General features: G+C 62.5%; 49 protein-coding genes and 1 riboswitch. Of the genes, 21 read left to right on the top strand and 28 right to left on the bottom strand.

Features of this window, described 5'->3' with window-relative positions:
* A partial coding sequence (locus ACIQ2A_RS13765; RefSeq protein ID WP_398479982.1) for a PAS domain S-box protein occupies window positions 1-1,258 on the bottom strand: 1,258 nt, incomplete at its 3' end.
* A gap of 292 nt (window positions 1,259-1,550) precedes the next feature.
* On the opposite strand from ACIQ2A_RS13765, the gene ACIQ2A_RS13760 reads away from it, so the two are divergent.
* The 3 genes from ACIQ2A_RS13760 (at window position 1,551) to sseA (ending at window position 4,125) form a co-directional block, all read left to right on the top strand.
* A complete protein-coding gene (locus ACIQ2A_RS13760; protein WP_398479980.1) occupies window positions 1,551-2,732 on the top strand; it encodes a VWA domain-containing protein in 1,182 nt (393 codons plus the stop codon).
* Entirely contained in the window at window positions 2,729-3,148 is a 420-nt protein-coding gene (locus tag ACIQ2A_RS13755) for a rhodanese-like domain-containing protein (protein WP_398479978.1), read from the top strand. The genes ACIQ2A_RS13760 and ACIQ2A_RS13755 overlap by 4 nt, the downstream gene beginning before the upstream one ends.
* Window positions 3,149-3,267: 119 nt before the next feature.
* Complete coding sequence (gene sseA, locus ACIQ2A_RS13750; RefSeq protein WP_398479976.1) at window positions 3,268-4,125, top strand: 3-mercaptopyruvate sulfurtransferase; 858 nt, start codon at window positions 3,268-3,270, stop codon at window positions 4,123-4,125.
* A gap of 13 nt (window positions 4,126-4,138) precedes the next feature.
* Here the strand turns inward: sseA and ACIQ2A_RS13745 are convergent, their stop codons facing one another.
* On the bottom strand, window positions 4,139-4,918 hold the full coding sequence (locus ACIQ2A_RS13745; RefSeq protein ID WP_398479974.1) for a hypothetical protein: 780 nt from the start codon (window positions 4,916-4,918) through the stop codon (window positions 4,139-4,141).
* Between the two features lie 337 nt (window positions 4,919-5,255).
* Between ACIQ2A_RS13745 and ACIQ2A_RS13740 the strand changes: the two genes are divergently transcribed.
* Window positions 5,256-6,548: a L,D-transpeptidase family protein gene (locus ACIQ2A_RS13740; RefSeq protein ID WP_398479972.1), complete on the top strand. Its 1,293-nt coding sequence runs from the start codon at window positions 5,256-5,258 to the stop codon at window positions 6,546-6,548.
* Window positions 6,549-6,737: 189 nt separating this feature from the next.
* Here the strand turns inward: ACIQ2A_RS13740 and ACIQ2A_RS13735 are convergent, their stop codons facing one another.
* A complete protein-coding gene (locus tag ACIQ2A_RS13735; RefSeq protein ID WP_398479970.1) occupies window positions 6,738-7,697 on the bottom strand; it encodes a D-2-hydroxyacid dehydrogenase family protein in 960 nt (319 codons plus the stop codon).
* 114 nt (window positions 7,698-7,811) lie between these two features.
* Window positions 7,812-8,009, bottom strand: a complete 198-nt coding sequence (locus tag ACIQ2A_RS13730) for a hypothetical protein (RefSeq protein ID WP_398479968.1) — start codon at window positions 8,007-8,009, stop codon at window positions 7,812-7,814.
* 231 nt (window positions 8,010-8,240) lie between these two features.
* On the opposite strand from ACIQ2A_RS13730, the gene ettA reads away from it, so the two are divergent.
* The 4 genes from ettA (at window position 8,241) to ACIQ2A_RS13710 (ending at window position 12,666) form a co-directional block, all read left to right on the top strand.
* Window positions 8,241-9,890 carry an energy-dependent translational throttle protein EttA gene (gene ettA / locus ACIQ2A_RS13725; RefSeq protein WP_398479966.1) on the top strand — a complete coding sequence of 550 codons (1,650 nt, stop codon included), beginning with the start codon at window positions 8,241-8,243 and terminating at the stop codon, window positions 9,888-9,890.
* A gap of 14 nt (window positions 9,891-9,904) precedes the next feature.
* On the top strand, window positions 9,905-10,675 hold the full coding sequence (gene tam, locus ACIQ2A_RS13720; protein WP_398479964.1) for a trans-aconitate 2-methyltransferase: 771 nt from the start codon (window positions 9,905-9,907) through the stop codon (window positions 10,673-10,675).
* A gap of 111 nt (window positions 10,676-10,786) precedes the next feature.
* Window positions 10,787-11,419: a TIGR00645 family protein gene (locus ACIQ2A_RS13715; protein WP_398479962.1), complete on the top strand. Its 633-nt coding sequence runs from the start codon at window positions 10,787-10,789 to the stop codon at window positions 11,417-11,419.
* A 32-nt stretch (window positions 11,420-11,451) separates the two neighbouring features.
* The gene (locus ACIQ2A_RS13710) at window positions 11,452-12,666 is read left to right on the top strand and encodes a lytic murein transglycosylase (protein ID WP_398479986.1); all 1,215 of its coding nucleotides are present in this window, start codon (window positions 11,452-11,454) and stop codon (window positions 12,664-12,666) included.
* 72 nt (window positions 12,667-12,738) lie between these two features.
* Here the strand turns inward: ACIQ2A_RS13710 and ACIQ2A_RS13705 are convergent, their stop codons facing one another.
* Together ACIQ2A_RS13705 and ACIQ2A_RS13700 are read right to left on the bottom strand one after the other, a co-directional pair.
* A complete protein-coding gene (locus tag ACIQ2A_RS13705; protein WP_398479960.1) occupies window positions 12,739-13,038 on the bottom strand; it encodes a hypothetical protein in 300 nt (99 codons plus the stop codon).
* Window positions 13,039-13,244: 206 nt separating this feature from the next.
* Window positions 13,245-13,553, bottom strand: coding sequence for a hypothetical protein (locus tag ACIQ2A_RS13700; protein ID WP_398479958.1), 309 nt, complete (start codon window positions 13,551-13,553; stop codon window positions 13,245-13,247).
* Window positions 13,554-13,909: 356 nt separating this feature from the next.
* Here ACIQ2A_RS13700 and ACIQ2A_RS13695 point away from each other — a divergent pair, with 356 nt between their 5' ends.
* The gene (locus ACIQ2A_RS13695) at window positions 13,910-14,200 is read left to right on the top strand and encodes a bacterioferritin-associated ferredoxin (protein WP_398479956.1); all 291 of its coding nucleotides are present in this window, start codon (window positions 13,910-13,912) and stop codon (window positions 14,198-14,200) included.
* 148 nt (window positions 14,201-14,348) lie between these two features.
* Window positions 14,349-14,834, top strand: a complete 486-nt coding sequence (gene bfr, locus ACIQ2A_RS13690) for a bacterioferritin (RefSeq protein ID WP_398470010.1) — start codon at window positions 14,349-14,351, stop codon at window positions 14,832-14,834.
* A 20-nt stretch (window positions 14,835-14,854) separates the two neighbouring features.
* Here the strand turns inward: bfr and ACIQ2A_RS13685 are convergent, their stop codons facing one another.
* The 5 genes from ACIQ2A_RS13685 to ACIQ2A_RS13665 form a co-directional block, all read right to left on the bottom strand.
* Window positions 14,855-15,373, bottom strand: a complete 519-nt coding sequence (locus tag ACIQ2A_RS13685; protein ID WP_398479954.1) for a hypothetical protein — start codon at window positions 15,371-15,373, stop codon at window positions 14,855-14,857.
* 161 nt (window positions 15,374-15,534) lie between these two features.
* Window positions 15,535-16,155 carry an MSMEG_1061 family FMN-dependent PPOX-type flavoprotein gene (locus ACIQ2A_RS13680; RefSeq protein ID WP_398479952.1) on the bottom strand — a complete coding sequence of 207 codons (621 nt, stop codon included), beginning with the start codon at window positions 16,153-16,155 and terminating at the stop codon, window positions 15,535-15,537.
* Window positions 16,156-16,212: 57 nt separating this feature from the next.
* Window positions 16,213-16,605, bottom strand: coding sequence for a hypothetical protein (locus ACIQ2A_RS13675; RefSeq protein WP_398479950.1), 393 nt, complete (start codon window positions 16,603-16,605; stop codon window positions 16,213-16,215).
* A 50-nt stretch (window positions 16,606-16,655) separates the two neighbouring features.
* A complete protein-coding gene (locus tag ACIQ2A_RS13670) occupies window positions 16,656-16,901 on the bottom strand; it encodes a DUF2188 domain-containing protein (protein WP_398479948.1) in 246 nt (81 codons plus the stop codon).
* 34 nt (window positions 16,902-16,935) lie between these two features.
* Entirely contained in the window at window positions 16,936-17,250 is a 315-nt protein-coding gene (locus ACIQ2A_RS13665; protein ID WP_398479946.1) for a hypothetical protein, read from the bottom strand.
* Between the two features lie 278 nt (window positions 17,251-17,528).
* Between ACIQ2A_RS13665 and ACIQ2A_RS13660 the strand changes: the two genes are divergently transcribed.
* The gene (locus ACIQ2A_RS13660) at window positions 17,529-18,596 is read left to right on the top strand and encodes an alpha/beta fold hydrolase (RefSeq protein WP_398479944.1); all 1,068 of its coding nucleotides are present in this window, start codon (window positions 17,529-17,531) and stop codon (window positions 18,594-18,596) included.
* 177 nt (window positions 18,597-18,773) lie between these two features.
* On the opposite strand, the gene ACIQ2A_RS13655 is transcribed toward ACIQ2A_RS13660, so the two are convergent.
* From ACIQ2A_RS13655 to ACIQ2A_RS13645, 3 genes are all read right to left on the bottom strand, one after another.
* Entirely contained in the window at window positions 18,774-19,352 is a 579-nt protein-coding gene (locus ACIQ2A_RS13655) for a collagen-like protein (protein WP_398479942.1), read from the bottom strand.
* 89 nt (window positions 19,353-19,441) lie between these two features.
* A complete protein-coding gene (locus ACIQ2A_RS13650; protein ID WP_398479940.1) occupies window positions 19,442-19,729 on the bottom strand; it encodes a type II toxin-antitoxin system RelE/ParE family toxin in 288 nt (95 codons plus the stop codon).
* Window positions 19,730-19,732: 3 nt separating this feature from the next.
* The gene (locus ACIQ2A_RS13645; protein ID WP_398479938.1) at window positions 19,733-20,050 is read right to left on the bottom strand and encodes a hypothetical protein; all 318 of its coding nucleotides are present in this window, start codon (window positions 20,048-20,050) and stop codon (window positions 19,733-19,735) included.
* Between the two features lie 110 nt (window positions 20,051-20,160).
* Here ACIQ2A_RS13645 and ACIQ2A_RS13640 point away from each other — a divergent pair, with 110 nt between their 5' ends.
* The gene (locus ACIQ2A_RS13640) at window positions 20,161-20,355 is read left to right on the top strand and encodes a hypothetical protein (protein WP_398479936.1); all 195 of its coding nucleotides are present in this window, start codon (window positions 20,161-20,163) and stop codon (window positions 20,353-20,355) included.
* Here the strand turns inward: ACIQ2A_RS13640 and ACIQ2A_RS13635 are convergent.
* The 8 genes from ACIQ2A_RS13635 to ACIQ2A_RS13600 form a co-directional block, all read right to left on the bottom strand.
* Complete coding sequence (locus ACIQ2A_RS13635; RefSeq protein WP_398479984.1) at window positions 20,352-20,564, bottom strand: helix-turn-helix domain-containing protein; 213 nt, start codon at window positions 20,562-20,564, stop codon at window positions 20,352-20,354. The genes ACIQ2A_RS13640 and ACIQ2A_RS13635 overlap by 4 nt on opposite strands.
* A gap of 218 nt (window positions 20,565-20,782) precedes the next feature.
* On the bottom strand, window positions 20,783-21,718 hold the full coding sequence (locus ACIQ2A_RS13630) for a YiiG family protein (RefSeq protein WP_398479934.1): 936 nt from the start codon (window positions 21,716-21,718) through the stop codon (window positions 20,783-20,785).
* Window positions 21,719-21,943: 225 nt separating this feature from the next.
* Window positions 21,944-23,872, bottom strand: a complete 1,929-nt coding sequence (thiC, locus tag ACIQ2A_RS13625) for a phosphomethylpyrimidine synthase ThiC (RefSeq protein ID WP_398479932.1) — start codon at window positions 23,870-23,872, stop codon at window positions 21,944-21,946.
* A 145-nt stretch (window positions 23,873-24,017) separates the two neighbouring features.
* A complete protein-coding gene (locus tag ACIQ2A_RS13620; protein WP_398479930.1) occupies window positions 24,018-24,611 on the bottom strand; it encodes a thiamine phosphate synthase in 594 nt (197 codons plus the stop codon).
* The gene (locus ACIQ2A_RS13615; RefSeq protein WP_398479928.1) at window positions 24,598-25,392 is read right to left on the bottom strand and encodes a thiazole synthase; all 795 of its coding nucleotides are present in this window, start codon (window positions 25,390-25,392) and stop codon (window positions 24,598-24,600) included. The genes ACIQ2A_RS13620 and ACIQ2A_RS13615 overlap by 14 nt, the downstream gene beginning before the upstream one ends.
* Window positions 25,393-25,537: 145 nt before the next feature.
* Window positions 25,538-25,735, bottom strand: a complete 198-nt coding sequence (gene thiS, locus ACIQ2A_RS13610) for a sulfur carrier protein ThiS (protein ID WP_398479926.1) — start codon at window positions 25,733-25,735, stop codon at window positions 25,538-25,540.
* The gene (locus ACIQ2A_RS13605; RefSeq protein ID WP_398479924.1) at window positions 25,726-26,763 is read right to left on the bottom strand and encodes an FAD-dependent oxidoreductase; all 1,038 of its coding nucleotides are present in this window, start codon (window positions 26,761-26,763) and stop codon (window positions 25,726-25,728) included. The genes thiS and ACIQ2A_RS13605 overlap by 10 nt, the downstream gene beginning before the upstream one ends.
* A riboswitch (TPP riboswitch) is annotated at window positions 26,751-26,890 on the bottom strand. It overlaps the preceding gene by 13 nt.
* A gap of 72 nt (window positions 26,891-26,962) precedes the next feature.
* Window positions 26,963-27,478, bottom strand: coding sequence for a transglycosylase SLT domain-containing protein (locus ACIQ2A_RS13600; RefSeq protein WP_398479922.1), 516 nt, complete (start codon window positions 27,476-27,478; stop codon window positions 26,963-26,965).
* A 214-nt stretch (window positions 27,479-27,692) separates the two neighbouring features.
* On the opposite strand from ACIQ2A_RS13600, the gene ACIQ2A_RS13595 reads away from it, so the two are divergent.
* The gene (locus ACIQ2A_RS13595; protein WP_398479920.1) at window positions 27,693-29,153 is read left to right on the top strand and encodes a hypothetical protein; all 1,461 of its coding nucleotides are present in this window, start codon (window positions 27,693-27,695) and stop codon (window positions 29,151-29,153) included.
* Between the two features lie 112 nt (window positions 29,154-29,265).
* On the opposite strand, the gene ACIQ2A_RS13590 is transcribed toward ACIQ2A_RS13595, so the two are convergent.
* Window positions 29,266-30,582: an ATP-binding protein gene (locus tag ACIQ2A_RS13590; protein ID WP_398479918.1), complete on the bottom strand. Its 1,317-nt coding sequence runs from the start codon at window positions 30,580-30,582 to the stop codon at window positions 29,266-29,268.
* 2 nt (window positions 30,583-30,584) lie between these two features.
* Window positions 30,585-31,337 carry a response regulator gene (locus ACIQ2A_RS13585; RefSeq protein ID WP_398479916.1) on the bottom strand — a complete coding sequence of 251 codons (753 nt, stop codon included), beginning with the start codon at window positions 31,335-31,337 and terminating at the stop codon, window positions 30,585-30,587.
* 173 nt (window positions 31,338-31,510) lie between these two features.
* Between ACIQ2A_RS13585 and ACIQ2A_RS13580 the strand changes: the two genes are divergently transcribed.
* From ACIQ2A_RS13580 to ACIQ2A_RS13570, 3 genes are all read left to right on the top strand, one after another.
* Window positions 31,511-32,068: a hypothetical protein gene (locus ACIQ2A_RS13580; protein ID WP_398479914.1), complete on the top strand. Its 558-nt coding sequence runs from the start codon at window positions 31,511-31,513 to the stop codon at window positions 32,066-32,068.
* Between the two features lie 101 nt (window positions 32,069-32,169).
* Entirely contained in the window at window positions 32,170-32,547 is a 378-nt protein-coding gene (locus ACIQ2A_RS13575; RefSeq protein ID WP_398479912.1) for a PRC-barrel domain-containing protein, read from the top strand.
* A gap of 95 nt (window positions 32,548-32,642) precedes the next feature.
* Window positions 32,643-33,197 (top strand): PRC-barrel domain-containing protein, encoded by a 555-nt coding sequence (locus ACIQ2A_RS13570; RefSeq protein WP_398479910.1) that lies wholly within the window; start codon window positions 32,643-32,645, stop codon window positions 33,195-33,197.
* Window positions 33,198-33,303: 106 nt separating this feature from the next.
* Here ACIQ2A_RS13570 and ACIQ2A_RS13565 read toward each other — a convergent pair whose 3' ends face one another.
* The gene (locus ACIQ2A_RS13565; RefSeq protein ID WP_398479908.1) at window positions 33,304-34,854 is read right to left on the bottom strand and encodes a DUF4403 family protein; all 1,551 of its coding nucleotides are present in this window, start codon (window positions 34,852-34,854) and stop codon (window positions 33,304-33,306) included.
* 75 nt (window positions 34,855-34,929) lie between these two features.
* Window positions 34,930-35,625, bottom strand: coding sequence for a L,D-transpeptidase (locus ACIQ2A_RS13560; RefSeq protein WP_398479906.1), 696 nt, complete (start codon window positions 35,623-35,625; stop codon window positions 34,930-34,932).
* A 688-nt stretch (window positions 35,626-36,313) separates the two neighbouring features.
* Here ACIQ2A_RS13560 and ACIQ2A_RS13555 point away from each other — a divergent pair.
* From ACIQ2A_RS13555 to ACIQ2A_RS13545, 3 genes are all read left to right on the top strand, one after another.
* On the top strand, window positions 36,314-36,805 hold the full coding sequence (locus tag ACIQ2A_RS13555; RefSeq protein WP_398479904.1) for a hypothetical protein: 492 nt from the start codon (window positions 36,314-36,316) through the stop codon (window positions 36,803-36,805).
* 95 nt (window positions 36,806-36,900) lie between these two features.
* Complete coding sequence (locus ACIQ2A_RS13550) at window positions 36,901-38,304, top strand: aldehyde dehydrogenase family protein (protein ID WP_398479902.1); 1,404 nt, start codon at window positions 36,901-36,903, stop codon at window positions 38,302-38,304.
* Window positions 38,305-38,501: 197 nt separating this feature from the next.
* Window positions 38,502-39,755: an extensin family protein gene (locus tag ACIQ2A_RS13545; RefSeq protein ID WP_398479900.1), complete on the top strand. Its 1,254-nt coding sequence runs from the start codon at window positions 38,502-38,504 to the stop codon at window positions 39,753-39,755.
* Here ACIQ2A_RS13545 and ACIQ2A_RS13540 read toward each other — a convergent pair whose 3' ends face one another.
* Window positions 39,756-40,388, bottom strand: a complete 633-nt coding sequence (locus tag ACIQ2A_RS13540; RefSeq protein WP_398479898.1) for a TetR/AcrR family transcriptional regulator — start codon at window positions 40,386-40,388, stop codon at window positions 39,756-39,758.
* Window positions 40,389-40,563: 175 nt separating this feature from the next.
* On the opposite strand from ACIQ2A_RS13540, the gene ACIQ2A_RS13535 reads away from it, so the two are divergent.
* Together ACIQ2A_RS13535 and ACIQ2A_RS13530 are read left to right on the top strand one after the other, a co-directional pair.
* Entirely contained in the window at window positions 40,564-41,781 is a 1,218-nt protein-coding gene (locus ACIQ2A_RS13535; protein ID WP_398479896.1) for an HlyD family secretion protein, read from the top strand.
* 12 nt (window positions 41,782-41,793) lie between these two features.
* Window positions 41,794-43,383 carry a DHA2 family efflux MFS transporter permease subunit gene (locus ACIQ2A_RS13530; protein ID WP_398479894.1) on the top strand — a complete coding sequence of 530 codons (1,590 nt, stop codon included), beginning with the start codon at window positions 41,794-41,796 and terminating at the stop codon, window positions 43,381-43,383.
* Window positions 43,384-43,412: 29 nt separating this feature from the next.
* On the opposite strand, the gene ACIQ2A_RS13525 is transcribed toward ACIQ2A_RS13530, so the two are convergent.
* Window positions 43,413-44,087, bottom strand: a 675-nt coding sequence (locus ACIQ2A_RS13525) for a pentapeptide repeat-containing protein (protein WP_398479892.1), incomplete at its 5' end; no start/stop codon positions are given.

Here is a 44,087-nt window from a genome sequence, read left to right as displayed (position 1 = left end):
GCTTGAAATTGATCTCCACCCAGGCGATCGACTTGTCGTCGCGATAGGTGCGGAACACGACATTCTCGGTGGTCACGCGGTCAGTGAGCCGCGCGCTCGCAGCACGTACGGCGGCGAGATCGTCGGGATGCACCAGTTCGAGACAGGAGCGCCCGATGAGATCCTTCGGGTCGAGCCCGAGCACGAACTCGACCGAATGCGAGACATAGAGAAAATGGCCGGTGCGATCGAGCAGGATGACGACGTCAGCGATATTGTCGGCCAGCAGCCGGTAGCGCGATTCTCGCTCGCGGAGCGCATTCTCCATGTTGATGCGAAACTGGAACTGGGTGGACAGCAATGCCGCGAGCAGGATGACGCTGCAAAGAAGAACCGCGGCCACCGCGACATCGGACTTCAGATTGTCGCGCCAGTTTGCCAGCACCTTCTTCTCGGGAATGGCGACGGTGACAATGACCGGATAGACGTCGCTCCTCTCGTAACCAAAATACTTCGTCAGCCCATCGAAGGGCGATGCCACGCGATAGAAGCCGCGGGGGCTTTCCTTCAGCCGGTTCTGGATCAGCTGGGTGCCTGACAGATCCTTACCGACATCCATCGATGGCCAATGCGCCAGCACGATGCCGTCGGTCCTGATCAGGCTGATTCCCGATTGTTCGCCGAGATCGAAGCTCTTGAAAAAATCACTGAAATAGTCCGTGTCGATTGCGGCTACGATCACGCCATTGAATGCGCCGGACGGATCGTTGATGCGCTTTGACAACAGGATCGTCATCCGCCCGGTGATGCGCGATTTCAAAGGCTCGCTGATGCGAAGGCCGGCGTCGCTATTGTCGCGGTGATAGGTGAAATAGGCGCGATCGTAATTGTTGTGCCGTGGTGTTTCGGGGAGCGACGAGTAGCGCCATTCGCCCGTCGTATCGAGCACGCCGAATTCGCGGATCTGCGGCAGCGATTTTGCCGTGTTGGCGAGGAAGAGATTGAACCGATCGGGACGCGGATTCTGGTATTTCAGCAGATCGACCATGCCGCTCAGGGCGACATCTGCGGCCTGGAATGTATGCGTGGCATGTTCCTGCAGTGAGTGAGCGAGATTGCGGATATCGACCTCGCTCTGCAGCAACGCGCTACGCCGGGCATCGACGGTCTTCCACAGCACAAGGCCGAGCACGCAGGCGCTCATCGCCAGCACGAACAACGTGACAATGGCGCCAGGTGCCGAGAGCCGGCTTGGAGAATATGAGGTCGATGCGGCCATGCGTTGACTACCATTCGGGCCGTCACCATGGCCCGATGAGCTTACACGATAGCTAAGAACGCCCATTATCGGCGTGACACTCTCTCATGTGGTTACTACCGCGAGAAGAGTTGAAACAAATACCTGCAATCTCGGCGTTTGCCGTTTCACTATCCCGGTTGACGGAATTCGGCCCGTGCTTTGAGTTTGTTCGGCTATTTGGCGATTGGCGCGGGCCAGGCGTGCGGGCGGCACGCAACTATCTACCACATGCGCCCTTGACGGACGCAGGGGCTCGGGCAATCTGTCAATCATGTTCCTGCAATTTTTCACGTCACTGCGCGATGCGCAGGTTCCGGTCACGCTGCGTGAATATCTCACGCTGATGGAAGCGCTCGACGCCAATCTGGCGGATCAGTCGGTGGAGAATTTCTATTATCTCTCCCGCGCCGCTTTGGTGAAAGACGAGCGCAATCTCGACAAGTTCGATCGGGTGTTCGGCTCGACCTTCAAGGGGCTCGAGAATCTGCTCGATGCCATGGAGAAGGCGGAGATCCCGGAGGAGTGGCTGCGCAAGCTGGCCGAAAAATATCTCACCGACGAAGAGAAGAAGCAGATCGAGGCCATGGGCTGGGACAAGCTCATGGAGACGCTGAAGAAGCGCCTCGAAGAGCAGAAGGAACGCCATCAGGGCGGCAACAAATGGATCGGCACCGCCGGCACCTCGCCCTTCGGCGCCAACGGTTATAACCCCGAAGGCATCCGCATCGGCCAGGACAAGAGCCGCAACCAGCGCGCCGTCAAGGTCTGGGACAAGCGCGAGTTCAAGGACCTCGACGGCAATGTCGAGCTCGGCATTCGCAACATCAAGGTGGCGCTGCGTCGTCTCCGCAAGTTTGCGCGCACTGGCTCAGCCGACGAACTCGATCTCGACACCACCATCCGCGAAACCGCCAATCACGGCTATCTTGATGTCCACATGCGGCCGGAGCGGCGCAATGCGGTGAAGGTGCTGGTGTTCTTCGACATCGGCGGATCGATGGATTCGCATATCGAGCAGGTCGAGGAATTGTTCTCGGCCGCGAAGAGCGAATTCAAGCACATGGAGTATTTCTACTTCCACAACTGCCTCTATGAGGGCGTGTGGAAGCAGAACAAGCGCCGCTTCACCGATCGCACGCCGACCTGGGACGTGCTGCATAAATATGCGCATGACTACAAGGTCGTGTTCGTCGGCGACGCCTCGATGTCACCTTATGAGATCATGGTGCCCGGTGGCTCCGTCGAGCATGTGAATGAAGAATCCGGTTCGGTGTGGCTGGAGCGCGTGACGCAGACCTATCCGAACACGGTGTGGCTCAACCCGGTGGCGCAGCGGCACTGGGATTATTCGGAATCGACGACGATCATCCGTCGCCTGCTGTCCGAGCGCATGTATCCGCTGACCATCGAGGGCCTCGAAGGCGCGATGAAGGAACTGGTGAGGAAGGCATGACCCAGACGATCACCCGCGGCTACAAGGCGCTGCTCGACGAGGCCAATGCGCAGATCGAGACCATGAGCGTCGAGGACGTCATCAAGGCCGCGCAGTCGCCGGATGTGGTCATCGTCGATATCCGCGATCCCCGCGAGATCGAGCGCGAGGGCAAGATCCCGGGCTCGTTCTCCTGCACCCGCGGCATGCTCGAATTCTGGATCGATCCGGAAAGCCCCTATGGCAAGCCGATCTTCCAGGAAGACAAGAAGTTCATCTTCCACTGTGCGTCGGGCTGGCGTTCGGCGCTGGCGGCCAAGACCGCGGCCGATATGGGCCTGAAGCCGGTGGCGCATCTCGGCGGCGGCTTCACCGCCTGGCGCAATGCCGGCGGTGCGGTGGAGAAGGTCGAGCCGAAGGCGCCGAAGGGCGCGTAGTCACCAGTCGCATCACGAACATTCGTCGTGCCCGGGCTTGTCGCGGGCATCCACGTCTTTACCTTGGGCAAGGCGTGGATGGCCTGAACAAGTCCGGCCATGACGGGAGAGAACATTGCATGACAATCATCACCGATCCGCTCGTTTCCACCGAATGGCTCGCCGCGCATCTCGGTGACCCCAAGGTCAAGGTCGTCGACGCATCCTTCAAGATGCCCGGTGTGCTGCCGCTGCCGGTCGACGATTATCTCGCCGCGCATATTCCCGGTGCGGTGTTCTTCGATGTCGATGCAGTGTCCGATCACTCTATCGACCTGCCGCATATGTATCCGAGCGCAGACCAGTTCGCGCGCGATATCGGCGCGCTCGGCATTTCATCAGATGACACTGTGGTTCTTTACGATGCCGGTGGCTGGGTCGCCGCCCCGCGTGCGTGGTGGATGTTCCTGTCCTTCGGGCACCTGAATGTCCGCATTCTCGATGGCGGGCTGAAGAAATGGCGTGCCGAGGGGCGCCTGGTCGACGACGGCAAGGTCACGCCGCAGCCGGGCAAGTTCACCGCGACATTCGATCCGTCCTATGTGCGCAGCAAGGCGCAACTCGTCGCCAATCTCGACAGCCGCGTCGAGCAGACCATCGATGCCCGCGCCGCCAATCGCTTTGAAGGCAGCGTCCCCGAGCCTCGCGTCGGCTTGCGCTCCGGCCACATCCCCGGCAGCCGCAACCTGCCTTACAATCTGCTCTTCGATGCTGCGACCGGCACCATGAAGCCGATCGATGAGCTGCGGGCAGCATTCGATGCGGCCGGGCTCGATATCGCCAGGCCCGTGGTGACCACTTGCGGCTCCGGCGTGTCCGCCGCGGTGCTCACGCTGGCGCTGTATCGCCTCGGCGTGCGCGGCTCCGGGCTCTATGATGGCTCATGGTCGGAATGGGGTCTGCAGAACGGCCCGCCGGTCGCGACCGGGCCCGCGTAAGTTTTCTCAGCGATCAGCGCAGCTGCGTCAGCCCGAACGGATCCTGTTGCTGCTGCGCGACCGGCGCTGCTGCCGGCGCGGCGCGTGCAGCCACTCGCCGTTTGGCGGCCGGCTTTTTCACCACCTTCTTCGCAGGCTTGGCCTTGGGCGTCTCCGCCGTCGGGCGTGCGTTCGGAAGCGGCACCGGTTCGGTATCGATCGGCGGGCCACCGAGCACGGCCACCTTGCTCGACGACAGTTTGGTGTCCTCTTCGGTGAGCGTGGCCGTCGGCAGCTCCATGATCGTCGCGGTCGGCAGCGAGATGCTGCCGGTGGTCTCGGCAGCGGGCGGAGACGTGGATTCTGCCAAGGCGGGCGCTGGCTCCGACAGGTCGACAGGAGCCGATGCAATGACCGTGGCGGGCTCGCCAGGCGTCACCGGAGGTGTTTCGACGACTGCAGCCTTGTCAGGCACAGCCGCAGGCATCGCGGCTGTCGTGGTGATCGCCGTGGGCGCCTGGGGTAGCTCAGCTTCGGTCTGTACAACCAGCGGTGCAGGCTCGCCGGTCTCAACGGCTGGGGCGGTGACTGGCTCAGTGACCTCGGTTGCACGCGGCTCGAGCCGCAGCATCGCCAGCGAGGGCACGGTGTCCGGCTGTTGACTAAAAACCGTCGCCGGCGGCGGGCGTCGGTTGGGCAGGCTGGCGAATTCCTCGTGGGCGCTGCGCAGCAGCGCAGCGGCACCCATACCGAAGATGACCAGGGAGACCGCGAGGACGACAGCGGCGCACACGAAACGAATGCCGGGGAGCATGACTTCTGTTCCGCCTTCGCCATGCGCGAAGGCTTTCGAACCAGGGGAACGCGGTGAGCACGCAGAGAAAACAGCCCGAATGACAATGCGAATCAGGGCTGATCGAACATACCGCAGCGTCTTGCGAACCGTTTGTTAAAAGATGCAGGGCAGAAACGAAGCGTGCTTACTGCGGCGTTAAGGCTCATCAGCTGCGGCATGTTGGCCACGCCTGCGGGCAATCGTGCGAATGTGACGGAAATGCGGGGCTTTTTCCCGGATTTGTCTTGAATGCGCCGTGATCCTGCGCGATCTGACCTTTCAACCCGACTTACTGCTCGAAGCTTCGACAAGGGCAATGATGATCAAGCGTTTTCTGACGACGTTCGCGACCGTAGCTCTCAGCAGCGCCGCCGGGCTTTCGCTCGCCGCCGCGCAGGGCTATCCGGCGGCATCGAATAGTGGCTATTCGATCCCGGCTGAACCCGGCTACCAGCCCGGCGGCTATCCCGCCAATGCGCGCGGCAACGCCATGGATGCGATGCCCGATTTCGATGCGCTGGACGAGGATGACGCGCAGTCGCGTAACGGCCGCCCGCAGGGTGGGCTGTCGAGCCCGGGTTATGCCAATCAGGGTCCGGTGACGTCGCCGGATGATCCGCGCTATGGCCGCCCGGCAAATAATACCCAGACCTATTCCTATCGTCCGGAGCCACAGGCTCCTGTGACGTCGCCCGACGATCCGCGCTATGGCCGTCCGGCCAATACGCCGGCCTACAACAACGCGCCGGCCTATTCGGATCGCGCCTTGCCGCAAGGGCCGGTGATGTCGCCTGACGATCCGCGCTACGGCCGTCCCGCAGGCCCGCCTCCGGTCATCTATTCTGATCGTGGCGCTCCCGATGGTGGCATTCGTCCGCCCGAGGCTGTGGGCGGCCAGAACTACGGCGCGCCGCAAGGCGCCCCGGTGACCGGCTCCGTGCAGCCGGGTGGCCAGAACATGGGTGCCAATGGCCGCTCGGTGATGGTCGCCTCACTGCCGCCGGAAGAGCAGCCCGATGCTGGTCCAGTGCAACTGCCGCCGAATCTGCGCCGTCAGGAAGTCAGCTTCGTCACCAAGGAGCCGGCCGGCACCATCGTGGTCGATACGCCGAACTATCACTTGTATTACGTGCTCGGTAACAACCGCGCCGTGCGTTACGGCGTCCGCGTGGGCCGCGACGGCTTCACCTGGAACGGCGTGCAGAAGATTTCCCGCAAGGCTGAGTGGCCGGATTGGCATCCGCCGGCCGAAATGATCGAGCGCCAGCCTTATCTGCCGCGCTTCATGGCAGGCGGCGAGGGCAACCCGATGGGCGCCCGTGCGATGTATCTCGGCTCGACCGTGTACCGCATCCACGGCACCAACCAGCCGTCGACCATCGGCAAGTCGGTGTCGTCAGGCTGCATCGGCATGCTCAATGACGACGTGTCGGATCTGTTCGAGCGCACCAAGGTCGGCACCCGTGTCGTCGTGATGCCCGGCAAGCCGCCGGCGACCACCGCATCGGCTGCACCGGTGCCGGGCCAGAGCGCCGCCTATGCAGCGCCGCTGCCGGGTTCGCAGCCGACGACGATCCAGCCGCTACCAGCGCCGGTGAATGTGCGCTGATTTCGGCAGACTGACTTCAAACAAAACGGGCGCGGTGCGAAAGCACCGCGCCCGTTTTGGTTTAAGCTTCGTAGGATGGGTTGAGCGAAGGCGCGCAGCGCCGAAGCGATAACCCATCGGCCGAGCCAGCCGCATCGACGGAATGATGGGTTTTCGCGAAGACGCTCAACCCATCCTACGCGACAGAGTTTAATTCAATGGACGCAGCGGCTCGCCCTTCAGAAATCCGCCAATCCCTTCGATCGTCTCGGCATAAATGCGCTTGTAGTTCTCAGCCGTGACATAGCCGAGATGCGGCGTGATCACGACATTGTCGAGCGTGCGCAACGGGCTGTCGATCGGCAGCGGCTCATGCGAATAGGTATCGATGCCAGCGCCGGCGATCTTCTTCGCCTGTAGCGTGTCAAGCAAGGCGGCTTCGTCCACGATCGGTCCGCGTGCGGTATTGATCAGATACGCCGTCGGCTTCATCCGCCCGAGATCGTCGCGTGACACCAGCCCGCGCGAGCGATCGCTCAGCACCACATGAATGGTGATGACGTCGGATTGCGCGAATAGCTCTTCCTTCGTTGCGTAGGTGACGCCAGCCTCGGCGCAGGCTTCCGGCGTCAGATTGGTGCTCCAGCCCAGCACTTTCATGCCGAGTGCCTGCGCAATCTTCGCAACCTTGGTGCCGAGCTTGCCGAGCCCGACGATCCCGAGCGTCTTGCCGTCGACATCCTCGCCGAGCGTGACCTGCCACGGCTCGCCGGACTTCATGCGCGCATGTTCGAAACCGATCTTGCGCGTCAGTTCCAGCATCAATCCGATTGTGAGCCCTGCGGTCGGATTGCCGACCATTGCCGTGCCACACACGGTGACACCGCGCTCCTTGGCGGCCACCATATCGATCGCCGCATTGCGCATGCCCGAAGTGATCAGGAGTTTCAGCTTCGGCAGCGCCTCAAACATGGTTCGCGGGAACGGCGTGCGTTCGCGCATGGCGCAGACAATCTCGAAATCTTTCAGCGCGGCAGCGGCTTCATCGCCGGATGCGAAGGGCTTGTCGAACACTGTCACGTCGATCTGGTCGCCGAGCGCGGACCAGTCGGCCATCTTAAGAGCGACATTCTGATAGTCGTCGAGGATTGCACAGCGCAGCTGCGTCATGAGGTCGGTCCATCCGGTCAGGGGACGGCCGCCGAGCGCCGTCAGGGGATGGAGACATCGCGCGACGCGCGCGTGCGTGCAAGCGCCGTGGCCGGCAATTCCGGCGCGATCAGCTTAATGTGAGGTGGGTGACGTTTCCTTGGCACGGCAGGCCGGGCCGGGACCGCGCATATAGTGCTGTTCCGGATGGTACGGGTTAAATGCCGCGACGAAGAAGGTTTGCCAGAACTCGCGAATCTCGCGCAGCAGTCCGGGCTGCGCCGACGACTTGTCGGCGCGAGCGGATGATGGTCCTGATGCAATGGTCGCCATGACGGGCTCCGCCTGTCTGCCCGCGGCTCCAGCCGCGAGGGGCGTGATGAATCGCCCTGTCCCCACAGTGGTCGCCAGTTATTAAAAACCGGTTCGAATTGTCATGATCCGGCAGCCTCCAGAGGCTAGCGTTACCAATTGCTTAAGACCCCCCGTTGCCCTTTGGGGGCATGGCCGCTACATCGGTGGCAACCCGATTTTCATGCTCAAGCTCCGGATTCAAGGATCACGATGGCTCGCCAGTTCGTCTATTTCATGCAGGGTCTGACCAAGGCCTATCCGACCCGCAAGGTGCTGGATAACGTCCATTTGTCGTTCTACCCGGACGCCAAGATCGGCGTGCTCGGCGTCAACGGCGCCGGTAAATCGACCTTGCTGAAGATCATGGCGGGCCTCGACAAGGAATACACCGGCGAAGCCTGGGTCGCCCAGGGCGCTCGCGTTGGTTACCTTGAGCAGGAACCGCAGCTCGATGCGTCGCTGACGGTGCGCGAGAACGTCATGCTCGGCGTCGCCAAGCAGAAGGCGATCCTCGATCGCTACAACGAACTGGCGATGAATTACTCGGAAGAGACCGCCGACGAGATGACCAAGCTGCAGGACGAGATCGAGGCCCAGGGCCTGTGGGATCTCGACAGCAAGGTCGATCAGGCGATGGACGCGCTGCGCTGTCCGCCGGACGATGCCGACGTTTCCAAGCTGTCGGGCGGTGAACGCCGCCGCGTGGCACTCTGCAAGCTGCTGCTCGACGCACCTGAACTGCTACTGCTCGACGAACCGACCAACCATCTCGACGCCGAATCCGTGTCGTGGCTGGAAGGCCATCTGCGCAATTATCCCGGCGCCATCCTGATCGTGACCCACGATCGCTACTTCCTCGACAACGTCACCTCGTGGATCCTCGAGCTCGATCGTGGCCGCGGCATTCCTTACGAAGGCAACTACTCGTCCTGGCTGGTGCAGAAGCAGAAGCGCCTGGCCCAGGAAGGCCGCGAGGACGCGGCCCACCAGAAGACGCTGGAACGCGAGCAGGAGTGGATCGCCTCGTCGCCCAAGGCCCGTCAGGCGAAATCGAAGGCGCGCTACCAGCGCTACGAGGACCTGCTCAAGCAGGCCAGCGAGAAGCAGACGCAGGCTGCGCAGATCATCATTCCGGTGGCCGAGCGCCTCGGCGACAACGTGGTCGATTTCGAGCATCTCAACAAAGGCTTCGGCGATCGCCTGCTGATCGACGATCTCACCTTCAAGCTGCCGCCCGGCGGCATTGTCGGCGTCATCGGCCCGAACGGTGCCGGCAAGTCGACGCTGTTCAAGATGATCACCAAGCAGGAGACGCCGGACGGCGGCACCATCACCGTCGGTGACACCGTGCATCTCGGCTATGTCGATCAGTCGCGCGATGCGCTGGACGACAAGGCGACCGTCTGGGAAGAGATTTCCGGCAAGAACGAGCTGATCCTGCTCGGCAAGAAGGAAGTCAATTCGCGCGGCTACTGTTCGTCCTTCAACTTCAAGGGCGGCGACCAGCAGAAGAAGGTCGGCTCGTTGTCAGGCGGTGAACGCAACCGCGTCCATCTCGCCAAGATGCTGAAGTCCGGCGCCAATGTCCTGCTGCTCGACGAACCGACCAACGATCTCGACGTCGATACGCTGCGTGCTCTCGAAGAGGCGCTGGAAGATTTCGCCGGTTGCGCCGTGATCATCAGCCATGATCGCTGGTTCCTCGATCGTATCGCCACGCACATCCTTGCTTTCGAAGGCGACAGCCATGTCGAATGGTTCGAGGGCAACTTCCAGGACTACGAGAAGGACAAGATGCGCCGGCTCGGCCAGGACAGCATCATCCCGCATCGCGTGAAGTACAAGAAACTGACGCGCTAAAGGGAGACGACGAGATGGCCGACTGGAGCGCGCAGCAATATCTGAAATTCGAGGACGAGCGGACCCGCCCGGCGCGGGATCTGCTCGCGCAGGTGCCGCTGGCCGATGCGCGAAAGGTCGTCGATATCGGCTGCGGCCCCGGCAATTCCACCGAGCTTTTGGTCAATCGCTGGCCGGAAGCTGCGGTGGTTGGCGTGGATACGTCGGCCGATATGCTCCGCCAGGCGCGCGAGCGGCTGCCGGCGCAGACTTTCATCGAAGCCAATGTGGCCCATTGGGTGCCGCCGGCCGGCAGCGAGGTGCTGTTCGCCAATGCGATTTTCCAGTGGGTGCCGGATCACATCAAGCAGCTCAAGCGCCTTGCCACCGGTCTGCCCGCAGGTGGCGTGCTTGCCGTGCAGATGCCCGACAATCTCGATGAGCCGACCCATGTGCTGATGCGCGACGTCGCTTACATGGAGCCGTGGCGCAAGCAGCTCTCGAAGGCCGTCGAGCTTCGCGACACGCTGCCAAAGCCGGGCGCCTATTACGATGCGCTGCAGCCGATCTGTTCGCGGGTCGAGATCTGGCACACGATCTATAACCACGCGCTGGCCGACGCCGCTGCGATCGTGGAATGGGTGAAGGGCACGGGCCTGCGCCCCTTCCTTGATCCGCTCGACGGCCCCGAACGCAAGGCCTATCTCGCCGAATACACGGCGCGTATTGCGGCCACCTACCTGCCTCACGCTGATGGGAAGGTGTTGCTGCGCTTTCCGCGAATCTTCATCGTCGCCGTGAAGTAGTGTCGATGCGGCCAGTTGCCGCGCGGCTGGACATCATCACGTCCGGAACCACCCGATATAAGCCCGCATTGCAAACCGCCCTCAAGATTCTCTCATAACGAGACCTCCCGCATGTCCATGACGCCTGAAACGCCGTTGCCACCCAAGGGATTGCGGAGAGGGATGCGACCAGTTCCGGCGCTGATCTTCGGATCACGCTGGTTGCAATTGCCGCTCTATATCGGACTGATCGTCGCGCAATGCGTCTATGTCGTGCTGTTCCTGAAGGAGCTCTGGCACCTCATTACGCATTCCTTCGACTTCAGCGAACAGCAGATCATGCTCGTGGTGCTGGGTCTGATCGACGTGGTGATGATCTCCAACCTGCTGGTGATGGTGATCGTCGGTGGCTACGAGACCTTCGTGTCGCGGCTCAATCTGAACGGCCATCCGGACGAGCCGGAATGGCTCAGCCACGTCAATGCCAGCGTGCTGAAGATCAAGCTGGCGATGGCCATCATCGGCATCTCCTCGATTCATCTGCTGCGCACCTTCATCGAGGCCGGCAATCTCGGCTCGACCACGGCCCGGACGACGAACTACACCGAGGCGGGCGTGATGTGGCAGACGATCATCCATATCGTGTTCATCCTCTCTGCCGTGGGCATCGCCTATGTCGACAAATTGTCGAACAGCGCTGAAGCGCACGCCAATGGCCACGGCCGGCATGGACACAAGGCCGATCACGGAACGAGCGCGCATTGACGGGGCGGGGCAGGCGAACGGCATGGCGATCGCTGCTTTGCAGCGTATTGATTGCGTTCGTTCTGCCCATCTCGGAGGCCGCCTCTGCAGCCGACCCGGCCTTTACCAGCTTTGTCTCGTCGCTCTGGCCCGAAGCTCAAAAGGCAGGGGTGTCGCGCAAGACTTTTGACGACGCGACACGCGGCCTCGAGCCCGACTACAAACTCCCCGATCTGCTTCTGCCCGGCCGTCCCGCCACAGGCGCGCCGTCACAGGCGGAGTTCGTGCAGGTGCCGGCGGACTATCTGAAGGAAGCCAGCATCGCTCGGCTCGCGGCCGAGGGGCGGCGTCTCTATGATCAGCATCGCAAGACGCTGCAGGCGATCGAGCAGCAGACCGGGGTGCCCGGCACCATCATCCTGGCGATCTGGGGCCGCGAGACCGACTATGGCCGCCATCGGCTGCCCTATGACGGCATCCGCACACTCGCGACGCAGGCCTATGTCGGGCGCCGCAAGGAGCAGTATCGCGGCGAGTTCATTGCTGCGCTCAAACTGATCCAGAGTGGCGTTGTCTCCCGCCAGGATCTACGCGTGTCATGGGGTGGTGCCACCGGCCTCACGCAGTTCCTGCCGGCCGAACTCGAAAAGCACGGCGTCGATTTCGACGGCGACGGCAAGGTCGACATCTGGAAATCGGTGCCGGATGCGTTGGCCTCGGCGGCACGGCAACTGGTGAACAAGGGGTGGCAGCGCGGATTGCGCTGGGCCTATGAGGTGCGCGCGCCGGCGAATGCCGATTGCACCATGGGCGTGCCCGAAGTGACGCGGCCGATCGGCGAGTGGATGCGCGCGGGCTTTGCGCCAGTGCGCGGCGAGCGCGTGAGCGCCGCCGAACAGGCGCAACCGGCCTCGTTGCTGCAGCCCGAGGGCACCTATGGTCCGGCCTTCCTCACCACGAAGAACTACTTCGTGATCAAGGAATACAATTTCTCCGATCTCTATGTGCTGTTCGTCGGTCACGTCGCAGATCGCATTGCCAATGGTCAGCCATTCGCAACGCCTTGGGCCGCGACCAGACAACTCCGCAGTACCGATGTGGAAGCGATGCAGCGCCATCTGACTTCGCTCGGACTTTACAGCGACAAGGTGGACGGCAAAGCCGGCATGAAAACGCGTGCGGCGGTTGGCGCGTTTCAGAAGTCTGCAAGGCTCAAGCTCGACTGCTGGCCGAGCGACGAGGTCTTGCGCGCGATGAACGCACGATAAAGCTATCTCCCAAAAGAAAAGCCCGGCCGCGAAGGCCGGGCTTTTGATATCGGACCGTGAGGTCGCCTGCGATTAATCGCAAACCTCGACCGGGCGGTAGCGCCAGACGCCACGATAGTCGTCCCAGACGCGCTGGCGGACGACGCGGCAGGCCGGCTCGACATAAACCGGGGCCGGGGCATAGCCGTAGCCACCGTAAACCGGAGCCGGACGGCTGGCAGCGATGGCGCCGCCGAGCAGCGCGCCGCCGATCAGGCCACCGGCAACGCCAGCAGCGATACGGCCGCCGTCAGCCTTGGCAGCGGGTGCCACGGCGATCAGCGAAGCCGCAACCGTCGCGGCGGCAACCAGAGCGGAAACTGTCTTCTTCATATCAAGTCTCTCCCACAAGGGCGCCGCAAGCGACGCGTTTAAAGGTTCTCACGCGGATTCGAACTGACGGCTACTTCAAGCGCCCAACCGTCAACCCGGCGTAAACACTCGCCAAGCAGTGACGCGAAAAAGCGGTTTTTTCGCGCCACTTCAAGTCATGCACATCGGAATCAATCTGGTCCGGTGTGCAGTCGAATCTCTCAGACTTAGCCGCAAACACGAACGCGGCGGAAGCGCCAGCCATAGCCATCCCAGAAGCGCTGACGCTGCCAGTAGCAATCGCCATAATAACCGGGGCCGGCGACATAGGCCGGGCCGCCATAATAGCCGTAACCGGGGCCATAGTAACCCGAGCCCGCGGCGATCGCGCCGCCGAGCAGGGCACCGCCGATCAGGCCGGCGGCAACGCCCGCTCCGCCACCGCCATGGCGCCAGTGCTGCGCGCTCGCAGTCGTCGGCGCGGCTGTCACGGCCAGGGTGGCTACGGCGGCAAGGGCCATCAGGGTCTTCTTCATGGCATCACCTCATCACGTTATGTCCGCATCAAATAGCGGGGCAGGCGACCAAAAGTTTCACATCCGACTTGAATGATCAATGAACGGAACCGCGCTGATTTGGTCGCAAATTCGTTGCCGGCAACAATTGGACGCGCTGTCAGGCAAGCCGGTTCAATGCGATCTTGTCCGGACCGGTCGCATTTTACCCGTGCAGGGCAAATGGGGCGGGGTTCTGCGTCGTTTAGATTCATTCCAGAATAATGCAGCCAGATCAGTAGTTTGGAATAGTTTGAAGTTGCGCGTTTTAGCTTTGCATCCGGCAGGCCGCTTCCCTATCCAACAGGGGTACCGACCTGCGAGCGTGCTTTCACCTGATGATCGTCTGTTCCTGCAACGTCTTCACCGACCATGACATCCGCAAGGCTGTCTCCGGGGCCCAGCCGCCACGGACGCCGGGGCAGGTCTATGGTTGCCTGGGCTGCAGCGCCCAATGCGGACGCTGCGTGCGCACCATCAAGAAGATCATGGACGAAGCGCTCGGCGCCTGCGCCAAATCCTGCTGCTCCGGATGCCCGCACACAGCCGCTCATGCAGCTGTTGCCGATCTCGATGTGCCGGCTCCGGTGGAGATGCACGCTTCGGCCGCCGTTGGGGTTGCTGCCTAAGTCTTTCTGTTTTATCTGAAATTTGAAATCTCCACCGTTTCTGTTCGAGCCGGTGAGAGAAGGGTTGTTCTCCGTCTCAATCTGATTTAGAAGAGTTCTAAATTGGATTTCGGGCCGTTTTGGTTGGGCCCGGCAATAGGAGAGCATCATGAAGGGCGACCCGAAGGTCATCGAATTTCTCAACAAGGGTCTGCGCAGTGAGCTGACCGCGATCAGCCAGTATTGGCTGCATTTCCGCCTGCTGAACCACTGGGGCCTGCTCGACATGGCCAAGATGTGGCGCAAGGAGTCCATCGAAGAGATGGTCCATGCCGACCGCTTCACCGACCGCATCCTGTTCCTGGATGGGTTCCCGAACATGCAGGTGCTCGATCCGTTGAAGATCGGCCAGAACGTTAAGGAAATCATCGAATGCGATCTGGCCGCCGAAATCGGCGCCCGCACGCTGTACCAGGAAGCGGCCACCTACTGCCGCAGCGTCGGTGATTACGTCTCGAAGGATCTGTTCGAAGCCCTGATGAAGGACGAGGAAGGTCACATCGATTTCCTCGAAACCCAGCTCGACCTCATCGAGCGCATCGGCATCGAGCTCTACACCCAGAAGCACATGGGTGGCCTCGAGGGCGAACACTAAAACTCACGCTGCCCGGCGTCTCAATAGATGCCGGGCAACCTGGCCCGCCCCGGATCAAGCTGGGGCGGTGCCGGCATGTCGCAATTCGCGAATGCCGCCCGGATCGCCGTCCATGCGCCGGCAACGGGATATTCGACCGCGGTGCGCCCGCCGTCGATCGATCTGATCCTCACATACAGCACCGCTGATTTTTCCAGCTCCGCCACGAAACGGGCGATCGTCTCGCGATCCTCGATAACGATGATCCTGTTGTTGCGCAGGACGCGAACGGCGACGTCCTGATGTCCGGGCAAGTCGTCGAATCGATAGCCCAGCACCGTGTTGCGGCCGGTGCCGATCTTGAAATCGAACGCGAAGCGGATCAGCGGCTCCTTGCGCTCCATGCATGTGAGCAGCAGCGACGAGACCCTGGGATATTCGAGGTTGCTGTTCGAGGCCTCGGCATAGACGAAGGCGCTTGGCAGCTCGGCGCCGGAGACGCGGTCAGGCTGATGAGTGATCCACCAGTCGTGGACCCGCGTCTCGCCCAGCTCGGTCACAAAGGGATCGCGCAAACAGCCGCAAAGCGTGAATCCCGCAGCCACGACCATGCAAATCGACGCGACGCCACGCACAACGCTCTCCCCCAAGAGCATCAAATATGCAACCTTAGGGTGCTTTTAGCAAGGTTGGTTGTGGCGTCGCCTGCGGCAGCTGTCGTTTACAAATTCTTGCGATAGGCCACTTCGATTTCGCCCTGGGTCATCGGTGCGCCCTCGGGCTGGGTCACAGCCTTGGTCTGGTCGAACACGATCTCCGAAATCGACGGCATCACGTCGCGCTTCACCTGTACCTCGGGTGACCACAGTTTCGAGCGCATCAGCGCCTTGCCGCAATGGAAGTAAGCCTCCGTCACCTTGATGCAGAGCACGGCGCGTGGTGGCTTGCCGAATTCCTCCATCGTGGCCATCAGCTCCGGATCTTTCGACAGCGTCGCGACGCCGCTGACACGCAGCGTATCGTCGATACCCGGCACGAAGAAGATCAGCTGCACGTGCCCGCTGCCGTTGAGCACGTTCTGGAACGTGTCGATGCGGTTATTGCCGGGGCGGTCGGGCAGGCGCAATTCGGTGTCCGATGCGATCTGCACGAAGCCGACGCCGCCACCGCGCGGCGAGGCATCGACGGTGCCATCGGGCCCGGACGAGGCGAGCACGCAGAAGGGCGACAGCGAAATGAACTTGCTCGAATGCACATCCAGCGTCGGCCGCGCCTTCGCGATCACGCGCGGATGCGGGGTGGGATAGATGTCGCGCAGCTTTTCGGCGGTCACATCGGTCACGGTCATTCTCCAGCGAATTTGCAGCGCAAAATAACACGCGGGACCGGCGCCGCAAAGCTAGCGCGACGCTCGTTTGGCTATCCGCCATGGCCAATCGATCACCCCGGCGCAAAACAGTGCCCACCAGATGATCACCGGCTGAAACGCCAGTCGTGGTCCGTGATACCACCAGCTATTGCCGATCACGGGCATCTCGATGCCGTCGAGGGCATGTTTGATATTGGCCGGCCACACGCAGAGGGCATACAGCGCCATGGCAAGGCCAGCCCACCAGCGCAGCCCCGAGCGCGACACCAGCGCGACCGAGGCCGCGATCTCAAAGACGCCGGTGGCGAGGATCACCTCGCGTGGAAACGGCACCCAGGCCGGGGTGATCAGCAGCAATGTCTCCGGCACCCACAGATGCGCGATGCCTGCGGCAGAGTAGAAGGCCGCAAGCACCCATCGCATGACTACGCGCGTCGTTTGTTGTGGCGTCGCGTGGGACGTCGTCTCGCCTGTCACGATTTATCGACGATCACCGTATTCGGGCGGTCAGAGCCGGGCGCCGTTTCTTCGTGCCATTGGCCGTTCTCGTCTTCGTAGGAAATCACTTCGGTGCGGCCGGGCGTGCGCTGTTCGGCAGCAGCGCGGCGCGCAGCGGCGAGGGCGCGCTCGCGCGTCGGATAGGGCTCGGAGAACACGGCGCCGACCTTGTAGGCCCAGCCGCCATCATGCTCGACGATCTTGTAGGTGACTTCTGCCATGGTGCTTTCTCTCATGCGGACTCGCACGCTGCGATCATACCGCATCTGCCGGGACGAAACAGCTGATGACGATGCCGTCGCCACGGCGAACATACCACACCACCGCCTCGCCGACGGGATTGCCGCGATCGCGGATCACCGCATGTCCCGGTACTTCCATCCAGACGCCTTCAATGGGAACCCAGTAGGCGCCGTGGCGCACGTCATATTCGGTGCGATGCCCATCGGACATATCGCAACACGGTACGCCCGTGGGGCTGACGACGCTCTTGAACCAGTTGCGGATATGGTCCGGGACATCGCCGAACTGACCGCGATCCACCGCATGCGCGGTCGGAGCAAGAGACATGGCCATCGCGAAAAGAGCAAACCGCATTCCAGACCGCATGCGAACCTCACATCGGTTGAGCCGGAGCGGCTATGCCGCGAACAGTCCCGGCGACTCGGATTGTGATGATGATTAAGCCCGAGCTAGGGCGACAGCGCCTGCTCAAATGATAGGCCATCCACCGGAGATCGCTGCACCGCAAGACGGTCGGGCGCGTGCTCCGCATCTTGGCTTACGCCCGCGCCATGCTAGCATTCGCGCAAGCGGTCCGATCGAGGCCGTCGTCCGGGAGGATCCACATGCCGCATCACGCGCGCGCCATCATTGCCGTTGTCATCGCTTTGCTGTGGTCGGTTGCAGCGCACGCCGCCGATTATCCCGCGCCGAAACAAGCCGACTGGATCGCCAAGGATTTCAAATTCCACACCGGCCATGTGATGCCGGAACTGAAGCTGCATTACACCACGGTGGGCGCGCCGGGCGGGCAGCCGGTGCTGGTGCTGCACGGCACCGCAGGCTCGGCGCAGAGCATGCTGACGCCGGCTTTCGCGGGCGAATTGTTCGGCGCCGGCCAGCCGCTCGATGCGAGCAAATATTACATCATCATTCCCGACGGCATTGGCCACGGCCAATCGTCAAAACCGTCCGACGGCATGCGCACCGCATTTCCGAGATACAATTACGACGACATGGTGGACGCGCAGCATCGCTTGATCACCGAAGGGCTCGGCATCAAGCACCTGCGGCTGGTGATCGGCAATTCCATGGGCGGCATGCATGCCTGGATCTGGGGCAGCAAATATCCGGATACGATGGATGCGCTGGTGCCGATGGCGGCGCAGCCGACCGAGATGAGCGCGCGCAACTGGATGATGCGGCGCATGATGGTGGAAACCGTGCGCGCCGATCCCGACTACAAAGGCGGCAATTACACGTCGCAGCCGGGCATGATGAAATATGCCTCGGTGATGTTCGGCATCGCCACGGCGGGCGGCACGCTGGCCTATCAGTCACTGGCGCCGACTGCGGCAGCTGCCGACAAGAATGTGGATGATCGCCTGAAGGCGCCGTTCGTCGCGGATGCCAATGACTTCATCTATCAGTGGGAGTCATCGCGTGATTACAATGCGTCTGCCGCACTGGAAAGGATCGCAGCGTCGGTGCTGGCGATCAACGCCGCAGATGACGAGCGCAATCCGCCGGAGACCGGGCTCATGGACACCGCGATGAAGCGGATCAAGCAGGCAAAACTGCTGCTGATCCCGGCGAGCGCCGAGACGCGCGGGCATCTGACCACGGGCTCGGCGAAGTTCTACAAGAAGGAACTGCAGGAACTGCTGCAGACGGCGCCGCAGCGGACGATGTGAAGCGACATATCTGCCGCCTCATTTGTCGTCACCCGGCTTGACCGGGTGACCCAGTAGACACCGGTCATGGTGATAGACTGCGGCTTTTTTGTTTACTGGATCGCCCGCTCCAAGCGCGCAATTGCGCGCCAGGGCGGGCGATGACAGTCGTCGTGATTGACGTCGATGCGAAGGACCTCAGTCGTCCTTCTTCTTCCGCTTCTTCTTTTTCTTGCCGTCGTGCTCTTCGTTTTCGGTCGGCTCGCCCGCAGCCGTCTCAACCTCGATCATCGCAGCGACACGCTCGGCCATCTCCTGCTGCTCGCGCAGCAAGGCGGCCTCGCGTTCGGCTTCCTCGCGCTCGCGCGTCTTGCGGTGGTCTTCCCATGCATCGAAGATCATGTGCAGCCACGGCACGATCTGCTCGAAGCTCGGCAGCGCGCCGGGCGGACCCTGTTCGCCGCGCGGGCCTTGCTCGCCCTGAAGGCCGGGTTTGCCATCGATGCCCGGTTTACCCTGCAGGCCCTGCTCACCGCGTGGCCCCTGAGCGCCGACCTTGCCTTGCGGCCCCTGCGGACCGGCCTTGCCGACAGGCCCCTGATCGCCGCGCGCGCCTTTCGCGCCGGCTTTGCCGGGGGCACCGGGCTTGCCGACGATGCCGGGCTTGCCCTGTGCGCCTTCGGGGCCGGGACGGCCGGGATGACCCTGCGGGCCCGGTGCACCCGGCTCACCGCGTGGTCCGCGCTGTCCGGCCCGGCTGATCGTCTCTTTCGTCACGCTCTGTACTCCGTTCGTGATTCCAATTGTGGCGCTTTTAACAGGGGAAGGATGACGGCAGCAATTCTGCGGGACGTCGGGATCGCCATCTATGGTCGCGCTTCGCGGGCATGCCAGATGCGAGCAATGGTCGTCTCGCCGGTGACCGCATTATGGCTGAAGCGGATCAAATAGGCTGATCGCCCGAACGGTACCCAAAGATCACGCAAGCCGGCATGTCCCGCTGGCGTGCCACGTCCTGGAAATGAGGTCAGTGAATCGATGCCGCGGATAATCTCAAAGATCGCTCGCTGCGCGGCGTTCGCATTTCGATCGGCAAGAAACGACTGCAATCTTTCGAGATCTGCCAGAGCAGCACGCGAAAGACGGATCGTCATCGTCTAGACTTTGCGCGGCTTTGGAGGCGGCAACTCCTTCGCCGTGCCCCAGCTTTCCATCCAGGTTTTGACGTCTTCCCAAGGCACCGCTTCGCGCGTTCGCTCAACCTCGGCGATGATGCGGGCATCTTCCGCGAGGGCTTCCTTGGACCACGCGCCCTCGCCGGCCGCGCGCATGGCGTCCAGATCGGGCGCCAGCAGCATGTCGCCGCCCACCAGTTCGGCGACCAGATCGGAGACGCTGATGCCGCGCGCCTCAGCCTGCGCGTTCAGTTGTTCCGCCGTTTCGGCGTCGATCTCGATGCGGACCTTGGAATTCATGGCCGGAGGATAGCAGAGCCTGCCGGGTTGTCGAGAAACGCATCGCCGCTGTCATGCGAACCCAAATCGTTCTGCCTGCGTCAAAGGGGCGGCTCACAGGGAGACAGGCCATGCTGCCGTCCACGCGGTTGAAACTCGCATCACTATTGTTCGGCGTCTTCTGGGCGCTCGGCATGTTCTGGTGGAGCGGCGCCTACAGCATTTCCAACGCGGCGTTGCTTGCCATCTGCGGCGCTTGCGCGGGCTGTGGCTGGTACTGGCTGATGCGCGGCTGCATCGTACGTGGGCGCTTGCCGGAGCACTAGCTGCTCGCCGGCACCTCGATGCCATCCGCCGAATATTGCTTGATCTTGTTGCGCATGGTGCGGACGGAGACGCCGAGCACGCGCGCCGCATGCGTGCGGTTGCCGTCGCAGCGCGCCAGGGTCTGCAGCATCAATTCGCGTTCGACTTCCTCGACGGTGGCGCCGACCAGCATCGGCACGACTTCGCTCGGCTCGGAGGCCGGCACCATCGCGTCGGCATCGAAGCCGCCATCGCAGGTGTCGTCTGAACCGTCGGAAAATTCACGCGCGGAATAATCGTCGCTGGTGAAGCTTTGGGACATCGGCATCCTCCCGATCAACGCACGTCTTGCGAGCGCAAGGCGATACATCGAGACAAACAGCCCCCCAGCCGTGCCGACAGGGTGGGCGCGTTTGGTTAACGAAAGGTTAACGGGACCGTCGTGAGCTACCGCCCGAACTTGGCGATGCTGTTATAGGACTCCACCAGCTGGTTGTAGTCGCGCAGCAGACGCGCCGGTGAGCCTTCGACCATCCAGCCGCTGCCGGGCTGCATCATCATCTTCTCGCCCTGCGAATAGGGCACCTTGTCGCGAATGCGGCGCATCAGCTGCTTCGATGTCACCAGCACCGATTTCGCATTGCTGGTGAAAAAGGACGACACCTTGCCGCCATCGGCCGCGTTCGTTTCCTCGAAACCCTTCACGCTGGTCTCGAGATCGGCCACCGCCTTGGTGATCGCATCGATATCCGGCTTGCCGGTGTCCTGCAGGCGCAGCACGCGCTTGGCGTCGATCATGATCACTTCGACATAATAGCGCGTCTTCTTGCCTTCCTTGGCCTCGATTTCCTTGAGCGCTTCCAGCTTGCGCTTGTCATTGATGGCATCGACGCCGGCGCGGAGCGACTTGTCGGCGGCGGAGAACGCATCCCAGGCAGCGACGAGTTTTGGATGCAGGGCACGGCCCTTGGCCATCTTGTCGTCCTTGTAGTTCTCCTGCGTGTAGTAATCGTCCGCGTCCTTCAGCAGCGGGCCCAGCGTCGTCACGGCGCTGACATAGGCGGAGGCGGCTTCTTCCAGCGTCGCATCGCGCGGCTCCAGCGCATTGGCGCTTTCGACGCTCTTCTTGCAGTCGTCAGTGTCGTAGATCGTATAGAGCCCATAGATGATGCGCTCCTTGCCGGTCGGCCCGGATTTCGGCGCCCAGCTGAAATAGCGCGCCTGCGAGTCATAGGCGCGTGACGACAGCCGGTTGATGCAGCCGACATAGGCATTGAGCTTTTCGGTCGCCGTGGAGGATTGTGCCGTGGCGGGCGTGGTGTTCGCCGAGGTCAGTGCGAGCGCTGCACCGGCAGCAACAACGAATGCGCGAAAAGAAATCATCGATCAGGTCTCCAGCGCCGAGCTATGCTTTGGTACGGCGGCAACGATAGGGGAGGCGCGCGAGCACAGCCAGAGAGGACCGCGCATGGCGCTATGCCGTCTTCGCTCCATTAGTTGCGTGATCCACCTTATGGGTTCACGTGTGATGCGCCTGTGACGTTCGACCAAAGCAAAAGGGCGGGTTGCTTGCGCGACCCGCCCTTCGCAATCATCAGCTTAGAATGCTTACAGCGCCTTGTTGCTGTCCTTCACCGCCTGCGCCTGCACATAGACCTGTTCGCCCATGTCCTTGAACTTCTGGCTCATGCTGGCCATGCCGTCCTCGATCACGCCACTCATCGACATGCCCATGCTCGCTTTGCCGCCAAGAGACAGCGCGGCCTTCTCGTTGTCGCCGAGCGTCGCTGCGTAGTCGCGCACGTCCTGCGTGATCTTCATCGAGCAGAACTTCGGTCCGCACATCGAGCAGAAATGCGCGACCTTGTGGGCTTCCTTGGGCAGCGTCTCGTCGTGATAGGCGACGGCCGTTTCCGGATCGAGGCCGAGATTGAACTGATCCTGCCAGCGGAAATCGAAGCGGGCGCGGGAGAGCGCGTCGTCGCGCAGCTGGGCTGCGGGATGACCCTTGGCGAGATCCGACGCATGCGCCGAGATCTTGTAGGTGATCACGCCGACCTTGACGTCGTCGCGATTGGGCAGGCCGAGATGCTCCTTCGGCGTGACATAGCAGAGCATGGAGCAGCCGAACCAGCCGATCATGGCCGCACCGATGCCCGAAGTGATGTGATCGTAGCCCGGCGCGATGTCGGTGGTCAGTGGCCCGAGCGTATAGAACGGGGCTTCGCCGCATTCCTTGAGCTGCTTGTCCATGTTGATCTTGATCTTGTGCAGCGGCACATGGCCGGGGCCTTCGATCATGACCTGACAGCCCTTCTTCCAGGCGATCTGCGTGAGTTCGCCCAGCGTCTCCAGTTCGGCGAATTGCGCACGGTCATTGGCGTCGGCAATGGAGCCCGGCCGCAGGCCGTCGCCCAGCGAGAACGAGACGTCATACTTGCGCATGATGTCGCAGATCTCGTCGAAGTGGGTGTAGAGGAAGCTCTCCTGGTGATGCGCCAGGCACCACTTGGCCATGATCGAGCCGCCGCGCGACACGATGCCGGTGACGCGGTTGGCGGTGAGGTGGATATATTGCAGCCGCACGCCGGCATGGATGGTGAAATAGTCCACGCCCTGTTCGCACTGCTCTATCAGCGTGTCCTTGTACAGCTCCCAGGTCAGCTTGACCGGGTCGCCATCGCACTTTTCCAGCGCCTGGTAGATCGGCACGGTGCCGATCGGGATCGGCGCATTGCGCATGATCCATTCGCGGGTGGTGTGGATGTTGCGGCCGGTGGAGAGGTCCATCACGGTGTCGGCGCCCCAGCGGATCGCCCACACCATCTTGTCGACTTCTTCCTCCACCGACGACGTCACGGCGGAGTTGCCGATATTGGCATTGATCTTGGTGAGGAAGTTGCGGCCGATGATCATCGGCTCGAGTTCGGCGTGGTTGATGTTGCAGGGGATGATCGCGCGGCCGCGCGCGATCTCGCTGCGCACGAATTCCGGCGTGATGAACAGCGGCACTTCGGCGCCGAAGCTCTCGCCATCGGCACGCGCGGCTTCGGCGCGCTCGAGCTGCTGCTTGCGGCCGAGATTTTCACGCTCGGCGACGTAGATCATCTCCTTGGTGATGATCCCGGCGCGGGCGAATTCAAGCTGGGTGATCATGTGATCACCGACACCGCGCAGCGGCTTGTGATGCGCCTTGAAAGCGGCGGCGGCATGCTTGGCGCCGACATTGCCGTTGTCTTCCGGCTTGATGTCGCGGCCTTCATATTCCTCGACACCGCCGCGTTCTTTCACCCACTCGATGCGGGCGCGCGACAGGCCGTTGTTGACGTCGATCAGCACGTTCGGATCGGTGTAAGGGCCCGACGTGTCGTAGACCGGCAAGTTTGGCTCGCCGGCGCCTTCGGACAAAATGATCTCGCGCAAAGGCACGCGCAGGTCCGGTGCGCTATCCGGTATCGCGTAGAACTTTCGCGACGACGGCAGTGCGCCGGTGGTGACAGCGGGCAGGGTGGTGTCGGGATTGGAGCGGATGTTCATGGGACGATCCTCCTGGTTTGGCGATTAGGCTCGTAAGTTCTTGGGTCGTCATTGCGAGGAGCGAAGCGACGAAGCAATCCAGACTTTCTTCACTTGGCTTCTGGATTGCTTCGCTGCGCTCGCAATGACAGTGAGAGACGGATAGTCAGGCGCCGAGCCATTGCCGCACGCGGGCATCCGGATCGGAATTCTGGGTGACATCGCTGACCACAGCGATGGAGTCGGCACCCGCGGCAAAGATCTCCGCGGCGTGTTCGAATTTGATGCCGCCGATGGCGACCAGCGGAAGCTTGCCGACGCGCTTCTTCCAGGTGGCGATCTTCGGAATGCCCTGCGGCGCGAAGCGCATGGATTTCAGCGTGGTGAAGAAGATCGGCCCGAGCGCGACATAGTCAGGCTCTGCGCGCAGCGCGGTTTCCAGTTCCTCCTCGTCATGCGTCGAAAGGCCGAGCGTGATGCCGGCTTTCTTGATCGCGGCGACATCGGCCTCGGCAAGGTCTTCCTGGCCGAGATGCAGATGCTGCGCCTTGAGCTCGATGGCGACGCGCCAGTAGTCGTTGACCACCAATTTCGTGCTGGTGCCCTTGGTGACGTCGAGCGCGGCGCGAAACAGGATCATCGCCGACGCATCGTCGAGCTCCTTGGCGCGCAATTGCACGGTGCCGACACCGAGGGCGGTGAGGCGCCTCACCCATTCCACGGTGTCGACGACGGGATAGAAACGGTCAGGATACGGCATGCCAGAACGGTGTCCCGATGACTGGAGTGGAAGGAGATGCGAAATCACGTTCGCCCATCAGCCCGGCCTCATAGCCGGTGCGGCCGGCCTCGACGGCGAGACGGAAGGCCTTGGCCATGGCGACGGGATCGGCGGCCTTGGCCACCGCGGTGTTGAGCAGCACGGCGTCATAGCCGAGCTCCAGTGCCTCGGCCGCATGCGATGGTGCGCCGATGCCGGCATCGACGACGAGCGTGATATCCGGAAGGCGGTCGCGCAGCAGTTTCAGCGCATCGCGATTGATGATGCCGCGCGCCGAACCGATCGGAGCGGCCCAGGGCATCACCACCTTGCAGCCGGCATCGACAAGGCGCATGGCGACGCCGAGATCCTCGGTGCAATAGGGGAACACCTCGAACCCGTCCTTCACCAGGATATTCGCGGCTTCGACGAGGCCGATCACATCGGGCTGCAGCGTGTCGTTGTCGGCGATCACTTCCAGCTTGATCCAGGGCGTGTCGAACAATTCGCGCGCCAGCTTTGCGGTGGTGACGGCCTCGCGCACGCTGCGGCAGCCGGCGGTGTTGGGCAGCACGGCGACATCGAGTTCGCGGATCAACGACCAGAACGCATCGCCGGTCTTGCCGCCGGCGCTCTCGCGACGGACGGACACGGTGACGATGCCGGCACCGGACGCGCGGATGGAGTCCTGCATGATGGCAGGCGAAGGATAGAGCGCGGTGCCGATCAGGAGGCGGGAGGCGAAGGTCTTGCCGTAGAAGGTCACGGTGGAGGTGCTCATACTGCGTCTCCAATCTCAATTGTCATCCCCGCGAAAGCGGGGATCCAGTACACACCGACAGCAGTGCTCAAGCCGTGACGACGGAGTGTACTGGATCGCCCGGTCAAGCCGGGCGATGACAGTGGAGTGTGTGGCATACGCATCCTCACCCTCCCTGCCGCGGCGTGATGATCTCGATCTCGTCGCCCGCCTTTAGTGCCGTTTCTGCCCACAGGCTGCGCGGCACAACGTCGTAATTGATCGCAATCGCGCAATGCGTGCCGGCGTAATCCAGCTCGCTCAGCAGCGCGCTCACATGCGACGACTGAACCTCGCGGGCTTCGCCATTGACGGTCACTTGCATTGCATCACCTCATTGTCGATCGCGCCACGCTGCACATAATTCAGCGTCAGCTCCGCCAGCGCAGGCGCCAGCAGGAAGCCGTGGCGATAGAGGCCGTTCACCGCGATGGTATTCTTCTCGATCGCAATGCGCGGCAGATTGTCGGGGAAAGCCGGGCGCAAGCCCGAGCCGAATTCGAGAATGCGCGCTTCGGCAAAGGCCGGATGCACCGCATAGGCGGCGCCCAGCAGTTCAAGCGCCGAGCGCACGCTGACGCCGCTGCCTTCGTTCTCGATCGAGGTCGCGCCCAGCATGAAACGGTTGTTCGCGCGCGGGATCACATAGAGCGGCCAGCGCGGATGCATCAGGCGGATCGGGCGCGACAGCTGCACCTCATCGGTCTCGATGATGATGATCTCGCCCTTCACGCCGCGCAGTTTTGACGTGGCGTCCTCTTCGCGCGCAAAAAGGCCGCGGCAATCGATCACGAGGCCGTCGAGATCCTCGGCCTTCGCCTCGCAATTATATTTGATGGTGCCGCCGGCCGCGGTGATGCGCCGATGCAGTTCGGGCAGCACCAGCCGCGGCTCCACATGGCCTTCGCCGGGATAGAACAGCCCGTCGCGAAAGCGGCCTTCCAGCGATGGCTCGATCTCGGCGACACCAGCGGCATCGAGCCGTTTGTAGCCCGACGTCATCTTCGCAAAGCGTTCGAAGTCCGCGCGGTCGCGCGGGTGCGCAATCACCAGCGAGCCGTTGAACGGCGTGTCCGGCAGTTCCGCGCGCCACAGCTCCAGTGCGCGCAGACCGAGTCGCGAGATCACCGGCTCGGAGACTTCCGCCTCACACCAGGGCGCCAGCATGCCGCCGCCCCAATGGGTAGTGGCGTCGCGCATCTCCGCATTGTCGCGCTCATAGAGCGTGACGGCGTGACCGGCCTTGGCAAGCAGCAACGCCTGCCACGCACCAGCGATACCCGCGCCAATGATGGATATAGGAGAGGTCGCCACGGCTGAATCGCCGCGCGACGCATGCGTCGTCTGATTCATCCCTGTCCCTTCGCCGGCATGACCCGGATCAGGTTCAAAGGGTCACCGCGGTATCGCATTGCTCGGGGATCGAGCATGCAAGCTAGCGGTATCTCAGCTCCTCGTCGGAGCCCCCCTCGGAACGACTCTAATTTAAACCTCCGGTGCTGCGTGTCAACGCGCCTTCACCGAATGGTCACAGTGGCATTTTTTCCAAGGCTTAGGGCTTGGGTGTCTCGACACTGGCCTGCTGGGTCTGCGCGGCTTCCTGCTGCTTCAGGCGCTCGGCATCCTTGGCGAAGATCGGCTGATGTGGCGGCGCGGAGACTTCGCGGCGCTGGCGCTTGGCCGCGTAGTAGTAGCCGCCGGCATAATAGGACACCGCGCGGTTGTGGTCGCCATGGGCGGCGCGATAGGCGCCCGCCAGATATTTGACGCCGTAAGTGAGATTGGTGTTGGGGTCGCGCAGGCCTTCCGCCGTGCCGGTGTAGCCGACGCCGCGGGCGGTCGCGAGCTTGATCTGCATGAGGCCGATGGTGGCGCCGCGGCCGATCAGGCCGGGATTATACTTGCTCTCGCGCATGATGACGCGATGCACCAGCGCTTCCGGCACGCCATTGGCCTGGGCATGCGAGGCCGCCATGGCCTGATAATCGGCGCGCTGCTGCGCATGGGCGAATTGGGGGAGGGCGGCAAGGGCGACAGCCGACGCCAGAATGGTCGAAATACGGATCATCAATGGTCTCGAAAGTGGCATCCGGCGGCAGTAAAGGGCCGGTCTTTCAGATGGCCTAAACCATCCCGCTCAATTCTTCTCGTTTGAGGCGCGAATTGAGTCTTTCTCGGGGCTGGCTGGCCGGGTTCCGGCAGCGATTTACCTCAAATTATGCCGCTTTGTGGTCCCATCGGCGCATTCGCGGCTGCTGATGCCGTTCTGCCACGGTCTGTCCATGACGATGTCGCTCGCTCACGCCACCGAAGTCCGCAAGCTGGACGGCCTGTTGCCGCTCTGGGTCGGCATCGGCGTCTATGCCCTGCTGCTCGCCGTCGGCAGCGGGCTGCTCAACGATCCCGACACCTATTGGCAGATCACGCTCGGGCAATGGATGCTCGATCATCACGCGGTGCCGCGTACCGATCTCTATTCTTTCACGATGCAGGGCCAGCCCTGGATCTCGACGCAGTGGCTGGCGCAAGTCGCCTATGCGCTCGCTTACAATATCGGTGGCTGGGCTGGCCCCGTCGTGCTCGCAGCCGCATCGGCATCGCTTGCCATTGCGCTGCTCGCGCATTTCCTGACTGCGCGTCTCGCCCGCACGCCGACCCTCATCATCCTCGCGGCGACGCCTGCTTTGATGGCCGGCCACATGCTGGCGCGGCCGCATGTGCTGGCGATGCCCATCATGGTGGCCTGGGTCGCCGGCCTCGTCGCTGCGATGGATCGCAAAGGCGTGCCGTCGTTCTGGCTGCTGCCATTGATGGCGCTGTGGGCGAACCTGCATGGTGGCTTTGTGCTCGGCCTCGCGCTGATCGGCCCCATCGCACTCGAGGCAATCTGGCACGCGCCGAAAGACAAACAGGCGCGCGCATTGCTGCATTGGATCGTGTTCGGTCTCTGCGCACTCGCTGCGAGCTGCATCACGCCTTACGGCTGGGAAGCACTGATGGCATCGCGCCGCATCCTCAGCCTAGGCGCCGCACTCGCGGTGATCGGTGAATGGCGTCCAGCGAATTTCGGCAAGGCCGGTCCGCTCGAGTTTTCTGTGCTCGCGGCGTTCGCCTTCGTCCTGTGGCGCGGCATCAGGCTGCCGCCCATGCGCATCGTGCTGGTGCTCGGCTTCGTCTATATGGCGCTCGGCCATGTGCGGAATGCCGAAGTGCTGGCGCTGCTGGCGCCGCTGGTGCTGGCGAAGCCGCTGGGTGAGCAGCTCGGACGCGATGACGATCGCGATGTGGCCTCATCGCCGGGCCGACTGCTGCTCGCGGGCATCGCACTATGCCTGATTGCCGGCACCGTCATTGTTGCATCCATCCGCCAATACACACCGTCCGAGCGTGCAGCGCCGATCGCTGCAGTCGATGCGCTGAAGAAGCTGAATGTCAGCCGCGTGTTCAATGACTACGATTTCGGTGGCTATCTGATCTGGCGCGGCGTGCCGACCTTCATCGATGGCCGCACCGAACTGTTCGGCGAGAAGCTGATGGTCGATCACAACGACGCCAGCGGCCTCGCCAAGCCGGACAATCTGTTCCGCCTGCTGAAGGATTACGAGATCAACGCCACGTTCATGCGCACCGAAAGTGCGGCCACAAAGCTGCTCGATCGCATCGATGGCTGGGAGAAGGTCTATAGCGACGAGCTCGCGACCATCCACGTGCGGAAAGACGTGCCGGGTGAGAAGGTGAAGTAGGCGCGGATCGTAGGATGGGTTGAGCGTAGCGAAAACCCATCAGCCGAACGATGCTGCAGACTCCGCTGATGGGTTTTCACGCCGGCGCTGACGCGCCTTCGCTCAACCCATCCTACGCCGTCGCTGCCACCGGCAGCGTAATTCTCACAATCAATCCCTGCGGCTGCCGATCCCGCAATGTCAGCTCGCCGCCATGGGCCAGCGCGATCGCGCGTGCAATGGATAGCCCGAGCCCGAATCCCGAGGCCTCGTGATCCATGTTCCGTGCATCGTCGCCGCGGACAAAAGGCTGCAGCATGGCGCTCTTGCGCGCATCGGAAATGCCCGGTCCGTCATCGGCCACGTCGATGACAGCGCCGGTTTCCGACATGGTGAGCGTGATCACCGCCTCGCCGCCGAACTTGACGGCATTCTCCACGAGATTGGTGACCGCGCGATGCAGGTCGTCCGGCCGCGCCATTGCCATCGCATGCGAGGGGCCGTCATAGGTCACCATGTGCCCGATATCGGCGAACTGGTCGGCGATCAGTTGCAGCGTGGTGGCGATGTCGGTGAGGGTGAGCTCCTCCAGCCGGCGATCATTGCGCAGGAACGACAGCACGGCTTCCAGCATCGCGCGCATCTGGTCGAGATCGCGCAGCATGTGGCGGCGGCTGTTCTCGTCCTCGATGAATTCCGAGCGCAGCCGCAGCCGGGTGATCGGCGTGCGCAGGTCATGGCTGATGGCGGCCAGCATCTTGGTGCGGTCGTCGATTAGCGCGGTGATGCGCTCGCGCATGCGGTTGAGCGCGCGGGCGACGGCGCGGATCTCTTCCGGCCCGCGCTCGGGCAATGGCGTCGACGTGCCGCTGAGGCTGAACTCTTCCGCCGTCCGTGCAAAGGATGACAGCGGCTCCGCCAATACGCGTGCGGCCCACAGGCCGAGCAGGGTCAACGTGATCACCGCAAATGCAAAGGTGAGGAAGACCGGCCCGCCCCAGAAAGGACGCGGAGGGCGGTCGGGCATGTCGGTGACCGAGAATTTCTGGCCATCGGCGAGCACGATGCCGACGCGGTTGTCAGCCAGGGGCAGCGCACGAACATCCGGCGCCATCTGCCGGCTCATGCGACGAAACGGAAATGTCTCGCTGCGCTCCTCGGCATCTGCGCTCTCGACCAGGCCGCCGGGCTCGTCGCGCAAATCGAATTGCGGGAAGGTCTGCATCATGCGGGCGAACAATGCGGCGCGATCGCTTGCCGGTGTCGCCGACAGCAGTTTTGCCATAGCTACCAGCTCGCCATGTCCGCGTTCCGGCGGCGGCGGTTGATCGGGCCGCAGCAGCGAGAATCCGACGCCGATGATGATATGAATGGCGACGATCGACATCACCACCAGCGCCGCGATCTGGCCGCTGATGCGCCGGAGATTGAGGACGTTCAACAGCCGCATGATCAGGCCGGCTGCAGGCCTGATGACGTTTCCCCGCCGACGGTCTCCACATTCGGCGTGAACATGTAGCCGCCGGAGCGCACGGTCTTGATCAGCTGTGCATCCTGCGGATCGACCTCGATCTTGCGGCGGATACGGCTCACCAGCACGTCGATGCTGCGCTCGAACGAGCCGGCATTGCGGCCCTGTGTCAGGTCAAGCAGGCTGTCGCGCGACAGCACGCGGCCGGGGCGTTCGACGAAGGCGCGCAACAAATCGAATTCGGCCGAAGTCATCGCAATGCGCGCGCCCTCGGGATTGCGCAGCTCGCGAAGGCGGAAATCCATCTGCCAGCCAAGGAAGGTGAGGGCGGAGGCGTCGGGCACTGCGCTCGCATTGAGTGCGGTCGCCTGCCGGCGCAGCACGGCATTGATGCGGGCCAGCAATTCGCGCGGATTGAACGGTTTCGGCAGATAATCGTCAGCGCCCATTTCCAGCCCGAGGATGCGATCCACATCCTCGCCGCGCGCCGTCAGCATGATGATCGGTACCTGCGACTCCGCGCGCACGCGGCGGCACAGGCTGAGGCCGTCTTCGCCGGGCAGCATCACGTCCAGGATCATCAGGTCGATGCGGTTGTCTGCCAGCGCCTTGTCCATTTCGCGCCCGTCGGCCGCGACAGTGACATTACACGCATTGGTACGCAGATACTTCGCAATCAGCGTGCGGGTTTCGCGGTCATCTTCCACGACCAGAATATGGGGAGGGTTTGCCATGAGAACCCTTTTGGCGAGGATTGGCGCCGATTGCAGGGAAAATTTGTTTCGGTCTGTTGCTGTTCCCGTCAGCGTAACGCCTTGCAACATCTTGGCAAGCCGACAGCAAGGCTTCGTTAACATGGTTAACGGGAAATGGCTGCAGTCACAGGCCAAGCCTCCCGGAGCAGATCATGACATCCATCTCGGCTGCATCCAGCAGCCTCTATCAATCGCCTCTCCAGAAGCTGCAGCAGCAGTTGCAGGCCCAGGTCACCTCCGGAACAATCAGCAGCGGCGATCAGGATGCATTGTCGACGGCCCTGGACAGCATCGATTCCTCGATGCAGGCCGACCGCAGCAGCGCGAGCAGCGGCACGCGGCCGTCGGCGGACGACATGACGTCGAAGATCGACAGTCTGATCAGCGCACAGGTCTCCAGCGGCAACCTCACCTCCGAACAGGCCGATGAATTGAAGGGCGTGTTCGAATCGGCCTTCGCCGATGCTCCCGGCGGAGCCAAGGGCGCGGGCGGTCCGCCTCCGGGCGGCGGTCCCCCGCCGTCCGACAGCGACGACGATAGCGATGACACCGATAGCACCACCAATATCAGCGACGTCATGCAGCAGTTCCTGGACTCGCTGAAGCAGTCGCTGGAAGCGTCGACATCGAGTTCCTACAGCGCCAGCGGCACGACGGCGTCGGGAACCTCGGCGTCGTTCACCGCGCTGCTGCTGGACTACAAGAGCTAGCAATATTGATGGCGTCATCCGCCGGAATGGTGGACGACGCCATCGAAACCCTTCGCATCCATCCTCATTGTTCCTCCTAACGACAACACACGGAGGCAATGATGGCTCTCGATGTCATGATGAGGCCGCACACGCTGATCGCCAGCGACCGCATCGAAGGAACCGCGGTGCGCCGCGCCAATGGCGATCGGATCGGCCACATCGAACGGCTGATGATCGACAAGCTCAGCGGCAAAGTGTCGTATGCCGTGATGTCGTTCGGTGGCTTTCTCGGCATCGGCTCGAATCTGCTCGCGGTGCCGTGGACGCTGCTCACCTATAGCCGCAAGCTCGATGCCTATCAGCTCGATATCGACGATGAGGAGCTGCGCAGCGCGCCGTCCTTCACCGAGAAGCGCGATTTCGATTGGGGCGATCGGTCGCAGGAAGAAGCGCTGCACCGCCACTACGGCGTCGCACCCTATTGGGGTGAATTCTAACTACACTTCGCGCGACTACAATTTCATGGCGGAACCGGAACTGTGTCGAAATCCTCGCGTTGTTTTGGGACAGGTGGCAACAACAGGAGGAACATATGTTCAAGAAATATATGACGGCTGGTATCGTTGGTTCGGCTCTGCTCGCAACCGCAGCCTTCGCCCAGAGCCCGAGCACATCGTCCACGACGGCTCCCGCTGCGACGGCAACCCCGGCACCGGCGGCCGCTGATACCACGTTCAACGGCAACTGGCGGACCTCGAAGGTCGTCGGCCTCAATGTGTATAACGAGGCCAATGAAAGCCTCGGTTCGATCAATGATCTTCTGACCGACAAGGAAGGTAACATCAAAGCCGTGGTCATTGGCGTGGGTGGCTTCCTCGGCGTCGGCGAGCGTCTGATCGCCGTGCCTTATGACAAAGTCAAGTTCATGAATGAGCCGGTACAGACCTCGGCTGCAGCCAGCGGCGGCTCGGCCGGCATGGCGAAGTCGACCTCGACCTCCAGCGGCATGACCACCGGCGCAGCGACGTCGGGCGGCGCCGCGGCAACGCCGCCGAAGCAGAACCCCTGGTATCCCGATCACGCCGTGATCAGTGGCGCCAGCAAGGATCAGCTGAAGGCGATGCCGGAGTTCAAGTATTCGACCTAACGGTCGGTGATAAATACGGGTGACGTCGCATTGGTGGCGATGTAATCCGACGAAGAGGGCGCGTCTGCTCCTGCAGGACGCGCCCTTTTTCGTGTCGTGAATGGGCTCACAAATTCGGCAGCTTCGTCACCGTCACATTGATCGCGCCTTCGGCCTCGGCAATGACGCGCAGCGTCTTCGAGTCGAACGCGATCCCGCCAAGCCGCAGCGCCGTGATATCGGCGCCCACCCTCAACCCATCCTCATTCTTCTGGAAGTCCGTCAGCACGCCCGCGATCTTGCGCTGCGCATTCGATGCGAACGGCTTGAGATCGATCACCGCGCGCTCCGCCAGCGTGCTCTGCAGCAGCGGCATCGCCGCGCGCGCCGCAGCACCGAGCAGGCCGAATGCCGCTTCCGATTCCACCGCAAGTTCGAGATTGGTGAAGCGCATCACCTGGTTGACCTGATCCAGCGCCGGCTTGCCCCAGACGTGCACAGTGGCTTCGCCGCCGAGGCCGAACCAGCTCGACTTCTCCTTGGCATTGACCAGCAGCGAAATCAGCAGACGGTCACCGGAGGCGCGCACGGTCGCCTTCTTCACGGTGACCGAGACTGAGGCTGAGCCATCCTCCGGAAACGTCTTCCCGGCCAGCTGCGCCTCGATGATCTTGTTGAGCTCGGTGAACGGCATGTCGATGGGCACACCGATGTTGAGCCTGCCGGGGCCGGGCGGCACGATGGCGAGCGTCGCCGGGAACGGGCAGTTCGGCGTCGTCTGCAGGCCGGTCACGCGCGTTTCCGCTTCGACGCCGAGCGTCAGCGTGATGTTGCTGCCGTCGATGCGCGGCTGTGCGGCGATGGCGCGGGTCGGTTTCAATTCGAGAAACAGGTTCTGCACCGAGCTTGCGCCTTGTAGCGGTACCGAGCGGCACAGTTTGGCCCATTCGCGCCGCGCATTCTGCTCGAAGGCTGGGTCGTTGCGCAGCCGCTGCTGCACGGCGGCGATCTGCTCATTCACCGCATTGTCGATCATCGGCTTCACCTGCGCGGGCACATTGATGCGCACGCCGCTGACCGATGCATTGGTGTCGCCGAGCGTCACTTGCGCCGTCAGGCCCGGCTCGATGCGCCAGTTCGGTGTCAGCCGCGGCTGCGACGCCACCACCACATTGCCGCGGATCTCCGCATTGGCATTGACGTTCTTGATATTGATAGTGCCGATCTGCTTGGCGACATTGCCGCCGAGCAGGTTGCCGAGCGCGCCGCCGAGCGCCTCGCGCACATTCGTTGATAGCTCGCCGCTGACATTCAGCGTGCCGTTCAGTGGCGTGGACATGGTCAGCGTATCCGACGCGCCGGTGGCCGTGATGGCGCCGCGCGCCGCACTCCATTTGATGTCGGCATTCTGCAGGATCTGCTGCGCCGGGTTGGGCGCGGTGCCGGCGAAGTTTCGCGGCGCCCCGCGTTCGACGGTGTCGCGGATTGCCGCGAGCGTGACGGCAACGGGCGCCGCGATGGTGGAACTGCGCGGCGGGGAGGGCGGCAGCGGCGGCAGTTCGACCAGCGTCGGTGCAGCGCCCGATCCGCGCGGCGCCACATAGTCCATGATCTTCAGAGCAGCCACGAAAGAAACGGCGATCAGCGCCGAGCCGATCAAAATGGTCTTCAGACGCATGATGTCCCCGCATGCAATATGCGGGGACAGTACATCATGGGGCGAAGTGGGCAAAGTAAGGCGGACGCATCAGCGTCATCCCCGCCTGCCATGCGCATTGTCCGCCCGCCGATCCATCGGCAGCACGATCACCTTGGTGCCGACGGTGACCCGCGAATACAGGTCCGACACGTCCGTATTGGTGAGCCGGATGCAGCCGGACGACACCTGGGTGCCGATGGTCTCCGGCATATTGGTGCCGTGGATGCGATAGATCGTATTGCCGAGATACATGGCGCGGGCGCCGAGCGGATTGCCGGGGCCGCCGGCCATATGGCGCGGCAGATAGGGCTGGCGCGCGATCATTTCAGCGGGCGGCGTCCAGGCCGGCCATTCCGCCTTGCGCGTCACCGTCTGCACGCCGGACCAGGTAAAACCGTCGCGGCCGACGCCGATGCCGTAGCGGATCGCCTGACCGTTGCCGAGCACATAGTAGAGATAGGTGTTCGGCGTATCGATGATGATGGTGCCCGCCGCTTCGCGGGTCGGATAGTTCACGACCTGACGCTTGAAGCGCGATGGCTGTTCGATCGCCGGGCGATCCTCGTCGGCCTGCGGTGCTTGATAGTAAGGCGCGGGCTCCGCTTGTACCGGCGGCGACATGAAGAAGGGAAACAGCGGCAGCGGCGCTGATTTGGCCGGGCCGGCAAAAGCGAAGGCGCTGGCGAGCAGCGCGCCAACAGCGACGGCAGCGCGGCGAACTTTCATTTCGAAACGAGCGAGCGTGAACATGGGGGTTCTCCGTTTGAGCGCCTGTGAGTGAGCGCCCATTCGGCGTCTCGTTGGCGTCAGGAGTACCCGGAGCTGGTTTCAGGAGATTTGCGTCAAAGCCGCAAAACGATGTCATCGGGCGGGATAAATGTGTCGTCCGTGCTTCATCGCGGAAGTGTAGTTGTGCGGTGGTGTCAGAACGGGTCGCAGTGATACCGGCGGCCGGCGCGATCGATTAACCGTAAGGGGAGAGCGCGTGACGCGTAGGATGGGGGTCGCCCCAGCGCGTCGCGCCTCCATTCGACCCGTACGGGCGCCTACAGCAGCCCGAGCACGATGGCGCCGACAAGGGCCATGGCCGCATAGGCGGCAACCATGCTCAATTGACCCACGAATGCCGTCATGGCGATGCCTCCTTTGTCCTGCGCCGGGTAACGCGAGAGATCGCGATCCCGTTCCTCGCTCGGTTACCAAAACCGCGCGAGCGGTCATTTTGGGTGCCGCATTGCATCCTTGGCGTGTGTTGATGCTGTAACATGATCGACGAATTCCGGTACTCCGACGCAATAATCCAGATTCTTAAACTAATTTTGCGTGTCTGTTCCCAATCGGGATGATGACTTAAGATTGTTGTGGTGTCAGGGTGGGGCCTCGCGAGCGATGTGAACCCGGAGAGTCGGAGCCATCGGGCATGAGGTCAGGTGCGCTGTTGGATCGACGGCTGCTGCGCCATGCGACAGCGATCTTCGCCCTGCTTGTGGCGGCCACGCAGGCCGAGGCCGCTTGCACGCCCGCGGCCACCAGTGCGCCTCCACTCCCGCCCGGGACCGCCGTGACTTGCTCGGGCATCACGACCAATCAGAGTGGAACCAATGGCTACGGAACGGTGAGCCAGACGGGCCTTGTCATCGATGTCCAGAATGCAGCCTCGGTCACCGGCACGCTAAATGGCCTGCATTTCTCGGATGCCGTTGTCAGTAACGGCGCCGTCATCACCGGCGGTTCGGACGGGATCAATTCAATGACAGGCTTCGCCAGCATCACGAATTCCGGCAGCATTTTCGGCACCACCGGGACTGGCGTCAGGATGGAGCGGGATTTAGCGCTGCTGAATAATGCGACCGGCATTATCGGCGGAGCCATCAACGGGGTCTCTGTCTTTGCCCGCACAGCAAACGTCACCAATTTCGAATTAAAATAACTCCAACTGCCACTCCTGTGACGCCAAACGCGTGATATACACGTGGATATAACGAGGCGCGTCAAAGTCGTCCGTTAAACAGGGAGTGCACGTTCATGACCAGCTACAATCTTCTCATCGACGGGAAGATGGTTCCCGGCGCCATGCAGATGCCGGTTCTCAATCCCGCCACTGAAGATGTGGTGGCGCAGTGTCCGCGGGCTTCGAAAGAGCAGCTCGATGCGGCCGTGGCAGCCGCGAAGGCTGCCTATCCGGCCTGGGCCGCGACGCCGCTCGGCGAGCGCCGCAAATACATCGTGCAGATGGCCGATGTGATCGAGGCCAATGCCAGCGAGCTCGCGCACATCCTCACCAGCGAACAGGGCAAGCCGCTCACCGATGCGACCGCAGAGGTGATGGGCATGGGCGGCTTCTTCCGCTATCTCGCCTCGCTCGATCTGCCGATGAAGGTGATCGAAGACTCAGGCGATCGCCGCGTCGAGGCGCATCGCCGTCCGCTCGGCGTCGTTGGCTGCATCATCCCGTGGAATTACCCGCTGCTGATCCTCGGCTTCAAGCTGCCGCCTGCGCTGTTGGCAGGCAATACGCTGGTGGTGAAGCCGGCGCCGACCACGCCGCTGGCGACGCTGCGCTTTGCCGAACTGGTGCAAGGCGTCCTGCCGAAGGGCGTGCTCAACGTCATCACCGACGCCAATGATCTCGGCGACGTCATGACCAGGCATCCGGACATCCGCAAGATCTCGTTCACGGGATCGACGGCCACCGGCCAGAAGGTGATGACCAGTGCAGCAGCGACACTCAAGCGCATCACCCTCGAACTCGGCGGCAACGATGCCTCTATCGTGCTAGACGATGTCGATCCGAAGAAAGTCGCGCCCGGCATTTTCGAAGGCGCATTCCAGAACAGTGGCCAGGTCTGCCTCGCCATCAAGCGGCTCTATGTGCATGAGTCCGTCTATGACGAGATCTGCCAGGAGCTCGTGGCCATCGCCAACAACACCGTGGTCGATGATGGCACCAAGCAGGGCACCAAGCTCGGCCCGCTGCAGAACAAGATGCAGTATGAGAAAGTGAAGGGCTTTCTCGATGATGCCCGCAAGAACGGCAACGTCATTGCCGGCGGCAATGCGATGGACCGACCCGGCTATTTCATCCAGCCCACCATTGTGCGCGACATCGCCGAGGGCACCAAGCTCGTCGATGAAGAGCAATTCGGTCCCGTGCTACCCGTCATCAAATATTCCGATCACGACGACGTGATCCGCCGCGCCAATGCCACTACTTACGGGCTTGGCGCCTCGGTCTGGTCCTCGGACACGGAACGGGCCCATAAAGTCGCCAGCCAGATCGAGGCCGGTACGGTGTGGATCAACAAGCACCTCGACATGGCCCCGCACATCCCGTTCGGCGGCGCCAAGCAGTCGGGCATCGGAACCGAATTTGCCGAGGAGGGCCTCGCCGAATTCACCCAGCTGCAGATCATCAACGCGGCGCGCTGACGATCCACGACGAAAATTCGTAACGGAGCGCTTTTGTCCATCTGGGATGGGCGAGGGCGCTCCGCCTCATTTCAGCCGCTGGTCTGCCGCCGTGCGGACGCACCGAATAATGCGCGGGCGCGCAAATACCCGTCTTTTCAGCGCTCGAAAACGCCCATGTTGAAGAGTCTTTAAAACATTTAGCTCAACTTGCGCGCATGACGCGCGGAGTTCGTTTGTATCTCGTCGGCTCCTTCGTCCTTGTCTCGATGGCTGGTTGCGGCAAAGGTTTGTTCCAAACCGAAACGCGCGACCCCTGGCGAGCCGAGGCAGAAGTCGCATGCATGAAGTCGGGCGCCGTGCGCGAAAGCGCCGGCCTGGTCCGCATCGAACCTATTTCGGGTCCCGGTGTCTGCGGCGCAGAATTTCCTTTGAAGGTCGCAGCCCTCGGTGAATCCAACAGCACCATCGGCTTTGCCGATGAAGCGCCTCGTCCGCCCGGCGGCATCGGTGGCGGCCCGTCGCGCTGGCCGGTACAGCAGGCGCCGTCGCAGCCGATGGTGCGCGCCACCAGCAGTTATCCCAATTCCTATCCGCCATCGGCGCCGCCGCTGCAGCAGCCATCCTATGGCGGCGGCTACAATACCGGCTACGCCAATGCGCCGGCGGGCAATGGCCCAGTCTCGCTAAACGCACCCGGCGTCCATGAGGCTGAAGACGATATCAATCTGCCGCCCGATGGTGCGCCCGAGCAGGCGATGCCGCGCAGCGCGCCGCCACAAACGCGCACGCCTTACGGGCGCTATAGTTCCGGTCCTGCGCAGACCCAACCGCAGCAGGATTACGCCCAGCCGCGCCTCGGTCCTGGCGGCGGCAATGTCACAGGCTCCGTTGGTCCCGTTGAAGTGAAGCCGACGGCGACACTCGCTTGCCCGATCGTCTCACAGCTCGACAAATGGCTCGCCGAAGTCGTGCAGCCGGCTGCGATGCGCTGGTTCGGCCAGCGCGTGGTGTCGATCCGCCAGATCTCCGCCTATTCATGCCGCGGTATGAACGGCAATTCGCGCTCGCATATTTCCGAACACGCCTTCGGCAACGCACTGGATATCGCAGCTTTCACCTTTTCCGATGGTCGCAACATGTCGGTGAAGAACGGCTGGAAGGGCCTGCCGGAGGAGCAGGGCTTTTTGCGCGACGTTCAGGGTGGCGCGTGCCAGTATTTCACGACGGTGCTGGCGCCGGGCTCCAACGTCTATCACTACGACCATATCCACGTAGACCTGATGCGCCGTCCGAAGCGCCCGTCGATCTGCAAGCCGGCGGCCGTGTCGGGTGAGGAAGTCGCGTCGCGCGCCATGGGCCGCAGCTATGCCGGCCGCGGCGACGATGGCCCGACCGGTTCGATCAAGAAGGCGGCGGGCAAGAAAAACAGCAAGACGCCGGACGATGAGGACTTCTACGAGAACGAATAATCAGGTGCGATAGGCCGCGAGGAACACGCGCACCGCGCTGTTCACGACCTTGTCGATCTCCGCTGTGGTCGGAGATGGTTTTGCCTGAAAGATAAATGGCTGAAACAAAGTCGCCTGGCACGACATCATGAATTGCGCCGCAGCGAGTTCGGTGTCGTCGATTTCCAGCTCGCCCGCCTTCACGCGCGCATCGAGATAGCCGGCCACCTGCCTGATCGCATGGGCCAGCACCGCTTCATAAAAGCGCTTGCCGACATCGGGCATCCGCTCCGCAATCGCCATCACCGTGCGAATGGCGGAGCCACCGCCGGGTCTGCACAGCAACTGGATATAGCCGCGGCCAAACTCCGCGAGTGTCGTTTCAGCGTCCCGCTCGGGATTGAGATTGAAGACGGCCTTGCCCTGTTCAAGCTTTTCCTGCTCGACAATGGCTTCGAACAGCCCGCTCTTGTCGGTGAAATAGACATAGAGCGTGCCCTTGGAGACACCCGCAGCACGCGCGATCTCGCCCATGCTGGCGCCGTCAAACCCCAACGTCATGAAGACCTTACGCGCGCCGTCGAGAATCTGCCGGCGTTTGGCGCTGTCTTCTTCGCCGACCGGGGCGAGGGGGGCATGGGAGGTGGCAACCATTCATTCAGCCTGTCGCAGGGAACCGGAGCGGACTGCTCGCCCAAGCCCGGAATAGCTCGAAATCGCGATGGAACGATGATCTCTGTATCTTGACCGAACCGTTCGGTCAATGTACATGATGCCACACCAAGCGGGAACCAGATTATTTCCGCACGATCATTTTCAGGAGGCCGGAATGGCCGCACCACGCGATCAGGCAGCACGTATCGTTCGCAGCGACGCCAAGGATGAGGTCGTCGCGGCGCGGGTGGTGCCGTTGGAAGAGCGTAGCCCTGGCGACGCACCGGAGAAGCCGGCCGAAGCGCCAGCCGCCGCACCGGCCGCAGCCAAGCCGGCCGCGCCGAAATCGCCGCGCAAGAAGCGCATCTTTATGGGCATCGGCGCACTCGCTGCCGTTGCCGCCGTCTATTACGGCGTGAACTATTATCTGGTTGGCCGCTTCATCGTCTCTACCGACGACGCCTATGTGCGTGCCAATAACTCGACGCTCGGCGCGCGCGTCTCCGGCCACATCGCGCAGATCATTCCAGGCGACAATACCGAGGTGAAGGCCGGGCAGGTACTCTTCAAGATCGACGATGGCGACTACAAGATTGCCGTCGATGCAGCCCAGCGGAAGATCGATACGCAGAAGGCGACGATCGAGCGCATCGGTCGTCAGGTCGAGGCGCAGGACAGCGCGGTGGCGCAGGCGCAGGCGCAATTGTCGTCAGCCGACGCCGCCGCCACTCGCGCGCAGCTTGAATTCGATCGCCAGGAGACGCTGAGCAAGCAGGGCTTTGCCTCTCGCTCGGTTTATGAGACGTCGCAGTCGAACCGCGATCAGACTGCAGCGTCGGTGAAGGCCGCGAAGGCCGCCGTCGACTCCGCCAGAAGCGCTGTCGAAGTCACCAAGGCGCAGCAGGCGGAAGCCCGTGCGCAGCTGCAGGAATTGCAGAGTTCGCTTGACAAGGCGCAGCGCGATCTCGCTTTCACCGATGTGAAGGCGCCCGTGGATGGCATCTTCTCCAACCGCATGGTCAATCTCGGCGACTTCATCACAACCGGCCAGCGCCTCGCCAATATCGTGCCGCTCGACGATGTCTTCATCGATGCCAATTTCAAGGAAACGCAGCTGCGTCGCCTGAAGCCGGGTCAGCCGGTGTCGGTCGAGCTCGATGCCGATACCAGCCGCGTCATCAATGCGACGGTCGATAGCCTGTCGCCGGCTGCCGGCCAGGTATTCACCCTGCTGCCGCCGGACAATGCGACCGGCAATTTCACCAAGATCGTGCAGCGTGTGCCCGTTCGCGTGCGCGTGCCGGCCGATGTCGCCAAGCAGAATGTTTTGCGCGCAGGCATGTCGGTCTATGTCCGCATCAATACCAAGCCGGACGCGAAGCCCGCGCAGTAACGGATCGCGCAGATGTCCTCGGCATCGACCACCACCTCAGGAGCACCGCCGGCCGCGCCGGTGGATGCCGATCGGATTCCGCCGAAACGCCTGATCGCGTTCCTGATCATGGTGTTCGGCATGTTCATGTCGATCCTCGACATCCAGATCGTCTCGGCCTCGTTGTCGGACATCCAGGCCGGTCTGTCGGCGTCGTCCAACGAAGTTTCGTGGGTGCAGACCGCTTATCTGATCGCGGAAGTCATCGCGATTCCGCTGTCGGGCTTCCTGTCGCGCGCGCTCGGCACGCGCTTGCTGTTCGCCATCTCGGCAGCGGGTTTCACCTTCGCCAGCCTGATGTGCGGCTTCACGCAGTCGATCGAACAGATGATCCTGTGGCGTGCGGTGCAGGGTTTTCTCGGCGCTGGCATGATCCCGACGGTGTTTGCTTCGGCCTATACGGTTTTCCCGCGCTCGAAATTCCACATCGTCGCGCCGATCATTGGCCTCGTCGCGACACTCGCGCCGACCATCGGCCCGACGGTCGGCGGCTACATCACCGATGCCATGTCATGGCACTGGCTGTTCTTCATCAATGTGGTGCCGGGCATCGGCATCACGCTCGGTGTGCTGGCACTGGTCGACTTTGACGAGCCGCATTTCGAGTTGCTCGATCATTTCGACTGGTGGGGCCTCGGCTTCATGGCCGGCTTCCTCGGCTCGCTTGAATATGTGCTGGAAGAGGGGCCGCGCAACGACTGGTTCGAGGACGAGGCGATCCTGATCTTCGCCGTGATCTGCGCATTCTCCGCCGTCGCTTTCTTCTGGCGCGTGCTGACGGCAAGAGAGCCGATCGTCGATCTGCGCGCCTTCACCAATCGCAACTTTGCGCTTGGGTCGACCTTCTCGTTCTGTATCGGCATCGGCCTTTATGGCCTGACCTATATCTACCCGCTCTATCTTGCCCAGGTGCGCGGCTACAGCGCGCTGCAGATCGGCGAGACCATGTTCGTGTCGGGTATCGCCATGTTCCTGATGGCGCCGATCGTCGGTCGCCTCATGACCAAGGTGGACCTGCGCTTTCTGATCGGCGCCGGCCTCGTGCTGTTTGCCTCCGGCACCTGGCTGATGACGTCGATCACCCGCGACTATGATTTCTATGAATTGCTGGTGCCGCAGATCCTGCGCGGCATGGGCATGATGCTTGCGATGGTGCCGATCAACAATATCGCGCTCGGCACTCTGACGCCGGAGATGCTCAAGAATGCATCCGGCCTGTTCAATCTGACGCGCAATCTCGGCGGCGCGCTCGGCCTCGCACTCATCAATACCGTGCTCGATCACCGCACCGATTTTCACATCTCGCGCCTGCACGACAAGGTGACATGGGGCAACGCCCAGGCGGTCGAGACGCTGAACATGCTGACGCAGAAATTCCAGGGCATGGGCGATGCCTCGCGCATGGCGCTGAAGCAGCTGACGAATATCGTGCATCGCCAGGCCGTGGTGATGGGCTTCGGGGATGCGTTCTTCCTGCTGTCGTGTTTCTACATCGGCCTCAGCGTGATGGTGCTGATGCTGGACAAGCCGGCGAACCCCGCGGCTGCCGGCGGCGGACACTGAGCGAATAGCATAGCTGTGATCGCACGCTGCTAGGCGACCTGCAGGCCGATCTGTCGCAATAATTCGGCTGCTTGAGCTGTCGAGATGACCGCGCCCTTGAAATGCCTGGCATCGGTGATTTTGACGCCTCCGAGATCGGCACCACGTAGGTCGGTCTTGTCGAAACGACAATCCTTGATGTTGGCGTCTCGCAGCGAGCAATCCTTGAATGTTGCTCCGCTGAAATCGCAGGCGGGCAGGTCGGCATCGCTGAAGTCGATGCCTTTGAGGATCGCTTTGCGAAACGAGAGGCGCGGAAGTTTGGCCATGCCGAACAACACGTCTTCCACCGACATTCCGATGATCTTGGCTTCGGTAAGGTCTGCGCCCGTCATTTTGACCCGGCGCAGCCGCGCGTGCTGCAGCGTCGCGCGTCGGAAGCTCACATTGTTGAAGTCGCCTTCTTCGATCACCGCTTCCGAAAGGTCGGCGCTTTCGAAACTGGCGCCGGCGGCCCGGCAGGCGAGAAACTGCGCTTCTTCGCATTCGCTGCCCACAAAGTCCGTTCGGGTCAGGTCGCAGCGCTCGAAGTGCCAGTTCTCGAACGCCATGCGCGAGAGGTCGAGGCCCGACAGGTCGCATCCGATCAGTTGAAGGCGACGGCCGGCGCTGGAGTGATCCTCGATATCCGATCGTCGAGGTGTGTCATCTTCCAGTTTGACGTC

Origin of the sequence: Tardiphaga sp., assembly GCF_044336785.1 — a bacterium.
In the GTDB taxonomy this organism is placed as follows: domain Bacteria; phylum Pseudomonadota; class Alphaproteobacteria; order Rhizobiales; family Xanthobacteraceae; genus Tardiphaga.
Note: the sequence above shows the minus strand (reverse complement) of the source record. Positions and strands in the feature narration are given on the sequence as shown.

What these genes read in the sequence shown, in the direction of transcription:
- ACIQ2A_RS13745 (WP_398479974.1), bottom strand. Translation starts at nt 4,918, where the DNA reads ATGCTCCCCGGCATTCGTTTCGTGTGCGCCGCTGTCGTCCTCGCGGTC.
- ACIQ2A_RS13640 (WP_398479936.1), top strand. Translation starts at nt 20,161, where the DNA reads ATGCTGCCGTCCACGCGGTTGAAACTCGCATCACTATTGTTCGGCGTC.
- ACIQ2A_RS13665 (WP_398479946.1), bottom strand. Translation starts at nt 17,250, where the DNA reads ATGTCTCTTGCTCCGACCGCGCATGCGGTGGATCGCGGTCAGTTCGGC.
- bfr (WP_398470010.1), top strand. Translation starts at nt 14,349, where the DNA reads ATGAAGGGCGACCCGAAGGTCATCGAATTTCTCAACAAGGGTCTGCGC.
- ettA (WP_398479966.1), top strand. Translation starts at nt 8,241, where the DNA reads ATGGCTCGCCAGTTCGTCTATTTCATGCAGGGTCTGACCAAGGCCTAT.
- ACIQ2A_RS13755 (WP_398479978.1), top strand. Translation starts at nt 2,729, where the DNA reads ATGACCCAGACGATCACCCGCGGCTACAAGGCGCTGCTCGACGAGGCC.
- ACIQ2A_RS13535 (WP_398479896.1), top strand. Translation starts at nt 40,564, where the DNA reads ATGGCCGCACCACGCGATCAGGCAGCACGTATCGTTCGCAGCGACGCC.
- thiC (WP_398479932.1), bottom strand. Translation starts at nt 23,872, where the DNA reads ATGAACATCCGCTCCAATCCCGACACCACCCTGCCCGCTGTCACCACC.
- ACIQ2A_RS13560 (WP_398479906.1), bottom strand. Translation starts at nt 35,625, where the DNA reads ATGTTCACGCTCGCTCGTTTCGAAATGAAAGTTCGCCGCGCTGCCGTC.
- ACIQ2A_RS13660 (WP_398479944.1), top strand. Translation starts at nt 17,529, where the DNA reads ATGCCGCATCACGCGCGCGCCATCATTGCCGTTGTCATCGCTTTGCTG.
- ACIQ2A_RS13565 (WP_398479908.1), bottom strand. Translation starts at nt 34,854, where the DNA reads ATGCGTCTGAAGACCATTTTGATCGGCTCGGCGCTGATCGCCGTTTCT.
- ACIQ2A_RS13530 (WP_398479894.1), top strand. Translation starts at nt 41,794, where the DNA reads ATGTCCTCGGCATCGACCACCACCTCAGGAGCACCGCCGGCCGCGCCG.
- ACIQ2A_RS13585 (WP_398479916.1), bottom strand. Translation starts at nt 31,337, where the DNA reads ATGGCAAACCCTCCCCATATTCTGGTCGTGGAAGATGACCGCGAAACC.
- thiS (WP_398479926.1), bottom strand. Translation starts at nt 25,735, where the DNA reads ATGCAAGTGACCGTCAATGGCGAAGCCCGCGAGGTTCAGTCGTCGCAT.
- ACIQ2A_RS13550 (WP_398479902.1), top strand. Translation starts at nt 36,901, where the DNA reads ATGACCAGCTACAATCTTCTCATCGACGGGAAGATGGTTCCCGGCGCC.
- ACIQ2A_RS13600 (WP_398479922.1), bottom strand. Translation starts at nt 27,478, where the DNA reads ATGATCCGTATTTCGACCATTCTGGCGTCGGCTGTCGCCCTTGCCGCC.
- ACIQ2A_RS13650 (WP_398479940.1), bottom strand. Translation starts at nt 19,729, where the DNA reads ATGACGATCCGTCTTTCGCGTGCTGCTCTGGCAGATCTCGAAAGATTG.
- ACIQ2A_RS13695 (WP_398479956.1), top strand. Translation starts at nt 13,910, where the DNA reads ATGATCGTCTGTTCCTGCAACGTCTTCACCGACCATGACATCCGCAAG.
- ACIQ2A_RS13670 (WP_398479948.1), bottom strand. Translation starts at nt 16,901, where the DNA reads ATGGCAGAAGTCACCTACAAGATCGTCGAGCATGATGGCGGCTGGGCC.
- ACIQ2A_RS13700 (WP_398479958.1), bottom strand. Translation starts at nt 13,553, where the DNA reads ATGAAGAAGACCCTGATGGCCCTTGCCGCCGTAGCCACCCTGGCCGTG.
- ACIQ2A_RS13630 (WP_398479934.1), bottom strand. Translation starts at nt 21,718, where the DNA reads ATGATTTCTTTTCGCGCATTCGTTGTTGCTGCCGGTGCAGCGCTCGCA.
- ACIQ2A_RS13730 (WP_398479968.1), bottom strand. Translation starts at nt 8,009, where the DNA reads ATGGCGACCATTGCATCAGGACCATCATCCGCTCGCGCCGACAAGTCG.
- ACIQ2A_RS13760 (WP_398479980.1), top strand. Translation starts at nt 1,551, where the DNA reads ATGTTCCTGCAATTTTTCACGTCACTGCGCGATGCGCAGGTTCCGGTC.
- sseA (WP_398479976.1), top strand. Translation starts at nt 3,268, where the DNA reads ATGACAATCATCACCGATCCGCTCGTTTCCACCGAATGGCTCGCCGCG.
- ACIQ2A_RS13675 (WP_398479950.1), bottom strand. Translation starts at nt 16,605, where the DNA reads ATGCGATGGGTGCTTGCGGCCTTCTACTCTGCCGCAGGCATCGCGCAT.
- ACIQ2A_RS13635 (WP_398479984.1), bottom strand. Translation starts at nt 20,564, where the DNA reads ATGGTGCCGGCCTCCGAGCCGAGCGAAGTCGTGCCGATGCTGGTCGGC.
- ACIQ2A_RS13620 (WP_398479930.1), bottom strand. Translation starts at nt 24,611, where the DNA reads ATGCCGTATCCTGACCGTTTCTATCCCGTCGTCGACACCGTGGAATGG.
- ACIQ2A_RS13615 (WP_398479928.1), bottom strand. Translation starts at nt 25,392, where the DNA reads ATGAGCACCTCCACCGTGACCTTCTACGGCAAGACCTTCGCCTCCCGC.
- ACIQ2A_RS13645 (WP_398479938.1), bottom strand. Translation starts at nt 20,050, where the DNA reads ATGAATTCCAAGGTCCGCATCGAGATCGACGCCGAAACGGCGGAACAA.
- ACIQ2A_RS13605 (WP_398479924.1), bottom strand. Translation starts at nt 26,763, where the DNA reads ATGAATCAGACGACGCATGCGTCGCGCGGCGATTCAGCCGTGGCGACC.
- ACIQ2A_RS13575 (WP_398479912.1), top strand. Translation starts at nt 32,170, where the DNA reads ATGGCTCTCGATGTCATGATGAGGCCGCACACGCTGATCGCCAGCGAC.
- ACIQ2A_RS13705 (WP_398479960.1), bottom strand. Translation starts at nt 13,038, where the DNA reads ATGAAGAAGACAGTTTCCGCTCTGGTTGCCGCCGCGACGGTTGCGGCT.
- ACIQ2A_RS13740 (WP_398479972.1), top strand. Translation starts at nt 5,256, where the DNA reads ATGATGATCAAGCGTTTTCTGACGACGTTCGCGACCGTAGCTCTCAGC.
- ACIQ2A_RS13590 (WP_398479918.1), bottom strand. Translation starts at nt 30,582, where the DNA reads ATGCGGCTGTTGAACGTCCTCAATCTCCGGCGCATCAGCGGCCAGATC.
- ACIQ2A_RS13545 (WP_398479900.1), top strand. Translation starts at nt 38,502, where the DNA reads ATGACGCGCGGAGTTCGTTTGTATCTCGTCGGCTCCTTCGTCCTTGTC.
- ACIQ2A_RS13735 (WP_398479970.1), bottom strand. Translation starts at nt 7,697, where the DNA reads ATGACGCAGCTGCGCTGTGCAATCCTCGACGACTATCAGAATGTCGCT.
- tam (WP_398479964.1), top strand. Translation starts at nt 9,905, where the DNA reads ATGGCCGACTGGAGCGCGCAGCAATATCTGAAATTCGAGGACGAGCGG.
- ACIQ2A_RS13580 (WP_398479914.1), top strand. Translation starts at nt 31,511, where the DNA reads ATGACATCCATCTCGGCTGCATCCAGCAGCCTCTATCAATCGCCTCTC.
- ACIQ2A_RS13715 (WP_398479962.1), top strand. Translation starts at nt 10,787, where the DNA reads ATGTCCATGACGCCTGAAACGCCGTTGCCACCCAAGGGATTGCGGAGA.
- ACIQ2A_RS13570 (WP_398479910.1), top strand. Translation starts at nt 32,643, where the DNA reads ATGTTCAAGAAATATATGACGGCTGGTATCGTTGGTTCGGCTCTGCTC.
- ACIQ2A_RS13540 (WP_398479898.1), bottom strand. Translation starts at nt 40,388, where the DNA reads ATGGTTGCCACCTCCCATGCCCCCCTCGCCCCGGTCGGCGAAGAAGAC.
- ACIQ2A_RS13595 (WP_398479920.1), top strand. Translation starts at nt 27,693, where the DNA reads ATGACGATGTCGCTCGCTCACGCCACCGAAGTCCGCAAGCTGGACGGC.